At 41.0% G+C, this 57,671-nt stretch carries 50 protein-coding genes (1 of these 50 cut by a window edge); 23 read left to right on the forward strand and 27 right to left on the reverse strand.

What is annotated here, in order from left to right; genetic code table 11:
- Positions 1–131 precede the first annotated feature (131 nt).
- Entirely contained in the window at positions 132–1,289 is a 1,158-nt protein-coding gene (gene lptC, locus ACM5QX_RS03225) for an LPS export ABC transporter periplasmic protein LptC (protein WP_414752356.1), read from the forward strand.
- A gap of 16 nt (positions 1,290–1,305) precedes the next feature.
- Here the strand turns inward: lptC and ACM5QX_RS03230 are convergent, their stop codons facing one another.
- The 9 genes from ACM5QX_RS03230 to sixA form a co-directional block, all read right to left on the reverse strand.
- Positions 1,306–2,913 carry a glycosyltransferase family 39 protein gene (locus ACM5QX_RS03230; protein WP_414752357.1) on the reverse strand — a complete coding sequence of 536 codons (1,608 nt, stop codon included), beginning with the start codon at positions 2,911–2,913 and terminating at the stop codon, positions 1,306–1,308.
- A 39-nt stretch (positions 2,914–2,952) separates the two neighbouring features.
- On the reverse strand, positions 2,953–3,756 hold the full coding sequence (locus ACM5QX_RS03235) for a GNAT family N-acetyltransferase (RefSeq protein WP_414752358.1): 804 nt from the start codon (positions 3,754–3,756) through the stop codon (positions 2,953–2,955).
- Positions 3,757–4,204: 448 nt separating this feature from the next.
- Positions 4,205–5,125, reverse strand: coding sequence for an NAD(+) kinase (locus tag ACM5QX_RS03240; RefSeq protein ID WP_010994404.1), 921 nt, complete (start codon positions 5,123–5,125; stop codon positions 4,205–4,207).
- A gap of 6 nt (positions 5,126–5,131) precedes the next feature.
- Positions 5,132–5,437: an NADH-quinone oxidoreductase subunit NuoK gene (gene nuoK / locus ACM5QX_RS03245; RefSeq protein ID WP_011319473.1), complete on the reverse strand. Its 306-nt coding sequence runs from the start codon at positions 5,435–5,437 to the stop codon at positions 5,132–5,134.
- 36 nt (positions 5,438–5,473) lie between these two features.
- Complete coding sequence (locus tag ACM5QX_RS03250) at positions 5,474–6,082, reverse strand: NADH-quinone oxidoreductase subunit J (RefSeq protein ID WP_414752359.1); 609 nt, start codon at positions 6,080–6,082, stop codon at positions 5,474–5,476.
- Positions 6,083–6,182: 100 nt separating this feature from the next.
- Positions 6,183–6,767, reverse strand: coding sequence for an NAD(P)H-quinone oxidoreductase subunit I (gene ndhI / locus ACM5QX_RS03255; RefSeq protein WP_414752360.1), 585 nt, complete (start codon positions 6,765–6,767; stop codon positions 6,183–6,185).
- An 88-nt stretch (positions 6,768–6,855) separates the two neighbouring features.
- Positions 6,856–7,974: an NADH-quinone oxidoreductase subunit NuoH gene (gene nuoH / locus ACM5QX_RS03260; protein ID WP_011319470.1), complete on the reverse strand. Its 1,119-nt coding sequence runs from the start codon at positions 7,972–7,974 to the stop codon at positions 6,856–6,858.
- Positions 7,975–8,385: 411 nt separating this feature from the next.
- Entirely contained in the window at positions 8,386–9,522 is a 1,137-nt protein-coding gene (locus ACM5QX_RS03265) for a citrate synthase (protein WP_011319469.1), read from the reverse strand.
- Positions 9,523–9,788: 266 nt separating this feature from the next.
- Positions 9,789–10,283, reverse strand: a complete 495-nt coding sequence (gene sixA, locus ACM5QX_RS03270; protein WP_011319468.1) for a phosphohistidine phosphatase SixA — start codon at positions 10,281–10,283, stop codon at positions 9,789–9,791.
- A 265-nt stretch (positions 10,284–10,548) separates the two neighbouring features.
- On the opposite strand from sixA, the gene ACM5QX_RS03275 reads away from it, so the two are divergent.
- From ACM5QX_RS03275 to ACM5QX_RS03300, 6 genes are all read left to right on the forward strand, one after another.
- A complete protein-coding gene (locus ACM5QX_RS03275) occupies positions 10,549–11,283 on the forward strand; it encodes an isopentenyl transferase family protein (protein ID WP_414752361.1) in 735 nt (244 codons plus the stop codon).
- 311 nt (positions 11,284–11,594) lie between these two features.
- Positions 11,595–13,352 (forward strand): putative bifunctional diguanylate cyclase/phosphodiesterase, encoded by a 1,758-nt coding sequence (locus tag ACM5QX_RS03280; protein ID WP_414752362.1) that lies wholly within the window; start codon positions 11,595–11,597, stop codon positions 13,350–13,352.
- Between the two features lie 157 nt (positions 13,353–13,509).
- Positions 13,510–14,229, forward strand: a complete 720-nt coding sequence (locus ACM5QX_RS03285; protein WP_414752436.1) for a pyridoxine 5'-phosphate synthase — start codon at positions 13,510–13,512, stop codon at positions 14,227–14,229.
- Positions 14,230–14,341: 112 nt separating this feature from the next.
- Positions 14,342–15,061 carry a hypothetical protein gene (locus ACM5QX_RS03290; RefSeq protein WP_011319464.1) on the forward strand — a complete coding sequence of 240 codons (720 nt, stop codon included), beginning with the start codon at positions 14,342–14,344 and terminating at the stop codon, positions 15,059–15,061.
- Positions 15,062–15,192: 131 nt separating this feature from the next.
- Positions 15,193–15,522 (forward strand): MgPME-cyclase complex family protein, encoded by a 330-nt coding sequence (locus tag ACM5QX_RS03295; RefSeq protein WP_011319463.1) that lies wholly within the window; start codon positions 15,193–15,195, stop codon positions 15,520–15,522.
- Between the two features lie 221 nt (positions 15,523–15,743).
- The gene (locus ACM5QX_RS03300) at positions 15,744–16,382 is read left to right on the forward strand and encodes a hypothetical protein (RefSeq protein WP_185478997.1); all 639 of its coding nucleotides are present in this window, start codon (positions 15,744–15,746) and stop codon (positions 16,380–16,382) included.
- 32 nt (positions 16,383–16,414) lie between these two features.
- Here the strand turns inward: ACM5QX_RS03300 and ACM5QX_RS03305 are convergent, their stop codons facing one another.
- The 3 genes from ACM5QX_RS03305 to folD all read right to left on the reverse strand — a co-directional run bounded on the left by ACM5QX_RS03305 (position 16,415) and on the right by folD (position 18,993).
- Positions 16,415–16,885: a divergent PAP2 family protein gene (locus ACM5QX_RS03305; protein ID WP_010994391.1), complete on the reverse strand. Its 471-nt coding sequence runs from the start codon at positions 16,883–16,885 to the stop codon at positions 16,415–16,417.
- Positions 16,886–17,015: 130 nt separating this feature from the next.
- On the reverse strand, positions 17,016–17,945 hold the full coding sequence (gene crtE / locus ACM5QX_RS03310; RefSeq protein ID WP_414752363.1) for a geranylgeranyl diphosphate synthase CrtE: 930 nt from the start codon (positions 17,943–17,945) through the stop codon (positions 17,016–17,018).
- A gap of 148 nt (positions 17,946–18,093) precedes the next feature.
- Positions 18,094–18,993, reverse strand: coding sequence for a bifunctional methylenetetrahydrofolate dehydrogenase/methenyltetrahydrofolate cyclohydrolase FolD (gene folD / locus ACM5QX_RS03315; protein ID WP_414752364.1), 900 nt, complete (start codon positions 18,991–18,993; stop codon positions 18,094–18,096).
- A gap of 222 nt (positions 18,994–19,215) precedes the next feature.
- Between folD and ACM5QX_RS03320 the strand changes: the two genes are divergently transcribed.
- From ACM5QX_RS03320 to ACM5QX_RS03330, 3 genes are all read left to right on the forward strand, one after another.
- Positions 19,216–19,596, forward strand: coding sequence for a hypothetical protein (locus ACM5QX_RS03320; RefSeq protein WP_414752365.1), 381 nt, complete (start codon positions 19,216–19,218; stop codon positions 19,594–19,596).
- Between the two features lie 31 nt (positions 19,597–19,627).
- Positions 19,628–20,068, forward strand: a complete 441-nt coding sequence (locus ACM5QX_RS03325; RefSeq protein WP_414752366.1) for an NUDIX hydrolase — start codon at positions 19,628–19,630, stop codon at positions 20,066–20,068.
- Positions 20,069–20,235: 167 nt separating this feature from the next.
- Positions 20,236–21,357, forward strand: coding sequence for an AI-2E family transporter (locus ACM5QX_RS03330; RefSeq protein WP_414752367.1), 1,122 nt, complete (start codon positions 20,236–20,238; stop codon positions 21,355–21,357).
- Positions 21,358–21,418: 61 nt separating this feature from the next.
- Here ACM5QX_RS03330 and ACM5QX_RS03335 read toward each other — a convergent pair whose 3' ends face one another.
- The gene (locus tag ACM5QX_RS03335; RefSeq protein WP_414752368.1) at positions 21,419–21,970 is read right to left on the reverse strand and encodes a PEP-CTERM sorting domain-containing protein; all 552 of its coding nucleotides are present in this window, start codon (positions 21,968–21,970) and stop codon (positions 21,419–21,421) included.
- Positions 21,971–22,318: 348 nt separating this feature from the next.
- Here ACM5QX_RS03335 and ACM5QX_RS03340 point away from each other — a divergent pair, with 348 nt between their 5' ends.
- Positions 22,319–23,917 (forward strand): alkaline phosphatase D family protein, encoded by a 1,599-nt coding sequence (locus tag ACM5QX_RS03340; protein ID WP_414752369.1) that lies wholly within the window; start codon positions 22,319–22,321, stop codon positions 23,915–23,917.
- A gap of 257 nt (positions 23,918–24,174) precedes the next feature.
- Positions 24,175–24,357 (forward strand): hypothetical protein, encoded by a 183-nt coding sequence (locus ACM5QX_RS03345; RefSeq protein WP_414752370.1) that lies wholly within the window; start codon positions 24,175–24,177, stop codon positions 24,355–24,357.
- A gap of 104 nt (positions 24,358–24,461) precedes the next feature.
- Here the strand turns inward: ACM5QX_RS03345 and recQ are convergent, their stop codons facing one another.
- The 4 genes from recQ to ACM5QX_RS03365 all read right to left on the reverse strand — a co-directional run bounded on the left by recQ (position 24,462) and on the right by ACM5QX_RS03365 (position 29,919).
- Positions 24,462–26,618, reverse strand: coding sequence for a DNA helicase RecQ (recQ, locus tag ACM5QX_RS03350; protein WP_414752371.1), 2,157 nt, complete (start codon positions 26,616–26,618; stop codon positions 24,462–24,464).
- 308 nt (positions 26,619–26,926) lie between these two features.
- Positions 26,927–27,406 (reverse strand): PD-(D/E)XK nuclease superfamily protein, encoded by a 480-nt coding sequence (locus ACM5QX_RS03355; RefSeq protein ID WP_414752372.1) that lies wholly within the window; start codon positions 27,404–27,406, stop codon positions 26,927–26,929.
- Positions 27,407–27,673: 267 nt separating this feature from the next.
- The gene (locus tag ACM5QX_RS03360; protein WP_414752373.1) at positions 27,674–28,888 is read right to left on the reverse strand and encodes a HetZ-related protein; all 1,215 of its coding nucleotides are present in this window, start codon (positions 28,886–28,888) and stop codon (positions 27,674–27,676) included.
- Between the two features lie 371 nt (positions 28,889–29,259).
- A complete protein-coding gene (locus ACM5QX_RS03365; protein WP_011319449.1) occupies positions 29,260–29,919 on the reverse strand; it encodes an L-threonylcarbamoyladenylate synthase in 660 nt (219 codons plus the stop codon).
- A 402-nt stretch (positions 29,920–30,321) separates the two neighbouring features.
- On the opposite strand from ACM5QX_RS03365, the gene larC reads away from it, so the two are divergent.
- Positions 30,322–31,608: a nickel pincer cofactor biosynthesis protein LarC gene (gene larC / locus ACM5QX_RS03370; protein ID WP_414752374.1), complete on the forward strand. Its 1,287-nt coding sequence runs from the start codon at positions 30,322–30,324 to the stop codon at positions 31,606–31,608.
- A 259-nt stretch (positions 31,609–31,867) separates the two neighbouring features.
- Here larC and ACM5QX_RS03375 read toward each other — a convergent pair whose 3' ends face one another.
- Positions 31,868–32,401: a hypothetical protein gene (locus ACM5QX_RS03375; RefSeq protein WP_414752375.1), complete on the reverse strand. Its 534-nt coding sequence runs from the start codon at positions 32,399–32,401 to the stop codon at positions 31,868–31,870.
- Positions 32,402–32,458: 57 nt separating this feature from the next.
- On the reverse strand, positions 32,459–33,034 hold the full coding sequence (locus ACM5QX_RS03380; protein WP_414752376.1) for a DUF6658 family protein: 576 nt from the start codon (positions 33,032–33,034) through the stop codon (positions 32,459–32,461).
- A gap of 506 nt (positions 33,035–33,540) precedes the next feature.
- Between ACM5QX_RS03380 and ACM5QX_RS03385 the strand changes: the two genes are divergently transcribed.
- The gene (locus tag ACM5QX_RS03385) at positions 33,541–34,467 is read left to right on the forward strand and encodes a lysylphosphatidylglycerol synthase domain-containing protein (protein ID WP_414752377.1); all 927 of its coding nucleotides are present in this window, start codon (positions 33,541–33,543) and stop codon (positions 34,465–34,467) included.
- 30 nt (positions 34,468–34,497) lie between these two features.
- Here ACM5QX_RS03385 and ACM5QX_RS03390 read toward each other — a convergent pair whose 3' ends face one another.
- Positions 34,498–35,829 (reverse strand): hypothetical protein, encoded by a 1,332-nt coding sequence (locus ACM5QX_RS03390; RefSeq protein WP_414752378.1) that lies wholly within the window; start codon positions 35,827–35,829, stop codon positions 34,498–34,500.
- A gap of 290 nt (positions 35,830–36,119) precedes the next feature.
- On the opposite strand from ACM5QX_RS03390, the gene ACM5QX_RS03395 reads away from it, so the two are divergent.
- A complete protein-coding gene (locus ACM5QX_RS03395; protein ID WP_414752379.1) occupies positions 36,120–36,473 on the forward strand; it encodes a Spx/MgsR family RNA polymerase-binding regulatory protein in 354 nt (117 codons plus the stop codon).
- A 94-nt stretch (positions 36,474–36,567) separates the two neighbouring features.
- Here the strand turns inward: ACM5QX_RS03395 and ACM5QX_RS03400 are convergent, their stop codons facing one another.
- A complete protein-coding gene (locus tag ACM5QX_RS03400; protein ID WP_414752380.1) occupies positions 36,568–37,149 on the reverse strand; it encodes a hypothetical protein in 582 nt (193 codons plus the stop codon).
- Positions 37,150–37,607: 458 nt separating this feature from the next.
- Here ACM5QX_RS03400 and ACM5QX_RS03405 point away from each other — a divergent pair, with 458 nt between their 5' ends.
- Positions 37,608–38,462, forward strand: a complete 855-nt coding sequence (locus ACM5QX_RS03405) for an alpha/beta fold hydrolase (protein ID WP_414752437.1) — start codon at positions 37,608–37,610, stop codon at positions 38,460–38,462.
- Between the two features lie 102 nt (positions 38,463–38,564).
- Positions 38,565–40,226 (forward strand): serine/threonine protein kinase, encoded by a 1,662-nt coding sequence (locus tag ACM5QX_RS03410; RefSeq protein ID WP_414752381.1) that lies wholly within the window; start codon positions 38,565–38,567, stop codon positions 40,224–40,226.
- A gap of 110 nt (positions 40,227–40,336) precedes the next feature.
- On the opposite strand, the gene ACM5QX_RS03415 is transcribed toward ACM5QX_RS03410, so the two are convergent.
- The 4 genes from ACM5QX_RS03415 to ACM5QX_RS03430 all read right to left on the reverse strand — a co-directional run bounded on the left by ACM5QX_RS03415 (position 40,337) and on the right by ACM5QX_RS03430 (position 45,229).
- The gene (locus ACM5QX_RS03415) at positions 40,337–41,125 is read right to left on the reverse strand and encodes an ABC transporter permease (RefSeq protein WP_414752382.1); all 789 of its coding nucleotides are present in this window, start codon (positions 41,123–41,125) and stop codon (positions 40,337–40,339) included.
- Between the two features lie 17 nt (positions 41,126–41,142).
- The gene (locus ACM5QX_RS03420) at positions 41,143–42,123 is read right to left on the reverse strand and encodes an ABC transporter ATP-binding protein (protein WP_414752383.1); all 981 of its coding nucleotides are present in this window, start codon (positions 42,121–42,123) and stop codon (positions 41,143–41,145) included.
- A gap of 125 nt (positions 42,124–42,248) precedes the next feature.
- The gene (locus tag ACM5QX_RS03425; protein ID WP_414752384.1) at positions 42,249–43,892 is read right to left on the reverse strand and encodes an ABC1 kinase family protein; all 1,644 of its coding nucleotides are present in this window, start codon (positions 43,890–43,892) and stop codon (positions 42,249–42,251) included.
- Between the two features lie 272 nt (positions 43,893–44,164).
- Positions 44,165–45,229: a mannose-1-phosphate guanylyltransferase gene (locus ACM5QX_RS03430; RefSeq protein ID WP_414752385.1), complete on the reverse strand. Its 1,065-nt coding sequence runs from the start codon at positions 45,227–45,229 to the stop codon at positions 44,165–44,167.
- 116 nt (positions 45,230–45,345) lie between these two features.
- Here ACM5QX_RS03430 and ACM5QX_RS03435 point away from each other — a divergent pair, with 116 nt between their 5' ends.
- From ACM5QX_RS03435 to ACM5QX_RS03455, 5 genes are all read left to right on the forward strand, one after another.
- The gene (locus ACM5QX_RS03435; RefSeq protein WP_414752386.1) at positions 45,346–46,857 is read left to right on the forward strand and encodes an LCP family protein; all 1,512 of its coding nucleotides are present in this window, start codon (positions 45,346–45,348) and stop codon (positions 46,855–46,857) included.
- A 77-nt stretch (positions 46,858–46,934) separates the two neighbouring features.
- A complete protein-coding gene (locus tag ACM5QX_RS03440; protein ID WP_414752387.1) occupies positions 46,935–47,441 on the forward strand; it encodes a pentapeptide repeat-containing protein in 507 nt (168 codons plus the stop codon).
- An 88-nt stretch (positions 47,442–47,529) separates the two neighbouring features.
- On the forward strand, positions 47,530–49,134 hold the full coding sequence (gene murJ, locus ACM5QX_RS03445; RefSeq protein ID WP_414752388.1) for a murein biosynthesis integral membrane protein MurJ: 1,605 nt from the start codon (positions 47,530–47,532) through the stop codon (positions 49,132–49,134).
- A 1,115-nt stretch (positions 49,135–50,249) separates the two neighbouring features.
- Positions 50,250–51,533: a DHH family phosphoesterase gene (locus ACM5QX_RS03450; protein WP_414752389.1), complete on the forward strand. Its 1,284-nt coding sequence runs from the start codon at positions 50,250–50,252 to the stop codon at positions 51,531–51,533.
- Between the two features lie 881 nt (positions 51,534–52,414).
- Positions 52,415–54,541: an ATP-binding protein gene (locus ACM5QX_RS03455; RefSeq protein ID WP_414752390.1), complete on the forward strand. Its 2,127-nt coding sequence runs from the start codon at positions 52,415–52,417 to the stop codon at positions 54,539–54,541.
- Positions 54,542–54,562: 21 nt separating this feature from the next.
- On the opposite strand, the gene ACM5QX_RS03460 is transcribed toward ACM5QX_RS03455, so the two are convergent.
- Both ACM5QX_RS03460 and ACM5QX_RS03465 read right to left on the reverse strand, forming a co-directional pair.
- On the reverse strand, positions 54,563–55,975 hold the full coding sequence (locus tag ACM5QX_RS03460) for an MlaD family protein (protein WP_414752391.1): 1,413 nt from the start codon (positions 55,973–55,975) through the stop codon (positions 54,563–54,565).
- A gap of 69 nt (positions 55,976–56,044) precedes the next feature.
- On the reverse strand, positions 56,045–56,827 hold the full coding sequence (locus tag ACM5QX_RS03465) for an ABC transporter ATP-binding protein (protein WP_414752392.1): 783 nt from the start codon (positions 56,825–56,827) through the stop codon (positions 56,045–56,047).
- Between the two features lie 57 nt (positions 56,828–56,884).
- Here ACM5QX_RS03465 and ACM5QX_RS03470 point away from each other — a divergent pair, with 57 nt between their 5' ends.
- A protein-coding gene (locus ACM5QX_RS03470; RefSeq protein ID WP_414752393.1) for a phytoene desaturase family protein crosses the window boundary here: on the forward strand, positions 56,885–57,671 show its 5' portion. It continues 755 nt past the right edge of the window; only the first 787 of its 1,542 coding nucleotides appear in the window; its start codon is at positions 56,885–56,887; the stop codon falls past the right edge of the window.

The raw sequence follows: 57,671 nt of genomic DNA on the forward strand, positions 1-57,671 counted from the left end.
AAAACTTCCCCCCGCTTCTGTTTTTGATAGCAGTTTGCTTTGATTTTAAAAATAGCTTGCGGTAAGGCAAAGGAGAAATTAAACATTAGCAATTACTAACTTCAACAGACCATACAATTATTTAATTAGACATGATGTTCAAGAAAGTAAATTGGTATCACCTGCCTTTGACTATTTTTTTAATTATTGCTTTAGTAGCTTGTGGGGTTAAATCTCCCAATAATACCCAATCAAATAATTCTGATACGACTAACCGAGAGAGTAATTTGACCTTCTTTGATGTCATCTTAGAACAAGCAGATGAAGTTGGTAGACCAGTCTGGAGAGTTAAGGCAAAACAGGCACAATATACCAAAGAAAAACAAATAGGTGAAGCGGAAAGCCCTTATGGGGAACTTTATCAAGATGGAAAAGTAGTTTATCAAGTCAAGGCCGAGAAAGCTGACATCGAACAAGATGGTAAGCAATTATTTCTCAAAGGCAAAATAGTGGCTACAGATCCAAAAAATGGTATTGTTTTATACGGTAATGAATTGGAATGGCGACCTCAAGAAGACTTATTGATTGTTCGTAATAAAATTAATGGTACTCACAAACAAGTACAAGCAGTAGCCCAGGAAGCCAGAGTAAAAACCCGTGAACAACGAATGGAATTTTCTGGTCAAGTAGTGGCTAACTCTGTTGATCCCCAAATGCAGATGCGTACTGAACATTTGATTTGGCAGATTCAAGAACAAAAACTAATAGGCGATCGCCCAATTCAAATTGACCGCTACAAAAACAAACAAATTAGCGATCGCGGTCGGGGTAACTCGGCTGAAGTAAACTTAAAGACCAAGATTGCCACAATTAATAAAAATGCCCAAATAGATTTACTAGAACCACCAGCCCAAATCACCAGTAACTCCATGAATTGGAATATGAACACGGAAACAGTCACGACTAAATCCCCTATCCGTATATTCCAACGTGTGGAGAACTTAACGGTGACAGCCAATCAGGGAGAAATGAGAATACCGCAAAAAACAGCTTATTTAACAGGAAATGTGAATGCTGTGGGGAAACGTCGTCAGACTCTCAACTCTCAAAAACTAACATGGTATCTTGACAGAAAACTTGTAGAAGCCCAAGAAAATGTAGTTTATCGACAAGTTGATCCAGCCCTGACATTTAAAGGTGAAACAGCTGTTGGTAATCTGGATACGGAAAATATAGTGGTTAAAGGCGGAAATTCTGGCGATCGCGTAGTTACAGAGATTATTCCACAAGAACCAAGCACGAGGAATTAATACTACAAAGCATAATTTAAAACTCCCCGTTCGAGGGAGGTTGAACTAATTTCCAAACTAAGTAATAGTCATCTCCATACACAAGATTTGGCCTTAACTGATACTTTCTAGCTATTTGCAATCGCCAAGCATTTGTGGGGTTGAGCAGGAAAATATCAGTAAAATCATTAGGTATGATAGGCACAGTTTGATCCGGTACTAATTGAAATCGTGCCTTTGGTTCTAAAAGATAACTTAAAGAAACAACATTGCCATAATTAATCTCAGAAAAATTAGTAATTAATAATGGACGATATTTTTGATTAATAAATCTAGCAATTTGAGGATTACCGGAACTTACGCCCTTACTCCACCAAGTGTCTGCTTGGTAATATACTCTGGAAGAAATTAAGCTAAAAATAATTAACAGTCCAATAACTATTTGCCAGATTCTTCGATGTGACACCTTACCGTTATACATCTGTGTAGCGAGTAAGTAGGCAACAACAATTTGTATACCTAAATAAGATGGTAGTAAATAAGGTTCGTAACCCGGACTAATGCGACCAGAAGCCAAATTTGGTAAGATTAATGGCAAAGCAGGTACTACAATTAAAGTAATGATAAATAACCAAACTTGGTAGTTAGTTGTGCGACATAAAAAATAAATAGCGTATGCGGCTAAAATTAAAAAAATAGCGGATATTAAATAATTAATTGGATTATCTAAACTAATATTTAAATCAAAAAAACTCCTACTCATCTGTACGAGTAAGAAAGGAATTAGGGGTATGATATTTGGGTCTGAATTATTTGTGCCATCTGATGAGAGGACAAATTGGAAGAATTTAGCAAAAACCACCAATAACCAAGGAAAAAACGCGAAAACAGCGAAAATCGTGGCTATCAGGTAATATCTAACAGTTTCGGTCAAGCGTAGTTTAGCAACTAACACTACATAAATACCATGAGCGATCGCCACAAAGATAGTCCACAAGCAAGTATACAAACTCAGTGTCAGTGTAATCACATAGATTCCCCAGGTTGTGAAGGGATCTGATTTCTGGTTTGATTGCAGACGTATCGCTCTTAGTAATGCAGTGCTAGCAAGTATGATAGTGACTAACCAAAGGATATACTCCCTGCCTTCTTGGGCGTATACTAGGTGCATGGGTGAGTTAGCCATGAGAGCGATCGCTAAACTAGGCAGCGATAAAGTCACATTAAATAACTCTCGACAAAACCAATAAAGGCACGGAAAAACTAATAAACTAATTAGTGCTGATAAATATCTAATTACAGTTACAGAATTGCCAAATCTTTCCACCCAAAACCTAGCTATTATAAAATATAACGGTGATTTCTCTGGACTTTCAATTATGAGAGACATCACTGTGTCACTAATATTTTTATTCAAATTGGGGCTTTGAAATTCCGTAAAGTTTGCCCTAGAGATTACCTGACCGTTAAATAATTGCTGTTTTACTTCAGCTAAAGTATAGCCAGAAATTCTTAAAGAAGTATAGCTTTCATCTAAAGAATATACTTTCCTCTCAACATATACAAATCGGAATAATATACACATTACTAAAAGTAAAATCATTAAAAACCGCAACCAACTCGGCACGAGTTTTATATGCCGCATACATAGTTTTCTCAAGAATTATTTATGAACTGTTGGAGACTATTTATCTAAAATATTTTGATAATTCCATCTGGTAAATTCTTTAATGTTAGCTATAGTCAAAAAATCAATAGTTTTAAATTCACGGTCTATTGCTGGTAAACTACAAATCCTTGCTCCAACATTTAGATACGCTTGCAAAATATTGGGAATATCTACACGACAAACATCAGAGGATTTGTGTGGAATATCTACATAAAATTGTGCATGAGGAAATACCAAAATATCCTTATGTATCAAATTATGTTTTTCAAAATAGTGATAAGCACAAGCAGCTTCCCAAGAACATTGTGTTAGTAATGAAGCACATCCAAAAAAATACTTACTGCAATTCAAAATAAGATAGTCTGCTAACCCTTTCCATAATAATAAAAGAGATTGAAAACTGCGGTATTCTTTAGCAATACAAGCGCGTCCCACCTCTACAGAAACCTTTAATACAGATTCAGGTATAGTTTTCAGTTCAAATATATCAGCAGCATCAAATCCTAATCCTTGAGAAGCCATTTTATAGGTTTGCATTCTATAAGTACCTATAGTTTTTCCCGTAAGTTTGGAAATTAGCATTAAATGATGGCAAACTGTATCAAATTCGTCTTGATCCATTTTAGTCAAATTAGAATCAGCCAAACCTAAACCTAACTCCACATTAAAAACTTCAAACCTTAAGCAAAAAATTGATGCTAATTCTTCTTCGGTTTCAGCAAGTTTAAGAATATATCTATCAGTTTCTAGGATAGGAAAATCTTGGATAATAGTGGGAGGACGAAGTGGGTACTTGATGTGGTGATATGAAATTTCCATCTGTCTTCCAACTTAAAGATGTGAAAATATACTAACTTTTGTGATTTACTTGCTATACAAACAGAGCATTTTATGTATTAGCGTGTCAAAGCGACATTCATGCAGTTTTGGAAAACAACTTGCTCCAAAAGGTTAAAAGTTGCAATGTCGTTTTATTATGCACCCAAATTATCATTAAAATCTGGCACTAGGATACAGAATTTTCTGAATATCAAGTTTAGATAACTGTTGACCCTCTAATGATATTCATAGGGCTTACGCAAGTGTCATAATCAAACTAACTGTACGGTGCATCAGACCCAATAATTTCGTATAAATTAAGGAATCTTTCACATCTGATGCACCCTACTATTGTGCCAATTGTGTAAGTTCTGATTCAGTAAAATTCGTAACTCGTAATATCATGATTAATTACGAATTACGAATTAAAAATTACAAAATAAATTACTCAATTGTGTTGAGTACTAGTGTAGCGAACCCTAGTACCAGCCCACAGTAATTTCTCTCGCAACGTTTGATAGTAGGAATTATTTTCCCGTAACACAATAAATTTTGCCCGACAATCAGCCATACGGATATCAACGCGATGTGCAGGCCAAATTGAAGTAGCTAAAACCCCATCCATCCACAATTTGGTACTTAAATCATAGTCTCCCAAAGGCCAGATACTGACAACAGAACCTGCGGGAAGTATGAGAGGGCGACTAGAAAGACTCATAGGGCAAATAGGCGTGATGGTAATTGCCTCCATACCATCGTGCATAATGGGGCCACTTGCAGAAACGGTGTAACCAGTTGAACCTGTGGGTGTGGAAATAATCAATCCATCGCCTACATATTGATCTACTACCTCACCATCAATTTCCATTTCTAGAATAGAGGTAATCATGCGATCGGCTGAGGCTGGTTTGACGCAAAATTCATTTAACCCAAGATATCGTTCCGTAACTGGTTCCAAATTCGTTCGGTGTCCTTCATAAACCGCCGCTTGCAACATCATCCGCCGTTGAATAGCGTAGCGGTCTTCAAATAGACGATCCCAAACTTTCTCTGTGTCTTGAAATTCATCAACTGACTCAGTTAAAAAGCCCAGATGACCCCCCACATTGACACCAAGAATGGGGATACCAGCTGGGGCTAAATGTCTGGCACTAGTTAAAACAGTGCCGTCACCACCTAAGACAATTGCCAGATCAATTGGTTGACTAGCTGAAGCCAAAAACACCGGATAAGGGTTATCTTTTGGCCCACTAGGTCCCATTAAGACCTGACAATTGCGATTTTCTAGCTGCTTGGCGCAGAGTTCTGCCCAACGTTTGCTTTGGGAATCTCGCGCCTTATAAGCAATGATTACCTGCTTGAGTTGCACACGCAATTACCATTTCAGGAGATTAAACTGCTCCATATCGACGGTATCGCGGTTGCGATAAATGGCCAGCACGATCGCTAAACCAACCGCCGCTTCAGCAGCTGCCACGGTAATCACAAACACTGTGAAAACCTGACCTTTAATTAATGTTGAGTCAAGATAGTTGGAAAATGCCATTAAATTCAGATTAACAGCATTCAACAGTAATTCAATTGACATCAACACGCGTACAGCGTTACGGCTGGTAATCAAACCATAGATGCCAATGCAAAATAAAGCTGCTGCAAGTAATAAAAAGTACTGAAGTTGCATGAATCTTTGTCTTCCTTGTGAAAATCTGGCTTGTTGTTACTCTTGAGTTTCGCTACCAGCGCCTACTAATTCTCTGGGGCGTTCTGGTAATGTCAACACGGTTTGAGGTAAGTCAGATGGTGTTACTTCAGGCAGGTACTCACGACGTGCCAAAATAATTGCTCCCACCATCGCCATTAACAACAAAACAGAAGCCAGTTCAAAAGGTAGCAAGAAGTCACTAAAGAAATGCTCTCCAATCACAATTATCGAGCCATCCCCTGCTTTAGGAGTGGTTGAGTAAGCCCAAGGTGTAGCTAACACCATAGTGCTTAACAACGCAAATAATCCCACACTAACGATCGCTGTCAAAATTTTCCGTATCCCAGCGCTAGGATAAGGTGTAAAATCCTGCCGCTTGTTCACCAACATAATAGCAAACAAAATCAACACGTTTACCGCCCCAACATAAACCAGAACTTGGGCGGCGGCGACGAAATCACCATTTAGCAACAGGTACATTCCAGCAATACTGATGAATACACCTCCCAGTAAAAAGGCAGAATAGACGATGCTGGTTGCTAGAACCACACCAAGGGCGGTTCCGATCAACATCGTAGCTAGTATGCCAAAGGAAACAACCTGTACTCCTTCCGCTAGATTCACTTTTTTTTCCTCTGTCAGTTGTTAGTTGTCAGTTGTCAGTTGTCAGTCGCTATTTCATATTTTTTGCCACTGACTACTGACTACCGACTATTGACTACTATCATGCTTCTGTTTTTTCTACCAAGTCTTCTGGACGTGCGCCAGCGCGGGGCGCATTGGCGGGTAGGTCGTGGGGGTCAAGTACACCTTTAGGTAGGTAAACGAGTTCCCGGAGTGGTGTCACCATCGGGTCGTCGGTAACTTTGTAGGGGAGACGACCTAAGGCCACATTATCATAATTGAGTTCATGGCGATCGTAAGTCGCCAGCTCGTACTCTTCTGTCATTGATAGACAGTTTGTTGGGCAGTACTCAACACAGTTACCGCAGAAAATACAGACACCAAAATCGATACTATAGTGGTTAAGTTTTTTCTTCTTGGTAGCTTTGTCGAATTCCCAATCAACTACAGGTAAATTGATAGGACAAACCCTTACACAAACTTCACAAGCGATGCACTTGTCAAATTCGTAGTGAATCCGACCACGAAACCGTTCACCAGGAATGAGTTTTTCGTAGGGGTACTGTACAGTAACAGGACGGCGGCGCATATGGTCGAAAGTCACAGATAGCCCTTGACCAATGTAACGACCGGCTTGTACTGCTTCTTTGGCGTAATCACCAACTTGCTTGAGGAACTTTAGCATTTTGTGTCTCTCTACTCTTTTGAGGTAATTGGTAATTGGTAACAGGTAATTGGTAATGATTTTTCCATTACCGATTACCGATTACCGATTACCCGCCGAAGGCGACGGGAAAAGCCAGTTTCAGGGCTGCGGTTAAAAGTAGGTTCACTAAGCCAACTGGTAACAAAAACTTCCATCCTAAATCTAACAACTGGTCAATCCTTACCCGTGGTACTGTCCAACGCAAGAGGATGGCGATAAATACTAAAAAGTAAGCCTTGACTAAGGTCATGGTGATACCTAAGGCAGCGCTGACCACCTGTAATACAGGATTTGCCTCGCTGACTCCCACCAAATTAGCTAAGACATTGATGGGAATGGGAAAATCCCAACCACCCAAGTACAATACTGCTACCAAAAGAGCCGACAGGACTAAGTTAACGTAGGAACTTAGGTAGAACAGCGCAAATTTCATCCCTGAGTATTCAGTTTGATAGCCTGCTACTAATTCTTCTTCTGCTTCTGGTAAGTCGAAGGGCAAACGTTCGCATTCTGCAAGGGCAGCTATCCAAAAGATGAGAAAGCCAAGGGGTTGTCGCCAAATGTTCCAGCCCAAAATACCGTAGCCAGATTGTTGGTTAACAATGTCTACAGTACTGAGGCTGTTAGACATCATGACGATCGCCAACACACTCAGCGCCAAGGGAATTTCATAACTAATTGATTGCGCTGCTGCTCGCAAACCCCCTAGTAGAGAATACTTGTTATTGGAAGAGTAGCCAGCCATTAACAAGCCAATGGGTTGGATGCTAGATAAAGCAATCCACAAGAATATCCCTGTACCTATGTTAGTAATGACAATATTCTGTCCAAAAGGAACAATCAAATAAGACAGAAATACTGGCAAGACTACAAGAATCGGGCCGAGGGTAAATAGCCAAGGGTCTGCCTGAGCCGGTACAATATCTTCTTTAAATACCAGCTTGAGACCATCGGCTACTGGAGCCAGCAAGCCCAAAGGCCCAATGTATTCAGGGCCAATCCGTTGTTGTGCGGCTGCCGAAATCTTCCGTTCTAGCCAAACACAAACCAGTACGCCCACCGTCGCCCCAATCAGCATCAGGATCATGGGCAGAGGCATCCAAATCGCTTTAGCTGTTCCTGGTGGGATTCCTAAATCCATTAGGGATTTAATAAACGTTCCTTGGAGGTCAATTCCTGAATTCATGTTTTCGCTCTTTAAGTCATCAAGTCATGGCGAGTTACAATCATTAGTTAAACTAATACCTGCAACCACACCCATTAATATCTCTGCTGAGATGACACCTGATTGAAGATTTGTTGCCATTTCCCATGCCTAGTATATCGCCGGATGGTTTTAGGCTTTTGTAACTCTATGAGAACTTCTACTTATAGGTAGGATTGAGTGGGACTATGGGGCATGAGGAAGCATAGGGGGAAGAGAGGCAGAAGAGAACGAGGGAGACTATGGTTGACCTTTCCGCCTCTGCTCCCCTGCTGCCTATGAATCCTAATTTTTATCCCTAATTCCCAGTGCTTCACAAAAGCATCAGAAAAACGCCGCTTCCATTTTGGTAACGGTTATCAGCTGGCTATTAATTTACTGATTCCCCAGCTTTTAACGTTGGTCAATGGGGGTGTAAGTAACACTGTGTTTGCCGTTATAAACCTGGGTAGGACGGAAGATGCGGTTTTCTTCAAGTTGTTCTTTCCAGTGGGCTAACCAACCAGCCACACGAGCGATCGCAAAGATTGGTGTAAACAAGTCTGTAGGAATACCCATCTTCCTGTACACCAAACCTGAGTAAAAGTCAACATTGGGATAAATCCCTTTATGACCAAGCTTCTCTTCGACTACCCGTTCCATTTCTTGGGCGATGTCGTAATACTTATCCGCGCCGAACTTGGCAAACAACTGTTCTGCGAGACCTTGCAAAATTGTTGCCCGTGGGTCTTTCACCTTGTAAACACGATGTCCAAAGCCCATGAGCTTGTCTTTCCGTTGCAACCTCTCTTCGACATAAGAACGCACATTCTCCACGGAACCGATTTCTTCCAACATCTGAATTACTTCTTCATTGGCTCCACCGTGTAAAGGCCCTCCCAAGGTTCCCACAGCGCTAGCAACCACCGCATAGGGGTCGGTCAAGGTTGAAGCTGTTACCCTAGCACTGAAGGTAGAAGCATTCATAGTATGCTCGACATGGAGAATCAAGCAGATATCAAAGATTTTTGCCGCCAAAGCATCCGGTTCTTTCTCGTTGAGCATGTAGAGAAAATTGGCGGAATAATCTAAATCATCGCGGGGTTTAACGGGGTCATTGCCTTTCCGCATCAACTGGAATGCAGCTACCATCGTTGGAATAGTAGCTATTAAGCGCACTACAGCATCCCGAATATAGACAGGATTGTGCAAATCTCGACGGGAGTAAAACAAGCCTAAAGCCGCAGCAGAGGCTTGGAGTGCATCCATTGGATGACCCGATTCGGGGAAGCACTTCATCATATCCCGAATCCGGTATTTAATCCGCCGATGAAGACGGACTTCCTCCTCAAATACTTGCAATTCTTCTTTTGTTGGCAACTCACCCCAGATTAAAAGATAAGCAGTTTCCAGAAAAGTACTCTTCTGGGCTAAATCCTCAATCCGGATGCCACGATATTCTAGTATTCCCTTTTGCCCATCTACATAACTGATACTCGATTGGGCGGCGGGAATGCCTTCTAAACCAGGCTTATATTCGCACACCATCATGGCAACACCATTTGCTTAGTGAAATATCTGATCAAGCTAACTTACCAGAAATTATTGCCGCCATAACACTAGCCTAGCTCACAACAATTCTTGGCAGAACTAACGCAACGAGACTCTCCGTCTTAGGGGGCATCAGGAATTAAGAGTGTGGGAGTGTAAGGGTTGTGAATCCTGCACTTCTACACCCCCAAACCCCAAACCCTCCAAAACCCTCGATTTTTCGTTTTCATGCGTCAGTCCTACTTAGGGTAAAAGTTGGAGAACAGTTATAGCAAGTACCTGGGTGGTGTCAACCAGAACATCTGACTACGACCCACAGGTGAACCTATTTCTGGTAGTTTTAATCCGATCATACCTGCTTTTTTCAGGACTAAGCTGTCTTTGGCTTCCCCCCATAGGAGAATTTCTGCCCAGTTACTTAAACAAGGCTCATGTCCCACGATCGCAATTTGGGCATTTTCAGGAAAATTTCTGGGTTTTAACCAATAATCCAGCCAATTAAAGATATTGCCATTGGGTGCAAGATGGTTGGATTCTTCTAGCTGACAACTGAGTCCAGACGCTACAAGAATTTCTGCTGTTTGGTGAGCGCGCATTAACGGGCTAGTGACAATTAAGTCAAATTGCTGCCCTAATTCTACAAGACGGTGAGCAACTTTCTCAGTTTTTTGTTTTCCTTCCTTGGTAAGCTCACGTTCCTCATCTTTTATACCAGTTTTTTGTTCTTCAGCGATGCCATGACGAATGAGGTAAAGTTCCATATTTTTAGGTGTGAGCGATCGCCATAAATATCTTGTAATACCTGAGAAATACTAGTAATTACATCTTACTCCAGCATACGTAATTACAACAGCCGTAACATTCCTAGTCTATATATATGTATTATTTAAAATTTTAGATTTATTTAAGTATTAATACCGAATTTTCTGATATGTAGAGCAAAATTACCGTAAATATATCATGTTCATTGCCAGTTCTTTCCCTTAAGCTCATGGCATAAAACCCCATACCTCAGTATAAACACTTATGCGATTACACATAATACTTGGCCCAACCAGCACAGGTAAGACAGATCGCTCCGTTGTTTTAGCCAAACAAACCAAAGCTCCAGTGATTGTACTAGACCGCATTCAGATTTATCAGGAACTAGCAACTGGTAGCGGCAGGCCACTGATTGATGAACTTGAGGGAACGACTCGGATATATCTTGAAGAACGTCAGCTAGCAGACGGTAATCTGAATACACTTGAGTCATTATCGTTGGCCTTGCAGCACATCGACCGACTCTCATCACAACATAAATTGCTGATTCTAGAGGGAGGGTCGATATCACTCTGCACAGCTTTATGGAAGAGCCGAATTCTAGAGAATTATCAAACCACTATTGAGTATATGAAAATCGAGAACGAGGAACTTTATCAAAGTCGATTGTGGAGGCGTATGCAGAATGCACTGATATCGAATCCCCGACGACCATCACTTATAGAAGAACTGTCCAGGGTATGGCAAGATCCTGACAAATTGGCATTTGTACAAACAGTGGTTGGCTATGATGTGTTGATCCACTGGTGCCAAAAATATAATCTTTCACCAGATCAGATGTGGAAGAGTTTTCAAGATAATTCGTTCTACATTAATCTGATGCAGGAAATGTTTTTAGCTTATATGCAGTACTCACAAAACCAACGTAAAGCTTTTGATCACCTTGTAGTTGAATATCAACAAAAAACAGCCTTGTTTGCTAGCACTGTGAAGTTTTAAATGGTGCTAATACTTCTATTTACCGACAGAACATAAGTAAAATAACAAAATTTTCATCGGTTGCTAGCCAAGATTAATCAAACCCAAATTTTAACGATCCAAAATCAGAATTAAGGATTTCAGTCAGCATTTATGGGGTATAAAGGAGTAAAAGTTCTCAATATTGACACTATTACTCCCTTACAGTTTCATTATCTGTGGTATTCTTTGTCCTAGAGCTTGGCAGACTGTTGTTATCATTTCATTACAGAGACGAAAGTTCTGAGCGACCTTATATTGGATATGGGGAGGCAACACGGAGCATCATCTGCATGACAAGCATCAGCGAAGATATTACTGACGGCAATCAAGCTGAAGCGGCACTGCGTGAAAGTGAAGCTAAATTTCGTTCGCTGATTCAAAATAGCTCTGACATCATTGGTATTTTTGAATCAGATGGAACTATTCGCTACGAAAGTCCATCTGTTGAAAGAATTCTAGGATATAAACCAGAAGAACTAGTCGGTAAAAACGCTTTTGATTTTATTCATCCCGATGATATTGCTGGTAGTTCTGAAAGCTTTAATTACTTAATCCAAAATTTAGGCGCGACTGTACTAGTAGAGTCGCGTTTTCGACGCAAAGATGGTTCATGGTGTTTTCTCGAATCAACCGGTAGTAATCTTCTAGCAGAGCCATCTGTGAAAGGCATAGTTATTAATTCTCGTGATATTACCGATCGCAAGCTAGCAGAAGAGCGATTAGTTCATGATGCCCTACATGATGTATTAACAGGGTTGCCAAATAGAGTTTTATTCATAGACCGCTTAAGACGTGCAGTTGAGTATGCAAAACGATATTCGGATCATCTGTTTGCGGTGCTGTTCCTCGATTTGGATCGCTTCAAGTTTATCAACGACAGCCTGGGACACACAATTGGCGATCAATTACTGGTGATTATTGCTCAAAGGCTGATAGAGTGTCTGCGACCTACAGATATAGCTGCACGCTTTGGCGGAGATGAGTTCATCATTCTGCTAGAAGGTATTCAAGACATTAGTGACACAGTGCGTGTCGTTGAGCGAATACAGGAGAAATTGTTAGTTCCGGTGGATTTAAGTGGCCATGAAATTTTTACCACAGCTAGTATCGGTATTAGTTTGAGTGCCACAGGTTATGAGCAACCAGAAGACCTTTTACGTAACGCCGATATTGCGATGTACCGAGCTAAGGCGCGGGGTAAGGCGTGTTACGAAATATTTAATAGTGAGATGCACGTTCAGATAGTGGAACGTTTGCAGCTAGAAAACGACTTACGCAAAGCAATTGAACGTCATGAGTTCCTAGTTTATTATCAGCCTATTGTGTCATTGGCAAGCGGGAGAATTATTGGTTTTGAAGCGCTTGTACGTTGGCTACATCCAGAGCAGGGAATTGTGTTCCCGGAGGAGTTTATGCCAATCGCCCAAGAAACCGGACTAATTATCCCGATTGATGCCTGGGTGTTGCGTGAGGCGTGTCGCCAGACAAGGCAGTGGCAGGAACAGATTTCCTCTCAATCAGTAAATTTACATCAGCAGCCTTTGAGCATCAGTATTAATCTTTGTAGTTCCCGATTCAGCCAAAAAAAGCTGCTGGAGGACATTAATCAAGTACTACAAGACACTGGTTTAGATGCACAGAGTTTGAAATTGGAAATTACAGAAAGCGTAATTATGGAAAATGGGGAAAATGCTACTACTATGCTCTATCAATTGAGAAATTTAGGCATCGAATTAGCAATTGATGATTTCGGTACAGGATATTCTTCATTAGGTCGTCTCCATAATTTTCCGATTAATGGGCTAAAGATTGATCAATCCTTCGTCAGTGGGAGGGGTGTAGAAGCAGGCAATTTACACATTGTGGAGACTATAGTTACCCTTTCTAGCAAACTGGGTGTGGATGTAACAGCCGAGGGGGTGGAAACACCAGCGCAACTACAAAGGCTTAGAGAGTTGAAATGTGAATATGGTCAGGGATACTTTTTCTCGGAGCCGTTGGATAGCGATTCGGCAAAGGCGTTAATTATGAGCAATCCCCAATGGTAGGCGTAATTTTTAGGCGATCGCTCTAAAGCCATTATGCTAATGAGTACTGTTTTGGATAATAAGCTTCTGCCGTTAGCACTCATGCAAATTATACGATTTATAGACAATCTCAGGTAAGATCAATACTCTGATGACTGTAGAGAGGGAGATATTCGCCTTGGCTACTCTTGGGGTAAACATTGACCATATCGCTACCATTCGACAAGCGCGGCGGACGGTGGAACCAGACCCTGTGGCGGCGGCGGTGCTGGCAGAATTAGGTGGTGCTGATGGCATCACCGTACATCTACGGGAAGACCGTAGGCATATCCAAGACCGGGATGTACAACTGTTGCGCCAAACTGTGCGTACTCACCTGAATTTGGAAATGGCGGCTACAGATGAAATGGTGGGAATAGCCCTTGACATTAAACCCAACTATGTGACACTGGTTCCCGAAAAACGGGAAGAAGTTACCACAGAGGGTGGTTTAGATATTGTTGGTCAAATTGCTAGAATAGGTGAGGTCGTCAGTAAATTGCAGAATGCTGCCATTCCTGTGAGCTTGTTTATTGATGCTGAACCTGCACAAATAGAGGCATCTGTCAAGGTACAAGCAAAGTTTATTGAACTGCACACTGGCAGGTATGCTGAGGCGACCGACGAGACTAGCCGTCAGCAAGAGCTAGCATTTTTGGCCGCAGGGTGTGAACAAGCGATTAAAGCCGGACTAAGAGTCAACGCTGGTCATGGACTCACCTACTGGAACGTTTACCCCGTGGCTGCACTTCCAGGTATGGAAGAACTCAATATTGGTCACACCATTATCAGCCGAGCGGCTTTAGTAGGAATAGAAAGAGCTGTTCGAGAAATGAAACAGGCGATAAGAGGGGAGTAGAGACTGGGGAAGAGATCAATAATTTAGCCTCTCATGCCTAATCTTTGGTTTCTAGGCTCTGGAGGGGGTCGCTGCGTAATCTGGAAAATCTGTGGTAATTTAAGAGACTTCTATGAGCGCAACACAATCTAATGACCTTCCACTTTGGGTGCAGGACAGAGACCTGGTAATTGCTGAAAGTACTGATGTTCAATGGCGGTATCAGACTCCTCCAGACTATTCTCGCTCTAAAGAAAATCTTGCCAATGAAAGTACACGCAATCATCTAGAGGGTACACTGGAGGCGATCGTACAGAATTTAGTGAGAACCTTCGAGATGGAGGTATCTTTTAAGACTGATCCACAGCAATGGTTGTCGATTGTCAATGACCAGTTCCGCGTCAGTACTAATGGGGGGCCAGAATTCACAGCAGAAGATGTATCTGCCCAAGGCACTTACAATTTATTTATGGCGGATTCTGAACATTACAAAGCATCACAAGAAAGCTTTGAATCATCTGCTAAACTCTTCCATACAACATTTCCTCAAGGCTTTCCTTGGGAAGTACTGGAAGTCTACTCAGGGCCACCAACTGTAACATTCAAATGGCGACACTGGGGACATTTTCAAGGTGCTTACAAAGATTACGCACCGACTGGAGAGACAGTAGAGATCATCGGCTTGAGTGTTGCTCATGTCACAGATGACTTAAAAATTATTTCTTTGGAACACTATTTCGACAACACGCTGTTCTTAGACAAGTTAACAGCTGGTGGTAAACAGGCAAATGGTAAACCCGAAGGAAGAGGTTGTCCTTTTAGTTCTTGGTTTAAAAAATCTCCCAAGAGTTAGGGTGTGAGGGTGTAAGGGTGTAAGGGTGTAAGGACAAGAAGGATTTATCCTAAACCCCTAAACCCCCATACCCCTACACCCCTATACCCCCAATACGGTAACCTAAAATTATTAGTAAGCAGAGGATGAAAATGCAAACATATTATTACGTTTTGGCTAGCCGCCGCTTTTTGTTGCAAGAAGAACCTATAGAGGAAGTGCTGAAAGAACGCACTCGTCATTACCACGAACAAGAAAAAGAAATTGATTTTTGGTTAGTTCCCCAACCAGCATTTTTAGAAGCGCCAGCATTCGCAGATATTAAAGCAAAGTGTCCTCAGCCAGCAGCAGCTATTATTTCTACTAATTCCCAATTTATTACCTGGCTGAAACTGCGGCTAGAGTATGTCGTTACAGGTGAGTTTTCGGCTCCTTCGGAAACAATTCCTAATCCTTTGGCATCTTTAGCCACAGCGTCTTAAGTTATTACTCAAAAGTCAACGGTCAAAAGTGAGATAGTGCGATTCTGTTGCCTTGGTTGCCTGTTCGCGGTAGCGTCTTGGCAGGAGAAGGGGTTCTCTTAGAGTAATCTTCAGGGTCAACAGTTTTGAAATATGGACTTTTGACTTTTGACTATGGACTATTGACTAATAACTACATAGAATCTTTTAAAGAATTGATTTATTTATATATTCGTAATTCTGTGCAGAAATTTGCAACTTTACCTAGTGTATTAGGATTGGCGATCGCCGGAGCGGGGTTGATGGGTAGCATAACTTCTGCAAACGCCCAATCTATCCCTGTTTGTCAACCCCCCAGCGCTGGCGAGTATCTATTACTGGTAGTCAGTCCGACGGCGGAAAATCGCACACAGTTACGGAATGCTTTACCGAACGAAATTAAAACTACTACCTGCCAATATCTGAATGATACGGTAACGCGGATAGGCGGGTTTAAAAAGATTGACGACGCTAACCGTTGGGCTAGATATATCAACACCATTGTTGGGTTATCTGCCATTATTACTACACGACCAGGCGAAGCGCCAACTCCTCAACAGCCGACACCTCCCAGGGTTACTTATAATCCCCAAGCTTTAGGTCAAGGATATGCTGTGTTGGTGGACTATTTCAACCGTCCAGAATTAGTCAGTAATGTACAACAAGCTGTAGGGGGTAATGTAGGTTTGGCTTCCTATGGACAACGCCCTTTCCTATTGGCAGTTTATACCACTAACCAACAAGAAGCCTACAACACATTGCAAAGGCTGAATGAGCGTGGTTTATTTGCTGTGTTGGTAGATAGTCGTAATGTAGTATTACTGCGATCGGTTGTGAGGTGATAGTCGTTTAACAGTTGACTGTTGACTGTTGACTATGGACTATTAACTATAAACAAAGCCCTAGCTAGCCAAGAAATAGTTACACCCAAAGCTGAACCTGCTATTACTTGCACGGGTGTGTGTCCTAACAATTCTTTAAGTCTGTCTTGGCTAAAGTCTGGCTTTTCATGAAATAACTCATCAATCATTTGATTGAGAATACGAGCTTGCTTACCCGCAGCTTGGCGTACTCCTGCTGCATCGTACATAACAATGATGGCGAAAACAGTAGCCAAAGCAAAGTCTGGTGATGCCCAGCCAAGAGTTTGTCCGACACCTGCGGCTAGAGATGTTACCAAGGCTGAGTGGGCGCTTGGCATACCACCGGTGGTTACCAAAACGCGCACATTCAATTTACGGTTTTTAATTAGCTCAACAAATAGCTTTAAAGCTTGAGCGACAAAACAAGCTACCAGAGCAACCAGCAGCACCCGGTTGTCTAAAATTTCGCCTATGTCCTGCATGGTGTTTTGGTTTGATTGGTCAATATTAGCAGTAGTTGTTAGTTGTTAGTTGTCGGTTGTCAGTGGTAATTATTTTTACTGTCTTCCGCCTGCATATACTTGGGAGTCAACACAACAACTAGATGTTTGATTAGTGATTACGGCTAGTGATGAAGTGAGCGATCGCTTTTAGGGGCTGTGCATCTTCTCCAAATGGTTCTAGTTCTGCACAAGCTGCTTCAATTAGCTGTTGGGCTTTGACCCGTGATTGTTCAATTCCCCATAGGCTAGGATAGGTGACTTTCTTTGCTAATAAGTCTTTACCCGCAGTCTTGCCTAATTGCTCTTGAGTAGAAGTGATATCAAGAATATCATCGATGATTTGAAATGCTAGCCCAATATTTTGAGAATACCGTGAAAGTCTTTGTACATCTTCTGATGATGCCCCAGCTAAAATGCCGCCACAGACCACACAAGCTTCTAAAAGAGCTGCTGTTTTGTGATTATGAATAAAATTGAGTGTTTCTAAGGAAATATCTGATTTCCCTTCTGAGTCTAAGTCAACTACTTGACCCCCAACCAAGCCAGCAGCTCCTAATGCTCGTCCCAATCGGGCTACTACCTGCAATACTCGGTCTCTAGGCACGCTTTCAGGAGTACGGATAGCTACGAACTCGAAAGCATAGGCTAATAAGCCATCTCCCGCCAAAATCGCAATATCATCACCATATACCTTGTGATTCGTCAGCATACCACGACGGTAATCGTCGTTATCCATTGCTGGCAAATCGTCGTGAATCAAAGACATGGTGTGGATCATTTCCACAGCGCAAGCTGTTGGCATAGCTATTTCGATTGTTCCACCCATCATTTCCGAGGTAGCCAGACAAAGAATCGGACGCAAGCGCTTACCTCCAGCTAATAGGGAGTAGCGCATCGATTCATAAATTTTTTCTGGATAAATAACAGGTATGGCTTGATCCAAAGCCGCTTCACAAAGTTTTTGCCGCTCTTTAAGATAAGCTACTAGATTAAATTTGGCTTCCTCTGACATCTTCTGGAGGTTATCAGCTGCTACCATTCTTAGATTTCCTTAAATTTTTTGCTTTTGGCTGTTTGTCATACACGTCACAATTTTAAGATGCTCTGGAGCTGAAAGATTAACTCATACTTCAGTAATCATCAAAGATGGATGATAAATGATGATTTATGTTACGATTCGTAATTTTTCATTTAACATCCAAGGCTCCACTTTCTTTTGCTGTTTGTAAATAGCTGGTGACTGTATTTTGTAATAACAAAGCCACAGTCATAGGGCCAATACCACCGGGAACTGGGGTGATATATTCTGCCACACCAGCAATTGCTGCAAAATTAATATCGCCTACTAAGCGACTTTTGCCATTAGCATCAGTCACGCGATTTATCCCCACATCTACCACAACAGCACCTGGTTTCACCATGTCAGCAGTAATTAATCCTGGTAAACCGGCAGCAGCAATAAGAACATCGGCGTTTTGAGTGATGGATTTTAGGTCTTGCGATCGCGAGTGGGCAATAGTCACGGTGGCATCAGCTTCTAGGAGCATCAAAGCCATAGGCTTCCCTACCAAAATACTCCGTCCAACCACCACAGCTTGCTTTCCTCGCAAAGAAATTTCATATTCTGCCAATAGCCGCATTACTCCAGCTGGGGTGCAACTGCGTAAACCTTTTTCCCCACGCACCAATCGACCTAAATTCACTGGGTGGAGTCCATCAGCATCTTTATCCGGTTCTATCTGATGCAGCAACTTTACTGCATCCAGATGCTCAGGTAAAGGTAGTTGTACAAGAATGCCATCTACCTGTTCATCTTGGTTGAGTGCAGCAATCACATCCTCTAACTCTTTTTGGCTAGTTTCTTGGGGAAAATGCTTACCAAAAGAAGCAATACCCACTTTGGCACAGGATTTTTCCTTGTTCCGTACATAGGCTGCTGAGGCTGGGTTATCACCAACCATCAATACTGCTAACCCAGGAGGACGACCAATTTTGGCTTGTACTTCTATAATTTGGGCAGTCAGTTCTTTTTGAATTTTCTCAGCTAAAGTTTTACCATCAAGAATTTTGGCAGTTTTTGTTTCCATGAGAATTCCCAGAAGATGCGCTTTGGTGCAAATTTCAGTTGTCCGCAGTAATTATGATGGATGGCGTTGCCATCTGATGCCGTAGCGTCTTTTCTACCACTAGACTATATTGTTTATTTTCTCATATCAGGGGCTGGGAAGAGGTAGGGGTTTAGGGGTGTAAGGGTGTAGGGGAAAAATAATGACAACTGACAACTGACCAATGACTAATTAATAACTTTTATGCGGCAAACGAAAAAAATTCACAGTTTGGGATTGATGTTTTTATTGCTAATAGGGGTATTTAGTTGTGCATCAGTGAATGTATCTGACTGGAAGGACGGCAACATTAGCTTTGGTCACAATATCACCCCAATTCGCAATATCAAACCAACACAAGATAAACAAACTAAAGTTTACATCCAAGGGAAGGTGGAAAAACAAGTTCCTTTATTGCAACGACGGGTGTATCAAATCAATGATTCGACTGGCACAATCTGGGTGGTGACTAAGCAGAATAATCTCAAACCTGGAGAATCGGTAGTTTTTCAGGGTAAAGTGCGTTATGAGAGCATTCCCATAGCTGGCGAAGAGTTTGGGGAACTTTATCTGGTGGAGGAGTAATACTGGTAACAGAAACTTCCACGATAATTTTATGAGTAAGCAACCCATACACGTAGCGATCGCCATCCTCTACCAAGATAATAAATTTCTTATGCAGTTACGGGATGATGTGCCTAATATTCCCTACCCTGCTCACTGGGCGCTGTTTGGCGGTCATGTTGAACCCGGCGAAACACCAGATATAGCAGTACAGCGAGAAATATTAGAAGAAATTGGCTACATTCTCCCACCTTTTTTTGAATTCGGTTGTTATGCTGACGATGCAGTCGTGCGTCATGTCTTCCATGCGCCATTATTATTAGAATTTAAGCAACTGGTGTTAAATGAAGGTTGGGATATGGGTTTATTGACACCAGAAGATATTCGTAAAGGTAAATTTTATTCGGCAAACGCAGGTGGAGAGAAACCGCTAGGAGCAATACCGCAGCAGATTTTATTAGAGTTTATGGAAAAGGATTTAGTTATTAGTTAATTGTCAGTTGTCATTGGTCATTGGTCATTGGTCATTGGTCATTGGTCATTGGTCATTGGTCAACAGTCCATAATTATTCTTCTTTGCTCCCTCTGCTCCCTCTGCTCCCCTGCTCCCCTGCTTCCCCAATCCCCAGTCCCCCGTTCCCTCGTGTGGAGTCATTACTTATGCAGTCAGTAAATAAATTGCCTAGATGGTTAACCGTTGGTTTGGCGTTTCCTGTTGCCATTCTCAACGGTTGGCTACTGCTTCAAGTTGTGCAGTATTTCCAACCCTTGGTGAATGTTGTTGCAGCTGCTATCTTGCTGGCTTTTGTTTTGAACTACCCAATTCAGTTTTTCCAGGAACGGGGGGTAAAACGTAACTTGGCTATTGGCAGTGTATTGCTGCTGGCTGTGGTGATTTTAATCGGGTTAGGTGTAACTTTAGTCCCGCTAATCATAGAACAGCTCAACGAACTGGTTAATATTCTGCCTTATTGGATTGATTCTGGAGGTCAACAGATTGACGCTTTCCAAAAATGGGCAGCTACTCAACAGTTACCTGTAAATTTAAGTGGTTTAGTCACGCAGATTTTAGAGAGAGTATCTAGCCAATTACAGTCTGTGACAGGAAGAATTCTGGGTTTTGCCTTTGATACGATTGGTGTTGTGGTTAATGTACTGCTGACAGTAGTATTGACTATTTACATGGTATTAAATGGCGATCGCCTTTGGGATGGTCTTTACCAATGGTTTCCTACACATACTGGTTCTAAGGTGCGGCAAATACTACGGGAGGATTTTCACAATTATTTTATTGGTCAAGCTACCTTAGGAGCTATACTGGGGCTGACTATTACGTTGGCGTTTGTAACACTGCGAGTACCTTTGGCTTTACTTTTTGGTTTAGCAATTGGTTTGTTTTCTCTTTTCCCCTTTGGTACAGGTATCGGTATCTCTATAGTTAGTCTATTGGTGGCGCTACAAAACTTTTGGTTGGGGGGAGAAGTCTTAGGTGTTGCGGTTGCTATTGACCAAGTAAATTCCAATTTTATTGCCCCAAGGATTCTGGGTAATTTAACTGGTCTAAATCCTGTTTGGGTAGTGATTTCTTTGCTGTTAGGCGCTAAATTAGGTGGTGTTTTAGGTTTATTAATTGCCATTCCTACAGCTAGTTTCATCAAGGATATAGCTGACAGTTGGCGCTCTGGAGAATTAAACGCCATCAAGGCTCTGGATGTAGAACCGAAAAAAGTAGAAATTGATGTTAACGTTTCTTCAATAGAATTATTCACAAAAAAAGAATGATATTTGGTAATAGTAAAAATAATTAACTATTGATTAGTATCCATTACCAAATATATATTCGTTAAAGGCTAGATTTCTTCCTGAATTTTGACTTCTTGTTCCCCAAAAAAACAAGCCCAAAGGTCAACAGAGTCCCACCTAACGTTGCAGGCTCAGGTATTTGCGAATAAGTTACACTGCCAAAGCCAATTTCTGTATTGCTGGAAGTACCGGAAAGGATTGTAAAGTTATTATCAATAATTTCGTAAACTATTGGTTCAGCCGGATTAGTTTTATCATAAAATGAATAGCTTAACCCGATAGTTGGCTTTCCTGTTAAATATGTAGTTGAGAGTACTACAGGAAAGAAGGGGTAAGCGATCGCATCTTTTTCGGTGTAAATGGTAGAGTCACCATCAAATTGGAAAGAGAGAGACTGAACTAGAGCTTCTGGAATACTGTCATTACTAAAAGTTGAGTCATCAAAACTGAAAAATCCCTTACCTTTATTAGTAGGACTATCTACAGTGAAAGAGTAGTTAACAATTGCCGCCGATGCAATTTGTGTGTCTATGGTAGCAATAGTTATTGTCAGGCTAGCAGCAGTAAGGGCTAAATGTGGAAATAATTTCATATCTGGTTTCCTCCTGATAAATATATGTCAGTAATGCAGGTTCCAAGGTTGATTAGTCAGCTAAATCAGACCGTATTACCTTCTTGAATATTGTTCAATGGCGATGATTCACGATGAATCAAAGAAACAATCGACTAATTGATAGATATGCAGATATTTTTTAAATCTAAGTTTAAGTAAACTTTAATTTAAGGTGAAAAATAACACCTAATTATCTTTAATTAAGATATAGAAATATCAAGAAAAATATATTAACCAGGAGATAACTCTGTCTTTACTTTTAGCCATAACTAGCTGTGGTAAACACTGATGCTGTAAAACCTTTGCTTCAGCTTGCCATTAATTATTATGGAATCAAATCATCAATTAAAGCTAAATCGTCGGCAGTTTTTCCTTCGTTCAGCCATAACAGCAGGCGGTATTATCACCACAAATTTAGTAGCAAAATCACAAGTTTTTGCCCAAGCGACTGGAATTATCACCTCTGATACAATGCGCCCTGCCATACCTTACGGCGTGGCTACTGGTGATATCACAAATAATAGTGTGGTCATTTGGAGTAAGAGCGATCGCCCAGCCAAAATGATCGTAGAATATTCCACTAGTGAAACATTTAGTAATGTGCAACGTATTTTAGGGCCTAATGCCTTAGAAAATAGCGACTTTACAGCCAGAATTAATCTGAGAAATCTACCCCCAAATCAACAAATTTTTTATCGGGTGCTTTTCCAGAATTTAGATTATCAAAATACCTACAGCGCCCCTGTTAATGGAACTTTCCGCACACCTCCTACCTCCGGACGAGATATATTGTTTGTCTGGGGTGGCGATACTGCTGGTCAAGGATGGGGTATTAATCCCGATTTTGGTGGGATGAAAATTTATGAAACCATGCGCCAATTGAACCCCGATTTTTTCATTCATTCTGGCGATAATATTTACGCTGACGGCCCCATTCAATCACAAGTATCCTTGGGTAATGGGAACATCTGGCGCAATATTACTACAGAAGAAAAATCTAAAGTAGCAGAAACGCTCAAAGAATTTCGTGGTAACTATATCTACAACTTACTAGATGAAAATGTGCGGCGTTTTAACGCTGAAGTTCCCATGTTGGCACAATGGGACGACCACGAAGTTACAAATAACTGGTATCCTGACGAAATTCTCAACGATAGTCGCTATACAGTCAAGGATGTTAACTTGCTAGCCCTAAGGGGAAGACAAGCCTTTTTGGAATATATGCCTATCGAGTATGTAACCAATAACACAGAGCAAGCCAGGATTTATCGCTCCTTTAATTATGGCCCAGCACTAGACATTTTCATGCTGGATGAACGCACCTACCGGGGTCGCAACACTCCCAACCGTCAGCCAACAGCCAGCAAAGATACGCAAATGTTAGGTGTTACACAAGTGCAATGGCTGAAAAGGCAATTGCTAACATCAAAATCTACATGGAAAGTGATTGCTAGTGATATGCCTTTGGGGCTGATAGTTCGAGATGGTAGCACTGATTTTGAAGCTTGGGCTAACGGAGACGGCCCTGCATTAGGTAGAGAATTAGAACTGGCAGACTTACTCCGATTTATCAAAAACAGAAATATCAAAAATGTTGTGTGGCTAACTGCTGATGTACATTATGCAGCCGCCCATTATTACGACCCCAACAAAGCCCAGTTTCAAGATTTCAAGCCTTTCTGGGAGTTTGTCGCCGGGCCTCTCAATGCGGGTACATTCGGTCCCAACCAATTAGAAAATACCTTTGGGCCTCAATTGGTATTTCAAAGCCTTCCTCCCGGTACAAATGCAAATCGCCCCCCCAGTGAAGGTTTGCAATTCTTTGGCGCAGTCAAAATTAATGCTTTGTCGAAGGTGATGACTGTATCACTGCGTAATTTAGCAGGAGACATAGTTTACAGTGTAGATTTGCCACCAGAAGCATAAATACTAATTTCGTAGTAAGTACTTTAGTCCTGATTTTTCTCACTACTCAAGTGCTTACTAAAAACCCAAATCATGACTACTTCTCAAGGAGGATATTTAGGTATAAATGGGGAAAAACTTTGCTTAATAAAAATATATATACATTAACCTTATGAACTTCAGAAGAAATTCCAATTATTGTATCTAATCAATCATCTCAATTGTGTTTCACACTAGTTAAAGAATAATAAAAAACCTTTGCAATAGGCAGTTATATTATGAGTCTGATTGACGGTATCCTCTTAACTTTAGTAAATGCTATTGTCTGTCTTGCACTGCCAAGGCTCTTATCTGTAATTTTAGCAAGCAAAAAACCTCAAAATAATTTACCCAAACAATCTCCTATAGAGTTAGAAGATTCTCACCCTAAGATTTCCAGCTACGTAGATGCGACTCCCTAGTTAAGATGGGGAGTAGTGGGAGAGGATAACTTCTAATAAGGGCTGTTAAATGTCAACAGTTAACAGCCTTTACAATGGACTGTGCAACTGAAAAGCAGAATATCTTACTTTCTGTTTTGTCGCCGCCATTTTTCTCTGACTAAGCGAATTTCTTCAAAAGAATAGCTTTCACCTAACTGTTCTTTAATGGGTGTTAAAGCTATATCGCCAAGCACTTCTAGTACTTGCCAAATTTTCTGTTGATGTTCTAAGGGAACCAGTTGGTTTAAATCGACTGGCTGATTTTTCTCAATCAGTTTACCTAAATGAGTAGAGATTGTTGCTGGACTGAGTTTACGCTTACGGGCTATTTCGGCAATACTTAAACCTTGCTGATGTAATTGTAAGGTATGTATTTCGCTATCGGAAACTACACTGGCTGTAGGTGCAAGATTAACTGGTTTCTCTTGAGGATTTTTTTCTTGGCGGTAGGCGCGAATTTCGGCGATGAATTTCTCACCATATTGGGCTAATTTGTGACTACCAACGCCAGAGAGTTTAGAGAATTCCAGTAAGTTTTGCGGTTGCACCTGTACCATTAACTTTAATGTGGAATCGTGGAAGACGACGTAGGGCGGTACAGACTGTTCATCAGCAAGTTGTTTACGCAGCGATCGCAGTCTATGTAATAATGCTTCTGCTTCTTCAAATTTGGGACTATCCTGTATCAAACTCAGCTTTTGTGCTACAGGAACAGAGAGAAACACTTGGCGTTGTCGCTTCATCACTTCCCAACTGAGGGCGTTTAATTTTAAAACCGAGTAACCATCGCTAGTTTGTTCCAGTAAACCTTGATGTAAAAGGGATCTGCCTAAAGTCCGCCACTCATCCACCGTTCTATCTTTGCCAATCCCATAGGTGGAAAGTTTATCGTGTTCGTATTGAATAATTTTGTCTTTTTTTGCCCCCCGCAACACATCAATTATATGTAGCATCCCAAATCTTTCTTTACAACGCGCCACACAAGATAGGAACTTCATCGCCTCAATTGTCCAGTCTTGCATCGGTTTGGGATAACGGCAATTATCACAGTTACCACAATTACCCGCAAACCTTTCACCAAAATAACCCAATTGGATGGTGCGACGACAGTCTGTCCCCTCAGCGTAATCTATCATCTGTCGCAGTTGTTGTTTGGCAATTAACTGTTCTTGGGGGTCTGTTTTTTGCTCAATACTCCATTCAATAGTTTTAATATCACCAAAACTAAAAAAGATTGTGCAGCGCGATGGTTCCCCATCTCTACCAGCCCTACCTGATTCTTGATAGTAACTCTCCAAATTTCGGGGAATATCAAAATGTACCACTAAGCGCACATCTGGTTTATTAATCCCCATGCCAAAGGCAATGGTGGCAACCATTACCCGCACATCATCCCGAATAAATCGCGTTTGGTTTTTGCTACGCTCATCATCAGGTAATCCGGCATGATAAGATAAAGCCGAAATTTTATCTTTTTGCAGTTTAAATGTTAGTTCTTCAACCTTTTTCCGCGTTAAACAATAAATAATCGCTGAACCTTCATTATCTCGAATTAATTCTAATAATTCAGCGTAAGCTTGTTTACTTTTGGGGCGGACTTCGTAATAAAGATTTTGGCGATTAAAACTGGCAAGATGAATACTTGGTTGCTTTAATCCCAGTTGTTGAATGATATCAGAACGGACGCGGTCTGTAGCTGTGGCGGTAAGTGCCAAAACGGGAACATTCGGGTAACGCCTGCGTAGGGATTTTAACTGGCGATATTCTGGACGGAAATCATGTCCCCACTCAGAGACACAATGGGCTTCATCAATTGCAAAGATAGATATGCCAACTTTTTCATTAACTAAATCGAGAAATGGCAAAAATCTTTCACTGAGGAGGCGTTCTGGGGCAACGTAAAGTAATCTTACCTTACCATTGAGAATGGCTTCCTCACGCGATCGCACCTGATACGCATTCAAACTACTATTGAGGAAAGTGGCAGAGATATTATTATTACGCAGTGCTTCCACTTGATCCTGCATCAAAGCAATCAACGGTGATACCACCACAGTCAAACCCTGCTTCATGAGTGCAGGTAACTGAAAGCACAAAGACTTTCCTCCACCCGTAGGCATCACTACCATCAAATCTCGATTTTGCAGCGCATCTTCAATTATTTGCCGTTGTCCGGGACGAAAGTTATCGTAACCGAAGTGATATTTTAGCGCCTGTTCGAGATTGGGATACTGAAGCATAGCGATCGCTTTTTTGATTGCGTTCTGCGTGGGTGTTTACCGAGGATAACAAGATTTTAACAACGGCGAATGAATCAATTCAAAATTAAAAATAGCCTACGGCAAAGCCACGCCAACAAAATTCGCGCATTAAAGACAGCCACCCACAAGGAAGAGCCTGGCAAACCCGTAAGGGAGGTCTTAAATTAGTGGTGAGTACCCTGCGGTAAGGCTACACCAACAATCGGACACTAATTGTCTTTAATTTTGAATTTTGAATTTTGAATTTTGAATTCGAGCGAAGCGACTTGGCTTCGTGCATTTCTGTATTATGCAACGCCAAAAGTTTTATTAGCCCAGGCAATAAATCTATCTAGTGTATGTACTGCTAGGAGATTATGGTTAAAATTTACTTGTTGCCGTAACCACTGAATCGCCCCTTCTCTCATCCCTTCACCACCAATCACGACAATTGTCGGTGCTGGGTAATATTGTTGAATATTCAAATTTAAATAAGGAAACTTTTCATCAACGGAGCCACCACTTTCTTGCCATTTACACTCAATAATTAATTCTGATGGATTGAGAGGCAAGCCCACAACATAAAAATCAACTTTTAGTGATGTTTGATATACTCCGTTACCAATATAAACCTGTTTAGCGTAGCGTTTTTTTAATAAACTAGCGTTGAGTAAATATTCTTTTGTGACATGAGTGCCAATTTGAAAGTACTCATAGGCAGTTAGTATTGCTTCTACATTAGTTTCTAAAATCCTGCCTGACTGATTCGCTCTTGCACCCGGAGTCATGTTTATCACCCATCATTTTGCATCAACCATGCTCATCTCAGGATTTCATGGAACCAGTCGCAAATGATCGATTACTTAATATGAATTTTCAATTGATATTTAAGCGAGTTAATTTTTAGTGCAATTGTACTAAGTAAATCATAGGATGATGTGAGCAAAATCAAGACTAAGAGCTAAACAGAGAAAAATTTTAATGTTAGTTATGCAGAGGACTTTGCAGAAAATCTTGGTAATAACTTGTCTAACCAACTGATGAAATCTAATGATTTAGCCTGCTTGAACTTCAGTATTGCCGTTGCGGATAGCCCATGCGGTATCTAGCAGTTCAGTCCAGCGTTTTTGTAATTGCTTGGGGGTACATTTGAGGGTTTTAGCGATCGCCTGATCACTATGTCTCGCCAGCTTTAATTGCAGGAGTTGTTGTTGTGGTAGAGACAGTGTACCCATCAAAGTGTTCCACTGCTGGGCAGATAAACCCAATTTCTGTTCTAAACCTGCACCTAACCATTGGTGGACTAATTGCCATTGGTGTTGTTTGGCAAACTTCTGCACATGATATTTAAAACGCTGTTGTAGGTAATCGCGTTGACGGCTGGTCAGACCGAGAATTTGGTCGATTTCTGGTGCTGAGAGGTCTTGCAGCTTGAGGGTGAGGTAATCAATGCAGTCGGATTGACCTTGGGATTCTAGGTACTTAATTAATTCGGCAATGATGCGATCGCGTTCTGATTCTTCTGAAGGGTCAAAATTAGTTTGGGCAATCATTTGGGAGCGGATTTGCTGCACCGCGGAGTTACGCTGGTAAGATTCAGCCTCCTCACTTTTAGCAGATTCTACCGCCATTTCAATATCTACTGTTGTCTCTTGGGGCTGACGACGAGCAAAACCTTGGGCGCGTAAAATAACTAATTGTTGATTGTTACCACCGGGTAAATTAATTCGGCGCTTGGCGTACTGTTCGGTAAACGCCATATATTCTGCTAGTTGCAGTTGAGTACGTGGCGTGTAATCTTCAGCCAGTTCATTTTCCCGACGAAAAGCTTTGATAGCTTCAATGTAAAATGCTTGGAGAAAATCTTCAATTAAACTGTAACGTCCATCAAACCCTAAATCTGAACCGGCGATCGTCACATGACGGTAAACCATAGCGCCTAGACTACTATGTAATTCTACCCGTCCTCGTTGGGAACCTAATTGATAGTAATGTAGGCATTTTTGCAAACGATGACGAGCCAGAGTTAATTGCCAAGAGTGAACCTCACCAGATGTTTGAATGCGAGAGCTTTTATCGCATATGCGGTTCACCTCTTTGGCCATGCGTTGAGCTACAGCTTGTACACACTTTGGGGATGCTTTGACTTGAGAGAGCATTTCTTGCAATAGAAATTGCATCAAAGCACCTGTAGCAGGTAATTCCTCAGTGACGATGTTGCTAACAAAATCAGATGTAGAGATTGGTAGATTTGCAAGGTTTACTTTCATGTATTTTCCTGGGTTTGGTCTTGCACCTTAAGTAGAATGCACAAACAGCACCTGAAAATGGGCTTTGCTGGAGAATCTTTGACCATTCATCCATCAAGACCTAAGACAAGTACCGCTCATATATAAGACTGTACGCAATCGAAAAAAGTTACAGAGAAGGTCATGTGTCGCTTTTTTCACTCGCAACCAGATCGAGGTTAACACACCCATATTCGCTTTGCCTGCCAAATTGCTAAAAACCTTAATGTATCTAGCAATACTCCTATTTCATCAGATCCACTAGCTTAACTCTTAGTTATGACGCTCACGAAACTGGAGGCATTTTGCTGCGCTATTCCGAAACTGACAAGAAAGGCGGTGAAGTTCGTTGTTTATACCCACGCTTTTACCGCTTCCCAGCCTAATCCTTGTCTAGTAATCATTGGTTCATCTCCCGTCAAATCAACGATTGTGGACACATCGTAAGTTGGTTCCTGTCCAGTGTCTACAATCACATCAACTAATTTATCCACGCGGTCAAATAGCTCTGCCATTGAGGTAATCGATTCTGAAACTATCCCGACTTTCCCGTTACCTGCCTCATCTGGCGGTATGTGTGCTGAAGTGGAAATAATCGGATTCCCCAAGGCTTCCAGTAATGCTAAACATACAGTATGATTTGGTACGCGAATTCCAGTAGTTTTACGCTTGGGACTTTGGACTAATTTTGGTACCAACTTAGTTGCAGGTAACAAAAATGTGTAAGTTCCTGGTATTAGTCGCTTCATAATCCGATAAGCTGTATCACTGACAAAGGCATAAGTAGCTACATTAGACAGTGAAGGACATAAAAATGTCAGTGGTTTATCGTTTGCTAACTGCTTGATTTGCCGCACTCTTTCCACCGCAGACTTGACATTTAAATCACAACCGATCGCATAAACTGTGTCAGTTGGATAAAGCATCACCGCGCCACTGGAAAGCGCTGACCTTATTTCCTCTATTCTGCGACTCTGGGGATTATCAGGATGGACAGCGATAATTTTTGCCATAAAAGTTTGGGTTACTGAATGTGGAAGATTGGGGAATAGGGACTTAGGGGAGGAATCTTTCAGTAAGTTTTCCGTCTGTTTCTTATCTATCGACATTTATGTAAAATTAAGCGTTGCACATATTTACATAAAGAAGCAATTGCTTAAACTGTAGATACATATTTTTACGGGCAAATCACGAGAGTTCGTACTTAATAATGCGTAATACTTAGTTAACGCGATGTGCGACTTATTCTTAAAACCCCTCTCCAAACCTCTCCCCTGCAAGGAGAGAGGCTTTAATTATTACTCCCCTTCCCTTGTAGGGAAGGGGTTGGGGGTTAGGTCTGAGAGAAAGTTGCACACGACGTTAGTTATCAGCGTTAATTACGAATTAGAAATTAAAAATTACGAATTATCTTTATGAACAAAATTGCTTACCTTCAATGTCCGACAGGTATTTCTGGTGATATGTGCCTGGGAACCTTAGTTAGCCTGGGTGTTCCGGTGGAATACCTAACAGAAAAACTCAATAACTTGGGTATTGCTCAGGAATATAAGTTAAGGGCGGAAAAGGTGCAACGCAATGGTCAGGAAGCCACAAAGGTTCATGTAGATTTGATTGACCATCATCATCACCATGACCATGACCACGAACATCATCACCACGGGCGACACTTGCCAGAAATTGAGCAAATGATTTTGCAAGCAGGTTTACCACCAAGGGCTGAGGCTTGGAGTTTAGCTGTATTTCGGCAATTAGCGGTAGCTGAAGGGGCTGTGCATGGGATTGCTCCGGAAAAGGTTCATTTTCATGAAGTAGGTGCGGTAGATGCGATTGTAGACATCGTTGGCACTTGCTTGGGTTTAGATTGGTTGGGCATTGCTAGTGATAACGCAGGATTCCCACTGCTTTATTGTTCGGCCTTTCCCACTGGTGGGGGAACTGTACGCGCCGCCCACGGACAAATGGCAGTACCAGTACCAGCAGTTTTGAAGTTATGGGAAATGCGGGGTTGTCCAGTTTATAGCAACGGTATTGACCGGGAATTGGTGACACCAACAGGAGCAGCGATCGCCACGACCCTAGTCAAGGAATTTGGAGCGCCACCACCCATGACAATCAAACAGGTAGGATTAGGAGCAGGCACGATTAATCTACCTATACCTAATATACTACGGCTCTGGCTGGGCGAAGGTGCTAATCTACAGGCAAATATCACGGATTCTGCTGCTAATAGCCCAACTCTAGAGACAATCTCTGTACTGGAAACTCAAATTGATGATTTAAATCCACAGGCGATCGGTTATGTCTTTGAGCAGTTGTTCGCCGTTGGTGCGCTTGATGTCTTCACTCAACCGATAGGCATGAAAAAATCCCGTCCAGGGATTCTACTAACTGTGATTTGTCATCCAGAAACTCTAAGTGATTGTGAAGCAGTACTATTCCGCGAAACTACCACCTTGGGAATCCGCCGGACTACCCAGCAACGCGCCATCTTACAACGGGGATTTGAACAAATAGAAACGAAATATGGCGCAGTGCGAATTAAAGTAGCGTGGCATGGACAATCATCAGAAAAAGTGATCACCAACGTGCAGCCAGAATATGAAGATTGTGCAGAATTAGCCCGCAAACACAAAATTCCCTGGCGGGAAATTCAGCAACTAGCGTTACAAATTTGGTATAAATCAACACACTTAAGTTAAGGCAAGAACTTAGACTGGTGTAGGTTGGGTGGAGGAACGGAACCCAACATTCTCAATACTTTGTTGGGTTCCGCTATCGCTCCACCCAACCTACCATTCTCTTAACTGAACCGTATTGTGGTATGAATCAATTCAAAATACAAAATAAAAATAATTCGTAATTAAGATTGTTAATTACGAATTACCTGTGATTAGGCTTTAATACTTGCTCCCAAGGGGTTGGGGGTTAGGTTTGAGAGAAAGTCACACTAGGAATGAATTAATCGTTTCCTGTGGTTTGCTTTCCTTTTCTGACCAAATCCTCACCAGCATTCTGGGTATTCTCTTTGATATTTTCTAGACCACGTTGAGTTCCTTTAACAACACCTTCGCGCAGTTCCTCAGCAGAACTACCGATGTCTTCGCCTAAGTTCTTCACTCTTTCTCCAAAGGGTGTACCTTGGCGATAATTGCGAGCATATTGCTCTGTGCTGTCAATACCTTTTGCATCAACGTTTCTCTTAGCATTGTCTCGCAGAGCTTTAGCTTTAGTTTCGGCTGTTTTTTCCCCAGCTTCGGCTCTAGGATCTACATCGCTAAAGTTATTCATTCCGCCCTTGGGAGCGTTAAGCGGATATTCTTTTGTGGGGTCGTATCTTTCAATATAAGCGGATTCAGCTTTTTGCTGTGGTGGTTGTGCGGCAATTCCCTTAGCAGAACAAGATTGGGTAAACAATAGGAAAAATCCTAATACAAAAACTGTGGCAACTTTCAGGGGACGAACATTCTTCAACCAATTAATGAACTTCTTCATAGTGCTACTCCTTGTTTTTTTGTGACTCAATTAAACTTTGAATGATGTAAAAAAATCCTATCTACCAACGGCAGAATTTTTTGGTAATTCAGGTCTAGAACTACCTTCATCTGCCTTATTTTGGATAAATTTAGAAGCCTCTTGTACTGATTCTTTAACAGTTTCTAGCCGTTCTTGAATGCGAGTTCCTACATTTGGCTCATTCTGAATCAAGCCACCTGGTTCGGGGTGCTGGAAGTCTTCTTCTCGAATGATTGGCAGTTCCGCTTCTTTCTTGACTCTGCCTGCTGGTGTTTCGGCTCCAGGGTAAAGTAGTTCTGATTCTCTATTAACAGCGTTAACAGCAATCAGTATTTGTGAACTGCTTGGTAAATTAGCTTGATCACGTCTTTTCTTAGTTTCGGGGTTAGTGATATTAGGATCTGTAGAGAACCTAGAATTGACGTATTTATCTCCACCATTTTTATAAGGATTATTAGCGCCACCGGCTTGTACAGCAGGATTTTGAGGATTTGCCCCTTGAGGATTACCTTGGCTACAAGCAGTACTAATCATTAACAATATACCAGCCAAAAATACAGTTAAAATTTGGCGTAGCCGCAGCTTTTTCCATATATTTGTTAAACTGTTCACTAGTTCCTCCTTTTATCAATCACAAAATTTATCGCTTAACATTTTCTCGGACAGGCGAAAGTTTTGTTGTTTTTTAGGTTGACTAATTATTTAACCAACAGTTATCAATGTTAGGGATTTAAAAACATCTTTCCATCTAGCGTAAGTCACATTAATTTGAGCGATAATGTGCCATATTTATCTAACTACAGAGAGATAGAGCTTAATATATCGCAATATTATTGCTCTCATGGAAATTTCTGTAACTTGATCGGTTAATTAAATATTTATGATATTTATTTCACTCTTGGGTAAGACCTTGAATTGTATTCAAGGTTATGTTTAATTTTCAAACAATACATAAAAATATGCTCAGTTAAAACAATCTAGAATACTAGATATCTGATATAAATACTCATAAAAAAGCCATATTTTAGTTGGGAATAAAATTTCCCATAATAATGATGGCTTGTAGCTGATTTAGCATAAAATCTGAAATATTCAGCTTCGGGTGTTTTCGCTGTCCAATGAAGATAAAATTGAAGCAAATTTTACGTTGGGTAATTTTAGGCGCAACGCTGATTTTTTTAGCCAAAGCCCTCAAGGATAACTGGTTAGAAGTTACAGCTATCCGTATTAATGAAGTTGGTTGGGCAGTTTTAGCGATCGCCACAGGTATAACTTTACTAGCTCATACTTGGGCAGGTTGGATCTGGACTTTGATTTTACAGGATTTAAATCAATCAATACCAACTACTGAGTTGATCCAGGTGTATCTCAAAACTAATATTGCAAAGTATTTACCTGGTAATGTTTGGCATCATTATCGGCGAATTGTGGCGTTGAAAAATGCTAACGTTACCACTGGTGCAGCTACTCTGAGTGTGTTGTTAGAACCTTTACTCATGGCGGCTGCGGCTTTAATAATTGTAGTAATGTTTGGCAGTAGATTCGCAGTTAGTAGTAATAGCCTGACACTACGCATTTCACAGTTATTGAGTTTAGTCATAATACTGGCTGGGATACATCCCCGATTTTTGAATCCAGTTATCGGCTTTTTGTACAAATTAAAAGCCAAAAAGTCAAATGCCCAACCAACTGCGGCTTTTAGCATTGAACATTATCCCTTTCGACCATTACTAGGTGAGTTGGGATTTTTGGTGATACGCGGGATAGGATTTATCCTCACTTTGTTTGCTTTGATCCCCTTGAATATCAGTCAAATTCCCCTCTTATTGGGTGCTTTTAGTTTTTCTTGGTTGTTAGGGTTTGTGATTCCGGGTGCGCCTGGGGGTCTGGGTGTATTTGAAGCAACAGCGATCGCTCTTTTGCAAAACCGCTTTCCCTCGGCGGCGGTGATTAGTGCGATCGCTTTATATCGTCTGATTAGTATTATTGCGGAAACTGCTGGTGCTGTTTTGGCTTCCTTGGATGAAAATCTTGCTAAGTCATAAATTTTACCAACAGAAATTAGCAAGTATCATTTAATCAGGTATATTTGCATCCGCTTTCACTTGGGAAAATACGCGATAAGTGTCCAAATTTGTGTGCGAATTACCAGATGCTTCATCTTCTCCCATTTTCAGCAAGTTATACTCTACGTTTTCTGCATAAATTGCAAAGGTAATATTATAAAATTCAATGAACTGAATTAGCCATTTACATTCATCCTCTGATTTATCTTTGTAAAAATTAATCAAATCTGCAATCCGGCTTTCTAAATGGCTACGGGTGCTTTTACAAATACAGATAATTTTCAGGAGAATAACTACTAAAGTTAAAGGATGCCCATGAGAAAGTAATAAAGTGAATAACTCCGAAGGTTCCTGGCGATTTTCCGTAGTCAGAAAATCAATTAATCGATTACAAACCCTCAACAATAAATCTTTACTTAAACATACCTCGTCTTTTTCTACCTTCCATAGTGACAGTTTTTCTGTCAAAATTTGACTGATAATTTCTGCGATCGCTTGATTACCCACAGAAAAAAACAAATATTTATGGATGCTTTTTTTAAACTGCTTCAGCGTTTGATTTTCAGTTTGCTTGAGGAATATATGGGCAATGTTCTCATAACTGAACTTTCCTTTCTTCACCACAATCATTTTGATGAGACGCAAAACCTCATCCCCAAAAATGCTAGGGTTATGATAGCGTGTTGGACTAGAAGCAGTAGACTGAGAACGAGCAATATACATTGCTAGCTCAAACTTATACTTGTCCTTCATTTGCCTGGAGAGTTTGCTTGCTGCCTCTTGCTGTTCCTGAGGTTTATCAGGATCTACAGATTGGGCAACTAAGAGATAATTAGCATAGCGATCGCTCCAGTGTGTTTGACTTTTATTAGTATTTGTATAATTAAACTTTTTCAGTTCTTGATAATCTTGACTATGAACAAAGTTCTCTAGCCATACCTGATATGTAATTAGTTCTGGGCAACTATATATTAGTAGTTTATTTACTGGTAATTGAGTAAATAAGCTAATTAGTTCGTGAATATACTTATGTTTTCTCTTAGCTGCCCAATTATTAATTAAAATGTAGCAAGAACGTTTGAGTGTGTAATGAAACTCTTCTTCATTATCAAACATTACCATTTTCTGGATGACTGGTACAGCAGAAAAATTACCAGACTCCAGACAATGAATAAATAACTGTTTAAATTCCTTTAAAGCCTCCTCTGGGGGATATATATTTACAAGTTGTATTAAGAAGTTGTAAAGACTTTCTTGTAAAGCTTGTAAACTTGGCTCTGGATAATTCGGTTTAACAGTATGTTGATTTCCTAAAATACTAGGCAAACTATTGGTGGTCATGGAATTTATCAAGACCAAATATTTTTTAACTTTATTGTTAATAGCTTACCCTTGATACACCCTAGTATCAATCAAGCTATCTTAATTTTTTTACAGAGTTTTAGTGAATTTACGGTATAGCTTATCAACTGTTCAATCTTCCTCAGTCAATACCTAGTGGTAATTACTGGTATATAATGATACTTGTGCTCCTTGGTGTATGGATTATCAAGTCCAAATTAGAGGCTGTTAGAAGTTGCACCAGCTATGTATATATTTAGATATCATGAAATTATTGAGAAACTTGTATTATGTCCATTCAGGTCTACGGAATACCCAATTGTGGCACTTGTAAAAAAGCTTTTAACTGGCTTCAAGCCCATAAGGTTGACTATGAATTTATCAATACCAAAGAAAATCCACCAACGCGTGAGAATATCCAAAACTGGGTAAAATCTTTAGGTTCTACACCCATGCGTAATACTTCCGGTCAATCCTATCGCGCTTTGGGTGAAGAAAAAAAGAACTGGACTGATGAGCAATGGATTGAAGAATTTGCTAAAGATGCCATGCTACTTAAACGTCCCCTGTTTGTTAAGGATGGGATAGCGGTAGCGGTAGGTTTTAGGGATGAGAAAGTAATTCGAGAAAAATTAGGATTTTAATCAAGTAAGTCATTTGTTTTTAATTTTTATCCTCAAATTATCACTCTATATTTTGTAAAATAAATAACTGTTTTTACATATAATATTTATCGGCTTATCGGCAGATTGTTGGTTGAAATTGCGGTACGTTTCGTAGTAGTATCTGTGGATTGCTGTTAAATATAGTAAATACTATTCCCAAAGTTGACAGCGAGACTATAGTAATTCCCGTTAGCCATCTTATTTGATTGCGTAAAGCCTTAACCTCAAGATGGTAATGATCTAATGGCAATGGCTGATGCTGTTGAATTGCCGAGACTGCAACTGCTATTTGTTCAGGTGTATTTACTACATACTCAAAAGCTACTTGGGAGTGCAACCAATTAGCAATTAATTGAGGGCAGTTTTTCTTAAACCAATGCCACCCATAGATTCTAAATATAGGTTTAGAAAGCCGAGCAATTAATTTAACTACTCGGTTAAAAGGTCGATAGCGAAACCTTTGATTAATCAAGTTGACTGAACCGATATCATAGAGGCAATCTAGAATCAGCTTAATCGTTGCTTCTTCACTTTCAGATAAGTTTTGCAGCAAAAGCTGAACGTCTTGTATTCTCTGCGCTTCAATATTTTTGTGATCTAATAATTCGGAGGACTCTACTGAGTTATTTAAAAAATTGTGCTTAATTATTGCCATATTAGTAAAATACCAAATATGAGGGTTTTCATCTGACTACCTGGAGAAGGAAATATAGAATAGCTAAAAAAACAGTTAATTTATTTTTGATTTATTGCTAATCCATCCGAAGATATAACTCAGAAAATCTTTTGGAATAAGTATTTACTAATGGCATTAGGTAATACTGAAAGCTGAAAGTTACTCTTACATTATGATTCCCCATAGATAGGAATAGATAACACTTCTTTTGAGGAATGAGGATACAGTATAGGGGTGTAAGGATATAGAGGTATAGGGGTCGGTTTTAAACATTTACACCCCTACACCCTTAAACCCCTACACTCTTGTCCAGCTAGCATCGCCACTGCTTGCATTTCTGGTATTGATTCTCGTAAAGTACCCGTAACAGCGCTTCTTTATCAGTTATGAAGCACTGTTTACGGCTGAATATTTTGAATTGTGAATTACTGAAGACGATGCCTGTACGCCAAACCTTATCAACATCTGATATCCAACTGTCTTACTTGGAGTGGAATCAAGGTAAAGAACCCTTGCTTCTGTTACATGGTTTAGGCGACCATGCCTTAGTCTGGTCTAGCTTAGGGGATGATTTAGCGGCTAGGTATCACATAGTAGCGCCAGATATGCGGGGTCATGGCGAAAGTAGTAAGCCAGATAAAGATTATAGCTTTGAGAGTGCGATCGCTGATCTAGAAGCCTTGATGAATCATCTAGGATGGCCATCAGCCCATATTGTTAGTCATTCATGGACAGGTAAATTAGCAGTCATTTGGGCAAGGCAAAATCCCCAACGTCTACGGAGTATGGTGCTAGTTGACCCCATTTTCATTTGGAAAATGCCCAACCTTTTCCGTCTCACCTTTCCTCTGCTTTACCGCTTTTTATCCTTTCTCAAAGGGATGGGGCCTTTCACCAGCTACGAACAAGCTGAACAAGAAGCGCAGCAATTAAACCAGTTCCAAGGTTGGAGTCCCTTACAACAGCAAGTCTTTCAAGGGGGACTCGAACAAAAACCCGATGGTAGTTGGGGGAGTAAATTCACAATCGCCGCCCGTGACGGCATCTTTGACGCAGTATTGAGCGTACCTGGTTTCACCATTCCCTTAGACACTCCCGCCCTGTTTGTCCAGTCAGAACAGGGACTGAACCGCCTCGAATGGCAAATCAAACCTTACAAAACTTACCTCAAAAATTTCCGTCTGTGCCAAATTCCTGGCAATCATTGGCCTTTTTTAACCGCACCGCAAACCTTTAATCAGACAATAGCAGCATTCTTAGCAGAATGTCAGGAAAATAAGTCTCATGATTGATAGATAGGAACAGAAGGATAAAATTAGCCGTGCTAGGAACGCTACAGTCATCGCCAAGGCTCATTTTACTCTTTTGACTATCGACTACTGACTTCCTTAATCATGAGCCTTTGTATCAATCCAGTTTGCCCCAACCCTAACCACTCCCATAATGACGAAAATCGCTTTTGTCAAAGTTGTGGTTCACAGTTGGAATTGCTAGGGCGTTATCGGGTAACGCAATTATTAAGTGATACAACTGGCTTCGCCACAGTTTATGAAGCCTATGAAGAAAACACAGCTAAAATCCTCAAGATACTCAAAGCCAATCTCTCCCGTGACCCTAAAGCAGTAGAATTATTTCGCCAAGAAGCAGTGGTCTTAGGACAGCTAAATCATTCGGGAATTCCTAAAGTTGATAGCTATTTTCAGCATCAAACCAGAAATGGTGTAATTCTGCACTGCATTGTCATGGAGAAAATTACGGGGACAAACTTGGAGGAGTGGTTACAACAGCAACAAAATCAGCCGATTTCCCAAGCACAAGCCATAACTTGGTTGATACAGTTGGCAGAAATTTTAGATTTAGTGCATGGCAAACTATACCTGCATCTAGATATTAAGCCATCAAATATCCTGCTCCAACCTGATGGCAAGTTAGTTTTAATTCATTTTGGTACAGCTAAGAATTATGCCAATGGAACCACCACACCCACTTTATTATCTGGTTACAGCGCTCCAGAACAAATGAATGGAGAAGCTAGACCACAATCAGATTTTTTCAGTTTGGGACGTACCTTCGTTTTTTTACTAACAGGACAACACCCGTTAGATATGTATGATGTCCATCAAAATTTACTGCAATGGCGTAACCATACAAAACAAATTTCACCATTATTATTGAATTTCATCGATTGGTTAATAGCACCGGAATTAAAAAATCGTCCCACTAATACCCAGGGAATTTTGCAGCGTCTTAGAGATATTGAACAACAAGTGAATTGGGACGAAATTCCTCAAAGCGAACAGCAAACTCAGCTAAAATCTCATCTGCCTTTACAATCACCCACAAAAAGCTTTAACAAAGTACCTTTAATCGCGTTTTGTGCAGCCCTCATAGTTTCAGTAGGATTACTGAGTTTAGTTGCCTTTATGATAGGTTATCCAAGATTTACTTTATTACCACCACCAGGACAGTCACCACAGAGAAAGGGCAAGATTGCCTACTTTCCTTATGAAACGGGTAAAGATAGTCAAGGACGAGTCGCCAAATTTAATATTGCGGTTTTATCAATAGACTATAAATGGCTTTCAGGTAGCAATTTTCAGATTAGAAATAATGACAGAGTAATTAGTCTAGATGTTTTAAAATTGCGTTTAGAACAAGAAGGAATCCAGGAAATTATGGAAAATCCTGAAGAGATTATCTCTGTAGGTACTGCTTCCTGTGAAGGTAGTTTATCAGTCGCGCAACGTAAAGCTTTTGAGCGCTCCCAGCAGATACAAAATTTAGTTAAAAAAATATTTCAAAATAGCCCAAGTGTTAAAAACTATCGATTATTAAACTTAGGGGAATTTCAAGGTGGTTTTTGTCAAAGTAATCGGGATTTAACTGCATACCAAAGAAGTGTAATTATTATCGGCTTAAAAAGACAATCTAAAGCCGTAGTTATAGATGAAGCTTTGCGAGATAGATTAGAAAGTAAGCCTTTCGGCGATTTTCAATTAGATGATTATTCTTTGGGTTCTGTAGATAAATTTAAGACAATACCAAGCAAATTATAATGTAGTTTAAGTTTAGGCGATCGCCTCTATTAATCAAATAATAAAAAAGTAGATATTCCTCCCGATATTTAATTAATTCCACTCATAAAATAGGCAACGTGCTAGTAAATTTAAGCTCCCATTCCTGAATATTTTTTCAATCCTGCACGCCACAACAAACGATTTACCGCCCAAAATATGAATATCCAAGTCAGTAGTGACAAAAATCCCCGTACTACATCTACAGGTAGCCCTACCAACAAACTGGCAGGAAAATCAATCAAGTAGGGAAAGGGTGTAAATAAAACTATTGCTTTAACTGGTTCAGGAAATACATCTAAAGGTGCAATTAATCCAGATAAAAATAAATAAAATAAAAACCAGAAATTTTCTATAGCGTTAGCCCTTTCCGTCCAAAAGGCGAACATAGCAAATGTGTATTGAATTACGAACCGCAGTACAAAAGCCAATGTTACAGCTACTGTAAATAACAATAATTGACTGAAACTGGGAAACCACAACGCCTGGGGATAAAGAATAAAAAATAACCCTATTAATAATATTGCAAAAGGTATGCGAGCAACCCTTTCTGAAAGATGGGATGCAACATGATGCCATACTGGATCTAATGGCTGTAATAATTTAGGTGATAATTTACCTTCTACTACCTCCCTTTCAAATTCCCAAATTACCCAAACAACAGATATTTGTCTCACTACAAAAACTGTGAGAAAATAACGGGCAAAATCCACAGGCGCTAAACCAAAGCTACCACCTTGCGCCGCCTTGATCCAAGCACCCATCAAAATAATTGGCAAAGAACCAGACAAAACCCATAAGATGAGTTCTGCTCGATACTCAACCATATAGGCGTAGTAAACTGTCAGCAAAGTCCATGCTTTTCTAATAGTCTTTTTCATGGGATTTTAAATTTTAATTAAACAACTCCTGCTTGGAAAACTCGCCCTATCACTTCCTCAACAGGTGGCTCAGTTACTGTTAAATCTATAACTTCTAACTCTGTTAATATTTTTGATACCGTGCGCGTCAGTACCTCTTGCTGCACTATAAAGCATACCGCACGCCCTTCTAAAAGCTGCACATCACCATAAGATTTGAGTATTTCTAAAGGTAAAGGTTGGGCTAACTCTACACGAACTTCTCGGTAAGGAGCAAAACTTTCTAGTAGTCCATCTAAGCTACCGTCATACATGAGCTTTCCCTGGTGAATCAACAGCACCCGTTCACACAAAGCTGTGATATCAGCCATATAATGACTAGTTAATAACACTGTAGCTTGATAACGTTGATTGTACTCGCGTAAAAAATCACGTACCGCAACTTGAGCATTGACATCTAAACCCAATGTTGGCTCATCCAAAAACAATACATGAGGACGGTGTAACAGCGCTGCCAAAAGTTCAGCTTTCATCCGTTCACCCAAAGAAAGTTTCCGCACTGGTTGAGTCAGCTTACCTTCCAAAGACAGCATCTCTGTTAATTCCCCTACCCGACGCTGAAATTCCTTGTCCGAGATGTCGTACACAGCAGCGTTAATTCTCAAAGAATCCAGTGCTGGTAAATCCCAGATAAGTTGTTGCTTTTGTCCCATTACCAGGGTGATTTTTTGTAAAAATGCTTCTTGGCGCAGAAAAGGAACATGGCCAGCCACTCTGACAACACCATGAGAAGGATGTATCAAGCCTGTCAGCATTTTCAGCGTGGTAGTTTTACCAGCACCATTCGGCCCCAAAAACCCCACTACTTCACCAGGTGCAATTTCAAAAGAAACATCCTGAACAGCTTGTATTGAACGGTAGGTGCGGCGGAAAAGGTGAGTAATTGTACCTCCAATTCCTGGTTCTTTCACCGCTACTGGATAGGATTTACTGAGATTTTCAACAGTAATAATTGACATGAAAGAGGGTATGGGGGTGTAAGGGTGTAGGGGTGTAGGGGAAGGATATCTTTCATTTATGACTGTGAAATTTTTTCATGGGGATTGTCTTGAAAAGTTCATATCTGAGTTAACAAATCTGGGGTTTACCGTAGACGACCCGATCGCAATATACTCACAATTAGCCACAATCCCAACAAACTTGCCACGGCAAACAGCACACTACTTAAAAATGACAATTCACTTGTCTGGGCTTTCGTAGATATAACTGCTGCACCCATAATCAGTGAACCTACTAATATACTAAAGGATAAGCGATTGGCTGCATCGTCCATTGTGCGGCGCACACCATCCAAACCATGAAGGGAAAGATTCCAGCGTAGTGTTTCCGATGTTACCCGGTCTAATAATAGTTCCACCTGTCGGGGCGATTGTAAAGAGAGACTTTTCAAATCTAAGGCTGTTCTCAGGAGCGATCGCACTGGATTATCCCCCAATAACTGCCGTCGAAACAAGTCTGTAATTAATGGTTGAATTTCGTCAAATAAATTTACCTCTGGATTAAAGGTCTGTGCTACACCTTCCAAATTCGCTATAGTTTTGGCATACAAACCCATATTGCTGGGTAAACGAATTTTATTATTTCTCGCAATTTGCAAAATTTCATAGAAAATTTGACTAAAATTCATCTCAGTCAAACTAACGTTATAGTATTTCCGCAACATCCGGTCATAATCACTTTCTAACCGGGACAAAATCACTGGTTGGGCGGAATCTGCCAATTGCAATGTTAATTGAGCGCATCGCCCCGCATCTAAATCCACGATCGCCAACAGCATTTCTGTTAAAATCTGCTGAGTCCGGGGATCAAGTCTACCCACCATGCCACAATCTAACAGCGCAACACGGCCATCGCTGAGGTAAAAGATATTTCCCGGATGAGGATCAGCATGGAAAAAGCCATCAACATATAATTGCTGAAAGAAAGCCCGAAATAACAGCGTCGTCACTGCTTTACGTTCGGCTACTGGGTCTTTACCATCATGATTGTTCAAACTCGCTGACAGTATTGGTAAACCGTCTAGCCATTCCATCACCAGTAATTTTTCCGTAGTTAAAGACCAGTAAATCTCAGCTACTACTAGCTGTGTGGGATCAAACCAGCGACTACGAGATAAATTACGACGCAGTAAATCTGTATGTCCTGCTTCCCGTGTAAAGTCCAACTCCGCTTCTAAAGCTTTGGTAAATTCTTCCGCAATTGATTTAATTTCGTAGTTCTGCCCAAAATCGGTACGCGCCACCAAATCAGCAATTCCTTGAATTAAAGCAATATCTTGAGCAATAGTCAGATCGATCCCCGGTCGTTGCACCTTCAGCGCCACTTCCCTACCATCTATTAATGTAGCGCGATGGGTCTGGGCAATTGATCCTGCCGCTACAGGTACGGGATTAATCTTACTAAAAGTTTCTTCCAGAGGTCGTTTTAGTTGTTTGCGGATGAGAATTTCAATTTCTGTCCAGGGAACTGGGGGTACTTCGTCCTGTAGGGTAGAAAGTTCCTCAATGTAAGCCGCATTCAGTAAATCCGGACGAGTAGACATCAACTGACCGAGTTTTACATAAACCGGCCCTAAGTCCACCAAAATATTTTTTAAAACCGCAGGTGTCGGTAATTGGGGTTCATCAGCCTTGCCACCTGTAAGTAACCGCCGCATATAATCCCAGCCATTGCGGAGGACAACTTCAATAATTTCTCGTTGACGGGGGACAGTTTGGGTGAGGAACATTGTGGGGGTGTAGGGGTGTGGGGGTGTAGGGGTGTAGGGGTGATGGATATTGATGAAACTATGATTCTTTTGTTGGTGTTAGAGTCGTCACTCATCACTTTATTAAAAACCTACACCTGTGAGGAGTAGTAACGAATTAGTGCTGAGTTTCGAGTTTCAAGTTGGGAATTTCACTCAGGACTCAAGACTCAGCACTTCCTCTTAGCTAGTTATAATAAAAACCCCGCATTTTAACCTCTGCCAAGGGTTTTAACTTTTACAACTTAGTATAATTAGAGCAGGTCAGTAAATCGGGGATCACCTTGGAGGGTTTTGAGGATTTGCTTGATTTCCTGGGTACGTTCCTTATTGACTATGAGAGTAACATTGCGATCGCGCACAATCACTACATCCTCTAAACCAATAGTAACAATTACATCCTCTGGATTAGTAGCATAAACAATCGCCCCCTGAGTATCTAGACCTACATGAGTAGCCAGTTCTACATTGGGATCATCCGGTTTTTTGAGTAAACGCTCAATTGCATTCCAATCTCCTAAATCATCCCACCCAAATTCTGCTGGTAAGACATATACTAGATTTGTCTTTTCCATAAGTGCGTAGTCTATACTCTTCTTAGGTAACTGGGGATAAACATCAACCCCATGCTCTACCAGTGGTTCAATGATTTCTGGCGCATAGGTATAGAGTTCCTTGAGAACAACTCCGGCTCGGAAAACAAACATACCGCTATTCCAGCTATATCGTCCCGTAGATAGAAAAGTTTCGGCTTTTTCCCGGATAGGCTTTTCAGTAAAGCGATTGACATGATAAGCTGGCAACTCATTAAAGGTACCAATTTTTTCACCTTGTTCAATGTAGCCGTAACCAGTTGATGGAAAAGTCGGCTTGATCCCCAAAGTGACAATTGCCTCTGTGCTTGTCGCTAATTGAGTAGCAGCATCTAAGGTGCTTTTAAACGCCTCTGGATCAGCTATCCAGTGATCAGAAGGAAAAAAGCCTATAATCGCGTCATCACCATAACGCTTTTGAATTTCCAAACTAGCCCAAGCAACGGCCGCAGCAGTGTCTCTACCCTGCGGTTCAGTCAACAAATTTTGCGATGGTAATTCGGGTAGTTGTTGTTGCACCCCTTGTCCTAACTGACTAGAGGTGATTACCCATAAATCATTCCACTCGCCTGCGAACTTAACCAGTCGCTCGGCAGTTGATTGCAATAGACTTCTGGAGCTACCATCAAGACTTAAAAATTGTTTGGGTCGGTCTTGGCGGCTGAGAGGCCAAAAACGTTCGCCTTTACCACCAGCCAGGATTACTGGGAACAATGGGCTGCTCATGTTGTCATACACACAAACGGTAGAACATTTCAAGTGTACAGTGCGGTCTTACACTGGCAAGATTGGTAGCTTGCTTTAACATAAATTTTAGGGAGTGGTTGAGTGGGGAGATAATTGTGATTAAACAGGTTCAATGGTCAGATAATCAGGTCGCACCTCAACAAATACCGGATCTTAATTTAGAGGTGGGGTCTTCACAAATACAACTGGTAGAAAACCAGGGCATATCTCAACCAGTATCAGCACAAGAAATAGAGGTAGAAACTGAACAAGATTCAGCCACTGTTTCCCGTAACGTGGTTGAGTCTGTTGGTGCAATACCCAATGAACTGTACGAGCGCTTGGGCTTGACCATGCCTCGTTGGCTATTGTGGATTTTGACAGTAGTTTTAGGAGTAATCTTATCTGGGCTGTTAGTATCCACCTTGGCGCTGTGGACTCCTCTGTGGAGCAATTTGGATCGCACTGACGAAGAATTGGGCGTTTCTGGGCAAAATGAGCAAAAAGTTCCCTTACCTGGGGAATTGTGGAGCAAAATCTCCCAATATCAGCTATCTAAGCCTATGAATATTCTCATCATGGGAATTGAGCCAGTTAAAGGCGCTGTTGATGGCTCACCAGAAAGTTTCTCTGGTAATAGCGATACCATGATGATGGTCAGACTCAACCCAGAAAGTAAAACCACAAGGGTGCTGTCAATTCCCAGGGATACCATGATTGCGATCCCAGAAAAGGGACTCACCAAAGTATCAGAGGCTAATGCTCAAGGCGGGCCAGTATTGGCAGCCAGAGTAGTCAGCCGGACTTTAAATAATGCCAGAATTGACCGCTATATCCGTATTTCCACTAGTGGTTTACGGCAATTAGTCGATCAGTTGGGTGGTGTTGAGGTTTTTGTACCCACTGCAATGGAATATCAAGACCCCAGCAGTCGCTCTAGGGTGAGTTTAGTTAGTGGCTGGCAAACTCTCAACGGTGAACAGGCAGAACTATTTGCTCGTTACCGGGAGGAAACATTAGGGGATTTATCTAGAGTCCAGAGACAACAAGCACTGGTGGCAGCAATTCTACAAAGACTGAATAGTCCGACTGTATTACCCAGATTGCCCCAATTAACCCGCCTAATGCGGAAATATTTTGATACAAATTTGAAGACAGAAGAAATGATGGCTTTGGTAAATTTTGCCGTGAATTTAGAGCGGGATAATTTCCAAATGACCATGTTGCCTGGTACATTCAGCAAATTCAGTAAAGACCCCAATAGCTATTGGCTGAATATGACCGGACAGCAAAATCTATTAAACAATTATGTTGGGGTAGATGTGCCTGGTCTTAAACAAGATTCTCGGCCTGTTTCTCAGCTCAAAGTTGCTATTCAAAATGCTTCCAATCAACCCCAGCTAACGGAAAAAGTTATTGCTTACTTGAAACAGAAAGGCTTTAAAAATATTTACACTGTACCGGATTGGCCTGATACTCAGCGCCAAACCCAAATTATTATCCAAAAAGGCAACCGCCAAGCTGGTTTTGACTTACGCAAAATCTTAGGACTCGGTTTGCTAGAAACTAAATCAACAGGGGATTTAGAATCTGACCTAACAATTCGTATTGGTAAAGATTGGAAATAGTCAGTAGTCAGTGGTCAGTAGTCAGTAGCAAAACAACTGACTACTAAACTCATGACAACTAGCAAATAATTAAATTTATGAATAAGATTTTAGTCAAATTGTTTAGTTTAATTATTATTGTTATGCTGGCGTGGTTTTGGGTAATTATGAATCCCCAGCCTGCATTTGCTCAAATAAATACAATTAACTACAACAATGCAAATCTGGAAAATCGTGACTTTGCCAATGCTGATTTAGTAGGGGTCAATTTTGTTGCGGCAGAAATGCGAGGGACAAACTTTCAAGGTGCAAATTTAACTAATGCTATTCTCACCAAAGGTGTTTTATTAAAGGCTAATTTGTCGGGGGCAAACTTGACAGGCGCTTTAGTAGATAGAGTAACTTTAGACAATGCCAATTTAAAAAATGCCATTTTCACAGAAGCAACTTTAACCCGTAGTCGCTTCTATGATGCTGACATTACTGGTGCTGATTTTACAGATGCGATAATCGATCGCTATCAAGTTTCTTTACTGTGTGAAAGAGCCGATGGAGTAAATCCAGTTACAGGTGTTGCGACCCGTGTTAGTCTCGGCTGTAAATAAGTAGTTAAGAAAATTTACCTGACGGAGTGTGAGATTTCGAGTTAATCTTTTCAGGTATGCACTCTGCAAGAGTTGTCGGGTACTATTCGTGACTAATCAAGAACAAAAACCTTCTCGTTCTTTCGCTGGGATTGCCGGCATTGTTGCCGCAGCCACTTTAATTAGTAAAGTATTTGGTTTAGTGAGGCAACAGGCGATCGCAGCTGCTTTTGGTGTAGGTGCAGCTGCCACTGCCTACAGTTATGCCTACATTATTCCTGGTTTCTTGTTGGTATTACTGGGGGGAGTAAATGGACCCTTACATAGTGCAGTTGTCAGCGTTTTAGCCAGGCGCAAGCGAGAAGAAGCAGCCCCCCTGGTGGAAACAGTGACTACCTTAGTAGGGGGAGTGCTGTTATTAGTGACGGTAGCCCAGATTTTCTTAGCAGATAATATTGTGGATATTGTTGGTCATGGTTTGGAGGCGAAAACTAGAGCGATCGCCATTCAACAAATCCAAATTATGGCCCCGATGGCTTTATTCTCAGGCTTAATCGGCATTGGCTTCGGGACTCTCAACGCAGCTAATCAATATTGGCTACTCTCCATCAGTCCTCTATTATCCAGCGTGGCAGTTGTATTTGGTATCGGTATCATGGCTTTGCAATTAGGCAAAGACATTATCAAGCCGGAATACGCCTTCATTGGCGGCATGGTTTTGGCTTGGGGAACCTTAGCCGGGGCAATTCTCCAATGGTTAGTGCAGCTAATTGTACAGTGGCGATTAGGACTAGGTAGTTTAAGACTGCGGTTTGATTTTAAATCCCCAGGAGTTCAAGAAGTCATTAGAATCATGACTCCGGCAACTGTTTCTTCAGGGATGATGCCCATTAATGTGGCTACAGACCTATATTTTGCTAGCCCAATTCCCGGTGCGGCGGCTGGTTTTAACTATGCCAATCTTTTAGTACAAACACCTTTAGGGATTATTTCTAATATCATATTGTTGCCTTTATTACCCATCTTCGCCAAACTAGCAGAACCTGAAAACTGGCCAGACCTGAAATTACGTATTCGTCAAGGATTATTATTGACTGCTGTCACCATGCTTCCCTTAGGGGCATTGCTGATATCTTTATCTGTGCCAATTGTGCAGGTAGTTTATGAACGCGGCGCATTTAAACAAGAAGCTACACAGTTAGTTTCATCCCTATTGGTTGCTTACGGTATCGGGATGTTTGTTTATTTGGGGCGGGACGTTTTGGTCAGGGTATTTTACGCCTTGGGAGATGGACAGACACCTTTTCGGATCAGCATTTTTAACATCTTTCTCAACGTTGTATTAGATTGGTTTTTCGTTAAACCTTTTGGCGCTCCTGGTTTGGTATTAGCTACAGTAGGTGTCAATTGCAGCTCCATGTTGATGCTGTTATTTTTGCTCGATCGCCGTCTCAATGGCTTACCTTGGCGGGAGTGGGGCTTGCCAATCCTCGGTTTGGCTGGGGGTAGTGTGGTAGCTGGGATTGCTAGTTTTGCCACCCTCGCCGCTTCTCAGCAATTGTTAGGGAAAGAGGGTTTATTAATTCAAATTTTACAATTGTGTATATCTGGCTTTGTGGGAATTGTGGTGTTTGCAGCGATCGCCTCACTCATGAAAATACCAGAAGTTAATAGTTTTGTAGTGCGGATGCGTCAACGCTTCTTGAAAAAATAGATTTTCCTGATTTGAATTCGAGCGATCGGCAGTTTGGCTAGTTTAATTTTCTACAAATTGCTATTGTCATTAAATTCAATGTCATCCACGCCAGAGTAATTAATTATCAACACCCCCGGCTACCCACCGGGGATTTTTCTTAATTAGCCCAAGTTGTTAGTTATTAGCGCTTAGATTAAGATATTACGCCTTGAAATTACATAGTTACTTGTATGGTTGGTTAACTGCTGACGGTTAACTGTCAACCCTCCGGGTACTCTTCGAGAGGCAGCTCGCAACCGACGCAAAGCGCCTTAGCGCAGCCTTTGTCTCCGACACGCTCCGCGAACGTAGAGAAGACTGCGACTGCCTCACAGTCAATAGTCAACATTCCTCACAATGGATTGTGCAACTTAAGAGCAAAATAGCTTACTTGTTACCCTTTTTAGTTGAAAATATAAATAATTCTAAAATTGTTTATTGATAAACAAGACCATCAAAGCACAAATATCTGCCGAGGAAAGGATACACTGGAGTATGGTATCAAAACCCAACTTATATCAAGCTAAACTAGAGAACCTTAAGGATATCTACCCACAAAGGAATAGAAATTTTGTCAGTAGTTAAAGGCCTTCGCGCAGGGTATCCGTGGAGATAAAAATGTTTTAAAATCACTGACCCATCAAATGCCTGAACCTCGCCGAAAATCAAACAGCTAGCAACTGACAAAAGACACTGGCGATTCAGTAAAAAATATGCTCAGTAGAATCGATAAACAAGACATAAATTTTACAAAATCACAACATCCATTTTAAATGGAAATTTGCAAAAGCTGTGATAGCAAATAACTTTGCTTCAAGAGCGTATCTATTGATCAAACAAAGACAACAAAGATTGAGCAACATAGAATCATACCTTCCCAAGAACCTCCCATCTTTGTTGACATCCTTCATCGACATTGTGGTGAAATTGATCAGATTGCTGACTCACCATCTTGACAAAAAATATACCGAGATATGTATCCCCATATTGCTAGATTTTTGCGAAGATCAGAATGTGGGGTTAAATCAGTCAATTGCTGATGGCAATATCTCTGAATAAATAAATGGAGCCTCACATTTACAAAAACTTTGTTTATGCAATTGAATTCTTCATTTAAGCAGTCTGAGAGTTTTTCGTTGACTAAAGAGCCAAATTCAGAAGAACCTGAAGTAGACAAAGAAGCAGAAGTGACAATAACTAGACCATCTTTGCCAGCATCGACAGGCGAAGGAGTAGGTATTTATCTAGGGCAACGAAACAATTCCCTTGCCTTTCAAAAGTCAGAAGAATTGCAAAAGGCTCTATTATTACACCGACATGAGCGTCAGTTGATAATATTGCAAGACTTCCCAGACCCCGATGCTCTTTCTTGTGCGTGGGCTTACCAATTAATTGCCCAGCAATATGATATCAAGTGTGAAATTATTTATGCCGGGACTTTAAGCCACCAAGAAAATATTGCCCTAGTGAAACTTACTGGTTTACCAGCCCAGCGTTGGACACCACAAACTATCAAGGGCAAAGACTTATCCTGTTATCAAGGTTTTATTTTAATTGATAACCAAGGGACAACTAGTCAGTTACTCACATCTGTTCAGCAAGCAGGTATCCCGCTAGTTGCAGTGATTGATCACCACAGCTTACAGACAGAACTGAAAGCTGACTTTGTGGATGTTCGTCCTTACGTGCGAGCCACAGCGACAATTTTCACTCAGTATCTCCAGGCTGGTCTGTTAGGTTTAGATAGCAGCATTAGTCAGCACGTTAAATGTGCGACTGCCTTGATGCACGGTTTGCGATCGGATACAAATCGACTGATGCAAGCCCAAGAAGAAGACTTTATGGCAGCTGCCTATCTCAGTCGATTTTATGATGCTCAACTGCTAAACGCCATCCTTCAGGCTAACCGTTCTAAACGGGTGATGGACGTGATCGAGCGATCGCTCAAAAATCGTATTGTCCAAAATAACTTTTCTATCGCTGGTGTGGGTTATTTACGGTACGACGATCGTGATGCTATCCCCCAAGCAGCTGATTTTCTGGTAACAGAAGAAAACGTCCACACTGCCGTAGTTTACGGCATTGTTCACGATGAAGATGATGAGCTAGAAGTAGTCATTGGTTCGTTGAGAACAACTAAACTGACCCTAGACCCCGACGAATTTATCAAAGAAGCCTTCGGTCAGGATAGTACAGGTCGATTTTTCGGTGGTGGGAGGACAGGCGCTGGCGGCTTTGAAATTCCTATGGGTTTCTTGTCTGGGGGTAACGAAAACTCTGCCTACGCCAGAATGAAATGGGAAGTATTCGATGCTCAAATTAAGCAAAAGCTGCTGAGATTAGTTAATCCTAAAGATAACCCAATTCAATCAGAATGAGCCTAGCATTTAAGGAATAGGAAGCGATGGTAATTGATAATTAGTAATAAAAATTATCTAATTAGCGATTACCGTTCTGATTGTCTTGGGAATACTACGGGTTTGTCTAGTGTCTAGGAGAGAAAGGAAAAGCTCAGTATAAATCAATACTATTCAGTTAAGGCTAGAACGAACGTGAGTTTTAGTCTCCGAAAGATGTATTTTCAATTTATCAATAGTAGTAAAAACCTATACCCCTAAACCCTCGAACCCTTGCGCCCTCTCTCAACAGATAACTTTTGTGCATCCTACGTAGAGCGATCGCCAATTAGTTAAAATTAGGAACTACTATTGTTATGACATTCCTCTTCAAAATTGGCTAGAGTTAGAATCTAGTCCAGGGCTGGGGTGTGCTAAAAGTTTACTGTTAATCAAAAGATCATTGGTCTAGATTTAAAGCCATAGCTTGCCTATACCCATAGACGTTACTGAGGAAATTACTTTGAGTATATATATTTATGGTTGATACAGGAATTCAATTTGATTTCTGAAACCTATAAGTATATAGGGGTGTGATAGGCGTAAGCTGTAACGCACCAAAACCCTTGGTGGGTGCTTTACGCTGTCGCTAACACACTTTACTTATCTGTTCAAAAATAAAATATGGATTCTATACCAATTGAGGTGTTAAATTTATTGGATAGTCGTCATCCAAGTGAATATTAAACTTAAAAAATCTGATAATACTAATAATAAAATATACTTTTTATAGTGTGTTTTGATTAGGCATTAAACGAGTAAAATATTTTAGCACTACTGTATCTTACATTAAAAAATACATCGGAAACAAGCTTTTTAACTATTGATTAAATCAGAAAAAACAGGTATCTATTTCAAGTAATATGTCAGCATTGTGGACTTATTTTTTTAATTCAGCACCATTCATTCCACATGGTCACTGCTATTTATGGCAAACGGATTTAGTATGGTTACATATAATATCTGATGGACTCATTGCCGTAGCTTACTATTCTATTCCAGCTACTCTTTTCTACTTTGTCCGTAAACGGCAGGATTTACCTTTTTATTGGATGTTTCTGTTATTTAGTGGATTTATAGTAGCTTGTGGTACAACCCACATCATGGAAGTTTGGACGCTTTGGTATCCTACTTATTGGGTTTCAGGTTTTTTAAAAGCTATTACAGCAATCATATCTGTATTTACAGCATTAGCACTAATACCTCTAGTTCCCAAAGCTCTAATACTCCCTAGTCCTGCTCAACTAGAAAGAGCAAATAAAGACCTGCAAAATGAGATAGGTGAACGATTAAAGGTAGAAGCAGAACTGAGAAAATATCAAAATCACTTGGAAGAACTAGTTAATATACGCACTAATGAAATCACTAATGCTAACGAAAAATTACAACAAGAAATTCATGAACGTCAGCGTATCGTAGAAATTCTCAGAGAAAGTGAGGAACGCTACCGTTATTTAGCTGAAGCAATTCCCCAACTTGTATGGACAGCTGACGCGAATGGTGAATGTGATTATTTCAATCAAAATTGGTGTGATTATACTGGGTTAACCTTAGAGGAATCTTTGGGTTCTGGATGGTTGGCAGCGTTGCATTTAGAAGATTTAGAACGGAGTTATGAAACATGGTCGAAAGCTGTAGAAACTGGTAAATTATACGAGAATGAATATCGCTTTAAACGTGCTGCTGATGGTTCCTATCGCTGGCTATTAGGGCGAGGTTTACCACTTAAAGACCACCAAGGACGCGTAGTCAAGTGGTTTGGAACTTGTACAGATATTCATGAGCAAAAACAAATTCTCGAAGAACGGGCGCGTCTGTTGGAATTGGAGCAAACTGCAAGAGCTGAAGCGGAAACAGCCAATAGAATTAAAGATGAATTTTTAGCTGTCCTCTCCCATGAGTTACGCACCCCCCTGAACGCGATTCTTGGCTGGTCTAAGTTATTGCAAGAGCGCAAACTCGAACCAGCAAGGACATTCCAAGCCCTAGCAACTATCGAACGTAATGCCACATTACAAGTACAACTCATTGAAGATTTGTTAGACATCTCCAGAATATTGCAAGGCAAACTAGTAATTAATATTACAAAAGTCAATCTGGTAATTGTCATATTGACGGCATTAGAAACCATGCGTCTAGCCGCAGAAAGTAAGTTAATTCAGGTATCAACTAACTTTCCATCCAAGATGGGGCAAGTGATGGGTGATTCTGCTCGCTTGCAGCAAGTAGTATGGAATCTTCTTTCTAATGCTGTGAAATTCACTCCCAAAGGCGGCAAGATAGAAGTTAGTTTGGAAAAGGTGGACGGCTATGCTCAAATCGTAGTCAGTGATACAGGTAAAGGAATCAAACCAGAGTTTTTACCTTATGTGTTTGATTACTTCCGTCAAGCAGATAGCAGTTCTACCAGAAGATTCGGTGGGCTAGGGTTAGGGCTGGCAATTGTCCGTAAAATCGTGGAAATTCACGGTGGTACGGTGACAGCACAAAGTCTTGGTGAAGAACAGGGAGCTAGTTTTACTGTACGATTACCAATCCTCCCAGAAGAAGATGGGAATGTCACCTACGAACAGCATCGTTCGGCATCATCAATAACTAGTTCTTTACCTCTTGAGGGTATCAAGGTTTTAGTCGTTGATGATGATGCTGATTCACGGGATTTTCTGGCTTTTATTTTAGAACAGGAGGGAGCCGAGGTTACTTTAGCGGCTTCAGCGTTAGAAGTATTACAACTATTGCCAGAAATTAAACCAGATGTTTTGGTGAGTGATATCAGTATGCCGGATATGGACGGCTATACATTAATCAGGCAAGTGAGGACATGGACAGCAGAACAGGGGGGAGCAATTCCGGCGATCGCCTTAACAGCCTTTGCGCGACAATATGATCGAGAACAAGCCTTCCAAGCTGGATTTCAGCTACACCTACCCAAACCCCTCAACGCCGAAGAATTCATCGCCGCCGTTGTTGAACTGGTCAATAGTCAATAGTCAATAGTCAATGGTCAATAATCAGTTTTCATTAGTTTTTTTCTCTTTTCCCTGCTTCTCCTCACTGTTACCTTGTTCTGCATAGTCCCGTAGCTGCTGCAATAATTTTTCCTGAGATGATAATTGCGGCTGATTATTCGCAATTGTCACAGCATTAGGTAATGGGCTAGTAGCAAGAGAGGGAATGGCAATATTAGGTTTGTCGGCGGCGGCTTTCATTGACTCTAGGACAGTAGCTAACTTTGCTTGCTGTTCCATTTGGTCTGTAGAAGACACCAAACCACTCAGACCGTTCACCAATTGCCTAAGATTTTGCCGAAAATTAGGATCGCCTGTCAATTCATCTAAATCAGATGTAATTTTTTGGGTATTTTCAAAAGTCAACCTCGCTGAATCTAAAGTCTGTTGCAGCAACACTGCATTTTTCGGATCATTTAAACTTTCAGTTGCATTTCGCAAATTAGCCGAGGCTTGAGCAGCATTTGCAGATAGAGTTTCTAAGTTTTTGATTAACTCTCCTTGAGTTAAGCGATTCAGACTTGGTGATAAGTTTGTCACAGTTAAGCGTAATTGATTGCTAGTTTCTGTAATATTATTCAAAGCGCCGACCAAGCTTGAGCGATTGGTATTTAACAAACTGTTCAAATCACTTAACAAACGACTCGCTTGAGTTGCAGTCGTGCCAAATTTATCTGCTGTGATACCGAATTGATTGACTGTTTTAGTGGTAGAAACAGTTAGTTCATTAGTGGCTCGTTGTACAGTATTGGCGGTGGAAGCAAAAGTACCTAACTGTCCTTGAAAGCTTTTTGTCAAACCACGAAAATCTTGGGTTAGTGCGGCTACACCAGTGGCTGCTTGGGCTGAGGTTTCCAAAAGTCTATTTACCCTTTGATAAAATTCAGGGTTATTGTATGTATTCGCAAAGTCAGTACTGCTACGAATCAGCGCATCAACACTTATACCTATTTGCCCCTTTAACCGAGAATTATTACAAACGATGAGGCTGTTATCACAATTCTTATCTAGAGGTTTAGTGAGATTTTGCCCAGTGGGTAGTGATGATTTGGGTGTGATATCGATAATACTTTCGCTAATCAATCCAGTCTGATTAGCTTCTATCACCACATCGCGGGGAATAATCAGGTCAGATTGGGCAAATTCAATTTCCACTTCTACAGCATTTGGCCCTGGTTGAATTTGAGAAATTCTGCCCACCTTCACGCCGCGATAGCGAACTGTTGCGCCTCTTTGCATACCCCCTGCATTGGCAAATTCCACCACGGCTTTGTAAGAACTACCAGCAGCCGTATACCTATTCAACCACAATAGAATAACTCCAAACGCCCCTAGTCCCAGCAGAAATAATAACCCTACTGAACCTTCCCTTAATGTGCGTTGCGATGTAAAACGATTGGTGATCAAGTCTCGCATATTTTACCTCTACCCAAAAACTTGGCCTAAGCCACTCAGCACTCACTACCTACGACGAACTACTCAACACTAACCAACTACTTGAATTGGCCCTTGTACACTTCCACTGACAAACTGATTGATTAATGGATGGTCGGTACTGTCTATATCACTAACTGTGCCTTCCCACTGCACTTGACCCTGATAAAGAAACACCAGTCTATCAGATGTCCGTCGAATCGTACTATCTTGGTGAGTAACGATCGCATAGGTACTACAAACTCCATGTGTACATTGCAAGTCACGGATTAAATCTTCGATGACTGTGGAAGCAATGGGGTCTAGTCCGGCTGTGGGTTCGTCATAAAGTAAAACCTCTGGCCCTTCTGCGGGATTATCAGGGTTAGACATAATTGCACGGGCAAAACTTACCCGTTTTCGCATCCCCCCAGAAAGTTCTGATGGGTACATATGACCGATTCCCCGTAAACCAACCATTTCTAGTTTTTCTGCGACTAATTCTCGAATACGCGATCGCTCTAACCGAGAATGTTGATAAAGTAAAAATCCCACATTCTCTTCTACAGTCAAAGAATCAAATAATGCTGCTTGCTGAAATACCATACCAATACCCACTGGGTCTTGACCATCCTCAATCAACCCTTCCCTTTTGACTCCTTGCACATAAATCTCCCCAGCATCAGGAGTAATTAAGCCTGCTATTATCCGTAAGATTGTGGATTTACCGGTTCCTGAAGGGCCGATAATCCCTAAAGCTTCACCTCGATAAATCGTCAAATCTACATTATCTAAAACCTGATTGTTACCAAAAGACTTAGAAACGCCTTTAAGTTGAATTAGTGGTTGTTTCATTGGTCAATAGTCATTAGTCATTGGTCAATAGTCATTAGTTAATAGTCATTACTCTCTATGAACTTTTCACTCCCTACTTCCAATTTCCCCATTGATGTCATCGTTATCGGTAGCGGTATTGGTGGTTTATGTGCGGCTGGGTTGTTGGCACGTTATGGTAAACGAGTGATTGTGTGCGAAAGTCATACAATTCCTGGTGGTGCAGCCCATAGCTTTAAACGGCGCGGATTTGAGTTTGATTCTGGCCCCTCCTTTTATTGTGGTTTGACGGATGTCCAGAGTTTGAATCCTATCAAACAGGTTCTTGATGTCTTAGGTGAATCTCTCCCAGTTGTACCGTATGATCCTTTAGGAAAATACCATTTTCCTGAGGGAACTGTTGCAGTGTACAGCAACACCGAAAGATACCTTCATGAAGTAGAGAAAATCACTCCCCAAGGTGCAAACGAACTACAGCAATTCACAAAACGCTTATTAGGTTTATACGATGCCATGAAAGGCATTCCCACCTTAGCATTGCGCTCAGATTGGCAGGTAATTTTGATTTTACTGCAACATTACCTAATGTCTTTGGGGCAAATGTTACCTTACTTACCCTTGGTTCAGTCTTCTGTAGGGGATGTTATGGATAGGACTGTTAACGACCCTTGGGTAAGACGACTGATTGATTTAGAATGTTTTCTGCTTTCTGGTTTAAAGGCACACAGCACAATTGCCCCAGAGGTGGCTTTTATGTTGGGTGAACGTTCCCGTGTGGGAGTTGAGTATCCTGTGGGGGGTAGTGCCGCAATTGTCAATGCCTTGGTGCGGGGGTTGGAACGTTGGGGTGGTCAGTTACGTTTGG

This window comes from Anabaena sp. CCY 9910, from assembly GCF_963920875.1.
Taxonomy (GTDB): domain Bacteria; phylum Cyanobacteriota; class Cyanobacteriia; order Cyanobacteriales; family Nostocaceae; genus Trichormus; species Trichormus variabilis.

What these genes read in the sequence shown, in the direction of transcription:
- lptC (WP_414752356.1), top strand. Translation starts at nt 132, where the DNA reads ATGATGTTCAAGAAAGTAAATTGGTATCACCTGCCTTTGACTATTTTT.
- ACM5QX_RS03230 (WP_414752357.1), bottom strand. Translation starts at nt 2,913, where the DNA reads ATGCGGCATATAAAACTCGTGCCGAGTTGGTTGCGGTTTTTAATGATT.
- ACM5QX_RS03235 (WP_414752358.1), bottom strand. Translation starts at nt 3,756, where the DNA reads ATGGAAATTTCATATCACCACATCAAGTACCCACTTCGTCCTCCCACT.
- nuoK (WP_011319473.1), bottom strand. Translation starts at nt 5,437, where the DNA reads ATGCAACTTCAGTACTTTTTATTACTTGCAGCAGCTTTATTTTGCATT.
- ndhI (WP_414752360.1), bottom strand. Translation starts at nt 6,767, where the DNA reads ATGCTAAAGTTCCTCAAGCAAGTTGGTGATTACGCCAAAGAAGCAGTA.
- nuoH (WP_011319470.1), bottom strand. Translation starts at nt 7,974, where the DNA reads ATGAATTCAGGAATTGACCTCCAAGGAACGTTTATTAAATCCCTAATG.
- ACM5QX_RS03265 (WP_011319469.1), bottom strand. Translation starts at nt 9,522, where the DNA reads ATGATGGTGTGCGAATATAAGCCTGGTTTAGAAGGCATTCCCGCCGCC.
- sixA (WP_011319468.1), bottom strand. Translation starts at nt 10,283, where the DNA reads ATGGAACTTTACCTCATTCGTCATGGCATCGCTGAAGAACAAAAAACT.
- ACM5QX_RS03275 (WP_414752361.1), top strand. Translation starts at nt 10,549, where the DNA reads ATGCGATTACACATAATACTTGGCCCAACCAGCACAGGTAAGACAGAT.
- ACM5QX_RS03280 (WP_414752362.1), top strand. Translation starts at nt 11,595, where the DNA reads ATGACAAGCATCAGCGAAGATATTACTGACGGCAATCAAGCTGAAGCG.
- ACM5QX_RS03290 (WP_011319464.1), top strand. Translation starts at nt 14,342, where the DNA reads ATGAGCGCAACACAATCTAATGACCTTCCACTTTGGGTGCAGGACAGA.
- ACM5QX_RS03295 (WP_011319463.1), top strand. Translation starts at nt 15,193, where the DNA reads ATGCAAACATATTATTACGTTTTGGCTAGCCGCCGCTTTTTGTTGCAA.
- ACM5QX_RS03305 (WP_010994391.1), bottom strand. Translation starts at nt 16,885, where the DNA reads ATGCAGGACATAGGCGAAATTTTAGACAACCGGGTGCTGCTGGTTGCT.
- crtE (WP_414752363.1), bottom strand. Translation starts at nt 17,945, where the DNA reads ATGGTAGCAGCTGATAACCTCCAGAAGATGTCAGAGGAAGCCAAATTT.
- folD (WP_414752364.1), bottom strand. Translation starts at nt 18,993, where the DNA reads ATGGAAACAAAAACTGCCAAAATTCTTGATGGTAAAACTTTAGCTGAG.
- ACM5QX_RS03320 (WP_414752365.1), top strand. Translation starts at nt 19,216, where the DNA reads ATGCGGCAAACGAAAAAAATTCACAGTTTGGGATTGATGTTTTTATTG.
- ACM5QX_RS03325 (WP_414752366.1), top strand. Translation starts at nt 19,628, where the DNA reads ATGAGTAAGCAACCCATACACGTAGCGATCGCCATCCTCTACCAAGAT.
- ACM5QX_RS03330 (WP_414752367.1), top strand. Translation starts at nt 20,236, where the DNA reads ATGCAGTCAGTAAATAAATTGCCTAGATGGTTAACCGTTGGTTTGGCG.
- ACM5QX_RS03335 (WP_414752368.1), bottom strand. Translation starts at nt 21,970, where the DNA reads ATGAAATTATTTCCACATTTAGCCCTTACTGCTGCTAGCCTGACAATA.
- ACM5QX_RS03340 (WP_414752369.1), top strand. Translation starts at nt 22,319, where the DNA reads ATGGAATCAAATCATCAATTAAAGCTAAATCGTCGGCAGTTTTTCCTT.
- ACM5QX_RS03345 (WP_414752370.1), top strand. Translation starts at nt 24,175, where the DNA reads ATGAGTCTGATTGACGGTATCCTCTTAACTTTAGTAAATGCTATTGTC.
- recQ (WP_414752371.1), bottom strand. Translation starts at nt 26,618, where the DNA reads ATGCTTCAGTATCCCAATCTCGAACAGGCGCTAAAATATCACTTCGGT.
- ACM5QX_RS03355 (WP_414752372.1), bottom strand. Translation starts at nt 27,406, where the DNA reads ATGACTCCGGGTGCAAGAGCGAATCAGTCAGGCAGGATTTTAGAAACT.
- ACM5QX_RS03360 (WP_414752373.1), bottom strand. Translation starts at nt 28,888, where the DNA reads ATGAAAGTAAACCTTGCAAATCTACCAATCTCTACATCTGATTTTGTT.
- ACM5QX_RS03365 (WP_011319449.1), bottom strand. Translation starts at nt 29,919, where the DNA reads ATGGCAAAAATTATCGCTGTCCATCCTGATAATCCCCAGAGTCGCAGA.
- larC (WP_414752374.1), top strand. Translation starts at nt 30,322, where the DNA reads ATGAACAAAATTGCTTACCTTCAATGTCCGACAGGTATTTCTGGTGAT.
- ACM5QX_RS03375 (WP_414752375.1), bottom strand. Translation starts at nt 32,401, where the DNA reads ATGAAGAAGTTCATTAATTGGTTGAAGAATGTTCGTCCCCTGAAAGTT.
- ACM5QX_RS03385 (WP_414752377.1), top strand. Translation starts at nt 33,541, where the DNA reads ATGAAGATAAAATTGAAGCAAATTTTACGTTGGGTAATTTTAGGCGCA.
- ACM5QX_RS03390 (WP_414752378.1), bottom strand. Translation starts at nt 35,829, where the DNA reads ATGACCACCAATAGTTTGCCTAGTATTTTAGGAAATCAACATACTGTT.
- ACM5QX_RS03395 (WP_414752379.1), top strand. Translation starts at nt 36,120, where the DNA reads ATGTCCATTCAGGTCTACGGAATACCCAATTGTGGCACTTGTAAAAAA.
- ACM5QX_RS03400 (WP_414752380.1), bottom strand. Translation starts at nt 37,149, where the DNA reads ATGGCAATAATTAAGCACAATTTTTTAAATAACTCAGTAGAGTCCTCC.
- ACM5QX_RS03405 (WP_414752437.1), top strand. Translation starts at nt 37,608, where the DNA reads ATGCCTGTACGCCAAACCTTATCAACATCTGATATCCAACTGTCTTAC.
- ACM5QX_RS03410 (WP_414752381.1), top strand. Translation starts at nt 38,565, where the DNA reads ATGAGCCTTTGTATCAATCCAGTTTGCCCCAACCCTAACCACTCCCAT.
- ACM5QX_RS03415 (WP_414752382.1), bottom strand. Translation starts at nt 41,125, where the DNA reads ATGAAAAAGACTATTAGAAAAGCATGGACTTTGCTGACAGTTTACTAC.
- ACM5QX_RS03420 (WP_414752383.1), bottom strand. Translation starts at nt 42,123, where the DNA reads ATGTCAATTATTACTGTTGAAAATCTCAGTAAATCCTATCCAGTAGCG.
- ACM5QX_RS03425 (WP_414752384.1), bottom strand. Translation starts at nt 43,892, where the DNA reads ATGTTCCTCACCCAAACTGTCCCCCGTCAACGAGAAATTATTGAAGTT.
- ACM5QX_RS03430 (WP_414752385.1), bottom strand. Translation starts at nt 45,229, where the DNA reads ATGAGCAGCCCATTGTTCCCAGTAATCCTGGCTGGTGGTAAAGGCGAA.
- ACM5QX_RS03440 (WP_414752387.1), top strand. Translation starts at nt 46,935, where the DNA reads ATGAATAAGATTTTAGTCAAATTGTTTAGTTTAATTATTATTGTTATG.
- ACM5QX_RS03450 (WP_414752389.1), top strand. Translation starts at nt 50,250, where the DNA reads ATGCAATTGAATTCTTCATTTAAGCAGTCTGAGAGTTTTTCGTTGACT.
- ACM5QX_RS03455 (WP_414752390.1), top strand. Translation starts at nt 52,415, where the DNA reads ATGTCAGCATTGTGGACTTATTTTTTTAATTCAGCACCATTCATTCCA.
- ACM5QX_RS03460 (WP_414752391.1), bottom strand. Translation starts at nt 55,975, where the DNA reads ATGCGAGACTTGATCACCAATCGTTTTACATCGCAACGCACATTAAGG.
- ACM5QX_RS03465 (WP_414752392.1), bottom strand. Translation starts at nt 56,827, where the DNA reads ATGAAACAACCACTAATTCAACTTAAAGGCGTTTCTAAGTCTTTTGGT.